The 56,654-nt window shown below is 72.2% G+C and carries 53 protein-coding genes, 5 tRNA genes and 1 pseudogene (1 of these 59 running past the window's edge); 20 read left to right on the top strand and 39 right to left on the bottom strand.

Annotated features, from left to right (window positions below):
- The 3 genes from GV126_RS23425 to nsdA form a co-directional block, all read right to left on the bottom strand.
- Positions 1 to 195 carry the 5' portion of a P-II family nitrogen regulator gene (locus GV126_RS23425; protein ID WP_159670118.1) on the bottom strand. The gene continues 144 nt to the left of window position 1, outside the view, so 195 of the gene's 339 nt are visible here — the first part of the coding sequence; its start codon is at positions 193 to 195; the stop codon falls past the left edge of the window.
- On the bottom strand, positions 192 to 1,544 hold the full coding sequence (locus tag GV126_RS23420; RefSeq protein WP_159670115.1) for an ammonium transporter: 1,353 nt from the start codon (positions 1,542 to 1,544) through the stop codon (positions 192 to 194). Before GV126_RS23420 ends, GV126_RS23425 begins: the two co-directional genes overlap by 4 nt.
- Positions 1,545 to 1,956: 412 nt before the next feature.
- Positions 1,957 to 3,435 carry a transcriptional repressor NsdA gene (gene nsdA, locus GV126_RS23415; protein ID WP_159670112.1) on the bottom strand — a complete coding sequence of 493 codons (1,479 nt, stop codon included), beginning with the start codon at positions 3,433 to 3,435 and terminating at the stop codon, positions 1,957 to 1,959.
- Between the two features lie 448 nt (positions 3,436 to 3,883).
- Between nsdA and GV126_RS23410 the strand changes: the two genes are divergently transcribed.
- Positions 3,884 to 4,546 carry a bifunctional DNA primase/polymerase gene (locus tag GV126_RS23410; RefSeq protein WP_159670109.1) on the top strand — a complete coding sequence of 221 codons (663 nt, stop codon included), beginning with the start codon at positions 3,884 to 3,886 and terminating at the stop codon, positions 4,544 to 4,546.
- 312 nt (positions 4,547 to 4,858) lie between these two features.
- Here GV126_RS23410 and ftsY read toward each other — a convergent pair whose 3' ends face one another.
- Entirely contained in the window at positions 4,859 to 6,070 is a 1,212-nt protein-coding gene (ftsY, locus tag GV126_RS23405; RefSeq protein WP_159670106.1) for a signal recognition particle-docking protein FtsY, read from the bottom strand.
- Positions 6,071 to 6,294: 224 nt separating this feature from the next.
- Between ftsY and GV126_RS23400 the strand changes: the two genes are divergently transcribed.
- Complete coding sequence (locus tag GV126_RS23400) at positions 6,295 to 7,758, top strand: cytosine permease (RefSeq protein ID WP_159670103.1); 1,464 nt, start codon at positions 6,295 to 6,297, stop codon at positions 7,756 to 7,758.
- 225 nt (positions 7,759 to 7,983) lie between these two features.
- On the opposite strand, the gene GV126_RS23395 is transcribed toward GV126_RS23400, so the two are convergent.
- From GV126_RS23395 to GV126_RS23375, 5 genes are all read right to left on the bottom strand, one after another.
- Positions 7,984 to 8,361 carry a hypothetical protein gene (locus GV126_RS23395; protein ID WP_159670100.1) on the bottom strand — a complete coding sequence of 126 codons (378 nt, stop codon included), beginning with the start codon at positions 8,359 to 8,361 and terminating at the stop codon, positions 7,984 to 7,986.
- 184 nt (positions 8,362 to 8,545) lie between these two features.
- Positions 8,546 to 9,964, bottom strand: coding sequence for a sugar porter family MFS transporter (locus tag GV126_RS23390; RefSeq protein WP_159670097.1), 1,419 nt, complete (start codon positions 9,962 to 9,964; stop codon positions 8,546 to 8,548).
- 322 nt (positions 9,965 to 10,286) lie between these two features.
- A complete protein-coding gene (gene smc, locus GV126_RS23385) occupies positions 10,287 to 13,847 on the bottom strand; it encodes a chromosome segregation protein SMC (protein ID WP_159670095.1) in 3,561 nt (1,186 codons plus the stop codon).
- 212 nt (positions 13,848 to 14,059) lie between these two features.
- Entirely contained in the window at positions 14,060 to 14,263 is a 204-nt protein-coding gene (locus GV126_RS23380) for a hypothetical protein (RefSeq protein ID WP_028425275.1), read from the bottom strand.
- A 378-nt stretch (positions 14,264 to 14,641) separates the two neighbouring features.
- Entirely contained in the window at positions 14,642 to 14,923 is a 282-nt protein-coding gene (locus GV126_RS23375) for an acylphosphatase (protein WP_159670092.1), read from the bottom strand.
- Between the two features lie 168 nt (positions 14,924 to 15,091).
- Between GV126_RS23375 and GV126_RS37720 the strand changes: the two are divergent.
- Positions 15,092 to 16,437, top strand: a pseudogene (locus tag GV126_RS37720) (CAP domain-containing protein).
- A gap of 85 nt (positions 16,438 to 16,522) precedes the next feature.
- Positions 16,523 to 16,954 carry a winged helix-turn-helix transcriptional regulator gene (locus tag GV126_RS23360; protein ID WP_202035997.1) on the top strand — a complete coding sequence of 144 codons (432 nt, stop codon included), beginning with the start codon at positions 16,523 to 16,525 and terminating at the stop codon, positions 16,952 to 16,954.
- Here the strand turns inward: GV126_RS23360 and mutM are convergent.
- The 9 genes from mutM to GV126_RS23315 all read right to left on the bottom strand — a co-directional run bounded on the left by mutM (position 16,927) and on the right by GV126_RS23315 (position 26,269).
- Positions 16,927 to 17,787 (bottom strand): bifunctional DNA-formamidopyrimidine glycosylase/DNA-(apurinic or apyrimidinic site) lyase, encoded by an 861-nt coding sequence (gene mutM, locus GV126_RS23355; protein WP_159670084.1) that lies wholly within the window; start codon positions 17,785 to 17,787, stop codon positions 16,927 to 16,929. The two genes, GV126_RS23360 and mutM, sit on opposite strands and share 28 nt — an antisense overlap.
- Before the next feature lie 169 nt (positions 17,788 to 17,956).
- Positions 17,957 to 18,778 carry a ribonuclease III gene (rnc, locus tag GV126_RS23350; RefSeq protein ID WP_159670081.1) on the bottom strand — a complete coding sequence of 274 codons (822 nt, stop codon included), beginning with the start codon at positions 18,776 to 18,778 and terminating at the stop codon, positions 17,957 to 17,959.
- Positions 18,779 to 18,785: 7 nt separating this feature from the next.
- The gene (gene rpmF, locus GV126_RS23345; RefSeq protein ID WP_003951102.1) at positions 18,786 to 18,959 is read right to left on the bottom strand and encodes a 50S ribosomal protein L32; all 174 of its coding nucleotides are present in this window, start codon (positions 18,957 to 18,959) and stop codon (positions 18,786 to 18,788) included.
- Between the two features lie 2 nt (positions 18,960 to 18,961).
- Positions 18,962 to 19,606, bottom strand: coding sequence for a YceD family protein (locus tag GV126_RS23340; RefSeq protein WP_159670078.1), 645 nt, complete (start codon positions 19,604 to 19,606; stop codon positions 18,962 to 18,964).
- Between the two features lie 155 nt (positions 19,607 to 19,761).
- Positions 19,762 to 20,898 (bottom strand): F0F1 ATP synthase subunit B, encoded by a 1,137-nt coding sequence (locus tag GV126_RS23335; RefSeq protein WP_159670076.1) that lies wholly within the window; start codon positions 20,896 to 20,898, stop codon positions 19,762 to 19,764.
- Between the two features lie 121 nt (positions 20,899 to 21,019).
- Positions 21,020 to 21,499, bottom strand: coding sequence for a pantetheine-phosphate adenylyltransferase (coaD, locus tag GV126_RS23330; protein ID WP_185947899.1), 480 nt, complete (start codon positions 21,497 to 21,499; stop codon positions 21,020 to 21,022).
- Positions 21,500 to 21,525: 26 nt separating this feature from the next.
- Entirely contained in the window at positions 21,526 to 22,113 is a 588-nt protein-coding gene (gene rsmD / locus GV126_RS23325; protein WP_028425267.1) for a 16S rRNA (guanine(966)-N(2))-methyltransferase RsmD, read from the bottom strand.
- A 51-nt stretch (positions 22,114 to 22,164) separates the two neighbouring features.
- Complete coding sequence (gene recG / locus GV126_RS23320; protein ID WP_159670072.1) at positions 22,165 to 24,372, bottom strand: ATP-dependent DNA helicase RecG; 2,208 nt, start codon at positions 24,370 to 24,372, stop codon at positions 22,165 to 22,167.
- 127 nt (positions 24,373 to 24,499) lie between these two features.
- On the bottom strand, positions 24,500 to 26,269 hold the full coding sequence (locus GV126_RS23315) for a DAK2 domain-containing protein (RefSeq protein WP_159670070.1): 1,770 nt from the start codon (positions 26,267 to 26,269) through the stop codon (positions 24,500 to 24,502).
- Between the two features lie 289 nt (positions 26,270 to 26,558).
- On the opposite strand from GV126_RS23315, the gene rpmB reads away from it, so the two are divergent.
- Positions 26,559 to 26,744 carry a 50S ribosomal protein L28 gene (gene rpmB, locus GV126_RS23310; protein ID WP_003993230.1) on the top strand — a complete coding sequence of 62 codons (186 nt, stop codon included), beginning with the start codon at positions 26,559 to 26,561 and terminating at the stop codon, positions 26,742 to 26,744.
- Positions 26,745 to 26,941: 197 nt separating this feature from the next.
- Entirely contained in the window at positions 26,942 to 27,517 is a 576-nt protein-coding gene (locus GV126_RS23305; RefSeq protein WP_328707347.1) for an AfsR/SARP family transcriptional regulator, read from the top strand.
- Here the strand turns inward: GV126_RS23305 and thiD are convergent.
- A complete protein-coding gene (gene thiD / locus GV126_RS23300) occupies positions 27,423 to 28,232 on the bottom strand; it encodes a bifunctional hydroxymethylpyrimidine kinase/phosphomethylpyrimidine kinase (RefSeq protein WP_159670068.1) in 810 nt (269 codons plus the stop codon). The genes GV126_RS23305 and thiD overlap by 95 nt on opposite strands.
- Positions 28,229 to 29,200, bottom strand: a complete 972-nt coding sequence (locus GV126_RS23295; RefSeq protein WP_159670066.1) for a thiamine-phosphate kinase — start codon at positions 29,198 to 29,200, stop codon at positions 28,229 to 28,231. The genes thiD and GV126_RS23295 overlap by 4 nt, the downstream gene beginning before the upstream one ends.
- 226 nt (positions 29,201 to 29,426) lie before the next feature.
- Between GV126_RS23295 and GV126_RS23290 the strand changes: the two genes are divergently transcribed.
- Both GV126_RS23290 and GV126_RS23285 read left to right on the top strand, forming a co-directional pair.
- Entirely contained in the window at positions 29,427 to 29,660 is a 234-nt protein-coding gene (locus tag GV126_RS23290) for an Lrp/AsnC family transcriptional regulator (protein ID WP_030612688.1), read from the top strand.
- Between the two features lie 21 nt (positions 29,661 to 29,681).
- Positions 29,682 to 30,179: a DUF3515 domain-containing protein gene (locus GV126_RS23285; protein WP_159670064.1), complete on the top strand. Its 498-nt coding sequence runs from the start codon at positions 29,682 to 29,684 to the stop codon at positions 30,177 to 30,179.
- 39 nt (positions 30,180 to 30,218) lie between these two features.
- On the opposite strand, the gene GV126_RS23280 is transcribed toward GV126_RS23285, so the two are convergent.
- The 3 genes from GV126_RS23280 to GV126_RS23270 all read right to left on the bottom strand — a co-directional run bounded on the left by GV126_RS23280 (position 30,219) and on the right by GV126_RS23270 (position 33,384).
- Complete coding sequence (locus GV126_RS23280) at positions 30,219 to 31,376, bottom strand: D-alanine--D-alanine ligase family protein (protein WP_159670062.1); 1,158 nt, start codon at positions 31,374 to 31,376, stop codon at positions 30,219 to 30,221.
- A gap of 164 nt (positions 31,377 to 31,540) precedes the next feature.
- Positions 31,541 to 32,551 (bottom strand): NAD(P)H-dependent glycerol-3-phosphate dehydrogenase, encoded by a 1,011-nt coding sequence (locus GV126_RS23275; protein WP_028425259.1) that lies wholly within the window; start codon positions 32,549 to 32,551, stop codon positions 31,541 to 31,543.
- Positions 32,548 to 33,384, bottom strand: a complete 837-nt coding sequence (locus GV126_RS23270; protein ID WP_159670060.1) for a lysophospholipid acyltransferase family protein — start codon at positions 33,382 to 33,384, stop codon at positions 32,548 to 32,550. Before GV126_RS23270 ends, GV126_RS23275 begins: the two co-directional genes overlap by 4 nt.
- Positions 33,385 to 33,571: 187 nt before the next feature.
- Between GV126_RS23270 and cofC the strand changes: the two genes are divergently transcribed.
- On the top strand, positions 33,572 to 34,210 hold the full coding sequence (gene cofC / locus GV126_RS23265) for a 2-phospho-L-lactate guanylyltransferase (protein WP_159670058.1): 639 nt from the start codon (positions 33,572 to 33,574) through the stop codon (positions 34,208 to 34,210).
- 222 nt (positions 34,211 to 34,432) lie between these two features.
- Positions 34,433 to 34,636 (top strand): hypothetical protein, encoded by a 204-nt coding sequence (locus GV126_RS23260; RefSeq protein ID WP_028425256.1) that lies wholly within the window; start codon positions 34,433 to 34,435, stop codon positions 34,634 to 34,636.
- A 77-nt stretch (positions 34,637 to 34,713) separates the two neighbouring features.
- On the opposite strand, the gene GV126_RS23255 is transcribed toward GV126_RS23260, so the two are convergent.
- The 4 genes from GV126_RS23255 to leuC all read right to left on the bottom strand — a co-directional run bounded on the left by GV126_RS23255 (position 34,714) and on the right by leuC (position 38,021).
- Positions 34,714 to 35,349 (bottom strand): HU family DNA-binding protein, encoded by a 636-nt coding sequence (locus tag GV126_RS23255; protein ID WP_159670055.1) that lies wholly within the window; start codon positions 35,347 to 35,349, stop codon positions 34,714 to 34,716.
- 134 nt (positions 35,350 to 35,483) lie between these two features.
- Positions 35,484 to 35,714 carry an SCO5555 family protein gene (locus tag GV126_RS23250; RefSeq protein WP_159670053.1) on the bottom strand — a complete coding sequence of 77 codons (231 nt, stop codon included), beginning with the start codon at positions 35,712 to 35,714 and terminating at the stop codon, positions 35,484 to 35,486.
- A gap of 274 nt (positions 35,715 to 35,988) precedes the next feature.
- Positions 35,989 to 36,582, bottom strand: coding sequence for a 3-isopropylmalate dehydratase small subunit (gene leuD, locus GV126_RS23245; RefSeq protein WP_159670050.1), 594 nt, complete (start codon positions 36,580 to 36,582; stop codon positions 35,989 to 35,991).
- A 5-nt stretch (positions 36,583 to 36,587) separates the two neighbouring features.
- Complete coding sequence (gene leuC, locus GV126_RS23240) at positions 36,588 to 38,021, bottom strand: 3-isopropylmalate dehydratase large subunit (RefSeq protein WP_159670047.1); 1,434 nt, start codon at positions 38,019 to 38,021, stop codon at positions 36,588 to 36,590.
- Between the two features lie 196 nt (positions 38,022 to 38,217).
- Here leuC and ndgR point away from each other — a divergent pair, with 196 nt between their 5' ends.
- Positions 38,218 to 38,934 (top strand): IclR family transcriptional regulator NdgR, encoded by a 717-nt coding sequence (gene ndgR / locus GV126_RS23235; protein ID WP_028425251.1) that lies wholly within the window; start codon positions 38,218 to 38,220, stop codon positions 38,932 to 38,934.
- 81 nt (positions 38,935 to 39,015) lie between these two features.
- Here the strand turns inward: ndgR and GV126_RS23230 are convergent, their stop codons facing one another.
- The gene (locus GV126_RS23230; RefSeq protein ID WP_159670044.1) at positions 39,016 to 39,498 is read right to left on the bottom strand and encodes a DUF4188 domain-containing protein; all 483 of its coding nucleotides are present in this window, start codon (positions 39,496 to 39,498) and stop codon (positions 39,016 to 39,018) included.
- Positions 39,499 to 39,615: 117 nt separating this feature from the next.
- On the opposite strand from GV126_RS23230, the gene GV126_RS23225 reads away from it, so the two are divergent.
- A complete protein-coding gene (locus GV126_RS23225) occupies positions 39,616 to 40,263 on the top strand; it encodes a MerR family transcriptional regulator (RefSeq protein ID WP_159670041.1) in 648 nt (215 codons plus the stop codon).
- A 101-nt stretch (positions 40,264 to 40,364) separates the two neighbouring features.
- Here GV126_RS23225 and GV126_RS23220 read toward each other — a convergent pair.
- The 9 genes from GV126_RS23220 to GV126_RS23180 form a co-directional block, all read right to left on the bottom strand.
- Positions 40,365 to 40,437 (bottom strand) — tRNA-Glu (locus tag GV126_RS23220).
- A gap of 25 nt (positions 40,438 to 40,462) precedes the next feature.
- Positions 40,463 to 40,534 (bottom strand) — tRNA-Gln (locus GV126_RS23215).
- A 35-nt stretch (positions 40,535 to 40,569) separates the two neighbouring features.
- A tRNA-Glu gene (locus GV126_RS23210) sits at positions 40,570 to 40,642 on the bottom strand.
- A gap of 28 nt (positions 40,643 to 40,670) precedes the next feature.
- Positions 40,671 to 40,743: transfer RNA gene (locus tag GV126_RS23205), tRNA-Glu, on the bottom strand.
- A 38-nt stretch (positions 40,744 to 40,781) separates the two neighbouring features.
- Positions 40,782 to 40,853, bottom strand: a tRNA-Gln gene (locus tag GV126_RS23200).
- Positions 40,854 to 40,945: 92 nt separating this feature from the next.
- Positions 40,946 to 41,692, bottom strand: coding sequence for an HAD family hydrolase (locus tag GV126_RS23195; protein ID WP_159670038.1), 747 nt, complete (start codon positions 41,690 to 41,692; stop codon positions 40,946 to 40,948).
- Between the two features lie 145 nt (positions 41,693 to 41,837).
- On the bottom strand, positions 41,838 to 43,322 hold the full coding sequence (gene gltX, locus GV126_RS23190; RefSeq protein WP_159670035.1) for a glutamate--tRNA ligase: 1,485 nt from the start codon (positions 43,320 to 43,322) through the stop codon (positions 41,838 to 41,840).
- Positions 43,315 to 44,100 carry a fumarylacetoacetate hydrolase family protein gene (locus tag GV126_RS23185; protein ID WP_028425246.1) on the bottom strand — a complete coding sequence of 262 codons (786 nt, stop codon included), beginning with the start codon at positions 44,098 to 44,100 and terminating at the stop codon, positions 43,315 to 43,317. The genes gltX and GV126_RS23185 overlap by 8 nt, the downstream gene beginning before the upstream one ends.
- Positions 44,101 to 44,343: 243 nt before the next feature.
- On the bottom strand, positions 44,344 to 44,532 hold the full coding sequence (locus GV126_RS23180) for a hypothetical protein (protein WP_159670032.1): 189 nt from the start codon (positions 44,530 to 44,532) through the stop codon (positions 44,344 to 44,346).
- Positions 44,533 to 45,139: 607 nt separating this feature from the next.
- On the opposite strand from GV126_RS23180, the gene GV126_RS23175 reads away from it, so the two are divergent.
- From GV126_RS23175 to GV126_RS23140, 8 genes are all read left to right on the top strand, one after another.
- Positions 45,140 to 49,033 (top strand): sensor histidine kinase, encoded by a 3,894-nt coding sequence (locus tag GV126_RS23175; protein ID WP_159670029.1) that lies wholly within the window; start codon positions 45,140 to 45,142, stop codon positions 49,031 to 49,033.
- A gap of 9 nt (positions 49,034 to 49,042) precedes the next feature.
- The gene (locus tag GV126_RS23170; protein WP_030382516.1) at positions 49,043 to 49,456 is read left to right on the top strand and encodes a roadblock/LC7 domain-containing protein; all 414 of its coding nucleotides are present in this window, start codon (positions 49,043 to 49,045) and stop codon (positions 49,454 to 49,456) included.
- Between the two features lie 111 nt (positions 49,457 to 49,567).
- Positions 49,568 to 49,966, top strand: a complete 399-nt coding sequence (locus GV126_RS23165; RefSeq protein ID WP_009190816.1) for a DUF742 domain-containing protein — start codon at positions 49,568 to 49,570, stop codon at positions 49,964 to 49,966.
- A complete protein-coding gene (locus GV126_RS23160) occupies positions 49,947 to 50,543 on the top strand; it encodes a GTP-binding protein (RefSeq protein WP_028425243.1) in 597 nt (198 codons plus the stop codon). The genes GV126_RS23165 and GV126_RS23160 overlap by 20 nt, the downstream gene beginning before the upstream one ends.
- A gap of 412 nt (positions 50,544 to 50,955) precedes the next feature.
- Positions 50,956 to 54,330, top strand: a complete 3,375-nt coding sequence (locus GV126_RS23155) for a sensor histidine kinase (protein WP_159670026.1) — start codon at positions 50,956 to 50,958, stop codon at positions 54,328 to 54,330.
- 10 nt (positions 54,331 to 54,340) lie between these two features.
- The gene (locus GV126_RS23150) at positions 54,341 to 54,754 is read left to right on the top strand and encodes a roadblock/LC7 domain-containing protein (protein ID WP_029385896.1); all 414 of its coding nucleotides are present in this window, start codon (positions 54,341 to 54,343) and stop codon (positions 54,752 to 54,754) included.
- A 104-nt stretch (positions 54,755 to 54,858) separates the two neighbouring features.
- Positions 54,859 to 55,422 carry a DUF742 domain-containing protein gene (locus GV126_RS23145; RefSeq protein WP_159670023.1) on the top strand — a complete coding sequence of 188 codons (564 nt, stop codon included), beginning with the start codon at positions 54,859 to 54,861 and terminating at the stop codon, positions 55,420 to 55,422.
- Entirely contained in the window at positions 55,403 to 55,993 is a 591-nt protein-coding gene (locus GV126_RS23140; RefSeq protein WP_028425240.1) for a GTP-binding protein, read from the top strand. The genes GV126_RS23145 and GV126_RS23140 overlap by 20 nt, the downstream gene beginning before the upstream one ends.
- 272 nt (positions 55,994 to 56,265) lie before the next feature.
- Here GV126_RS23140 and GV126_RS23135 read toward each other — a convergent pair whose 3' ends face one another.
- A complete protein-coding gene (locus GV126_RS23135; RefSeq protein ID WP_028425239.1) occupies positions 56,266 to 56,460 on the bottom strand; it encodes an acyl-CoA carboxylase epsilon subunit in 195 nt (64 codons plus the stop codon).
- Between the two features lie 67 nt (positions 56,461 to 56,527).
- On the bottom strand, positions 56,528 to 56,654 hold a 127-nt coding region (locus GV126_RS37500; RefSeq protein ID WP_328707373.1), incomplete at its 5' end, for a carboxyl transferase domain-containing protein.

The raw sequence follows: 56,654 nt of genomic DNA, 5'->3' as shown, positions 1-56,654 counted from the left end.
GGCCAGCACCTCGATGCGGATCTTGGGTACAAGGTCGACGGTGTACTCGGCACCCCGGTAGACCTCGGTGTGCCCGCGCTGGCGTCCGTAGCCGCTGGCCTCGGTGACGGTCAGGCCGTGGACGCCGAAGGCCTGCAGGGCCTCCTTGATCTCGTCGAGCCGGTGCGGCTTGACGACGGCGGTGATGAGCTTCATGCGTCCACCTTCCTGGTCTGCTTGGGCTGCCCGGCGGCGGCCGCGACGGGGCCGGTGACGGCGGCGAGGACACCGCCGCCGGCGCCGCTGAAGTCGTAGGCGGTCTCGGCGTGCTCGGCCTGGTCGATGCCGGAGACCTCCTCGTCCTCGGTGACCCGCATCCCGATGGCCTTGTCGACGAGGAAGGCGAGGACGGCGGAGGCGACCAGGGAGTAGGCGAGGACGGCGAAGACACCGGCGCACTGCTTCCAGAACTGATCCAGCCCGCCGCCGTAGAACAGGCCCTTGACGTCGGACTGGCCGGTGCCGCTGGCGAAGAGGCCGACCAGCAGGGAGCCGATGACACCGCCGACCATGTGGACGCCGACCACGTCGAGGGAGTCGTCGTAGCCGAACCGGTACTTCAGGCCGACGGCCATGGCACACAGGACACCGGCGACGACGCCGACCGCGATGGCGCCCAGCGGGGAGACCGCGCCGCCGGACGGAGTGATCGCGACCAGGCCGGCGACCGCGCCGGAGGCGGCGCCGAGCGTGGTGCACGCGCCGTGCCGGATCTTCTCGTAGGCCAGCCAGGCGAGCATGGCGGCGGCCGTGGCGACCTGGGTGTTGACGAACATCAGCGCGCCGACGCCGTCGCTGTTGCCGAGCCAGGAACCGGCGTTGAAGCCGAACCAGCCGAACCACAGCAGGCCCGCGCCGAGCATGACCAGGGGGAGGCTGTGCGGGCGCATCGGGTCCTTCTTGAAGCCGACGCGCTTGCCGATGACGAGGATCACGCCGAGCGCCGCGGCGCCGGCGTTGATGTGGACGGCGGTGCCGCCCGCGAAGTCGATCACCCCGAGGTCGAAGGCCCAGCCGCCGGAGCCCCAGACCCAGTGGGCGACCGGGAAGTACACGATCGTGACCCACAGCACCACGAACAGCGACCAGGCGGTGAACTTGACCCGGTCGGCCAGGGCGCCGCTGATCAGGGCCGGGGTGAGGACGGCGAACATCAGCTGGAAGACGGCGAAGACGAAGACCGGGATGGTGTATCCGGGCCACAGGTCGGTCTTGCCGATGCCGCCGAGGCCGACGTAGTCGGAGGTCCAGCCGACGAGGGAGCCGTGGTCGGTGCCGAAGGCCAGCGAGAAGCCGTAGAGCACCCACAGGAGGGTGACGATCCCGAGGCTGATGAAGCTCATCATCAGCATGTTCAGGGTGCTCTTGACGCGGACCATGCCTCCGTAGAAGAAGGCCAGGCCCGGGGTCATCAGCATCACCAGGGCGGAACAGATCAACATGAAGCCGGTGTCGGCGGACGACAGCTTGGGTGTGTCCGCCGCGAGCAGGATGGCTGGTGCCATCGGCGTCTCCTCGTCGGTTGTACGGCCCCGTGCGGGCGAAGCCTGGGCGGTCCGGACGTGCGGACGGTGCGGTCCTCGCGGGGACCGGGCCGTCGTCCGGGCAGTGAGGGGTGGGCCGGTTCTGCGCACGAGGTTCGCGCAGCGCGGTTTCGGTGGACGCCCCTCGTTGTTTCGCCGGGGTGACGAAGGCGCCTGGCGTGTTACGCGCCGATGAATTCCGTACGGAGCGCATGGGTCCCGCACGGAGGGACGGGGTCCGTACGGGGCGGAGACTCCTTACGCCGCGGAGACTCCGTACGGGGCGGAGACGCGGACCGGCCGCGGCCGGCCTTCCGATGACCTGGCATGGGGGAGCCGAGTCGGGCAGTTCGGGAGGGCCGGCCGCGGCCGGGGTTCGACGGGGCCGCCGCGGTCAGACGGCCTCGGCGGCTTCGGGCAGGTCGGTGGCGAGCTTTTCGCTCAGGCTGACGACCTCGGCGAGGTCGCCGTAGTCGCGTACGGCGGTGTCGATGGTCTTGCGGATGCGGGTGTTGAGGCGCTCGGAGCGGACCTTTCTGGCCGCCTCGATGGCCCGCGCGGCGTAGTGCGTGCTCTGCTCGGGCTCGCGCTGGAGCAGGTGGACGGTGGCCATGCCGATGAGGTTCAGCGCATACGACCGCTGGTGCTCCTGGTCCGCGGCGAACAGCTGCACCGCCTTGTCCATCAGCGGTTCGGCCAGGGCCGCGTACGTCGGGCTGCGGCCGGCGACGTAGGCGAGGTCGCGGAAGGAGTGGGAGTTCTCGGCGTACAGCTCGGCCTCGGAGAAGAAGCGGATCCAGTCGGGGTCGGGCTCGTCCCAGTCGTCGGCCTCGGCGAAGGTGTCCTCCGCCAGGCGCACCGCCCGCTTGCACTTGCCGGGCTGGCCCATGTTGGCGTAGGCCCGCGCCTCCATCGCATACAGCATGGCCTGGGTGCGCGGGCTCGCGCAGTCCCGGCTGCCGTACTGGGCGAGGTGGATCAGCTCCAGGGCGTCCTCGGGGCGGCCGAGGTGGATCATCTGGCGGCTCATGCTGGACAGGACGTACGAGCCGAGCGGCTTGTCGCCGGCCTCCTTGGCGGCGTGCAGGGCGAGCACGAAATACTTCTGCGCGGTGGGCTGCAGGCCGACGTCGTAGCTCATCCAGCCGGCCAGCTGGGCCAGCTCGGCGGCGACCTTGAACAGCCGCCGGGTGGTGTCCTCCGGCTGGGGCTCCTGGAGCAGGTCGGTCACCTCGTGCAACTGGCCGACGACGGCCTTGCGGCGCAGGCCGCCGCCGCACTGGGCGTCCCACTTGCGGAACATCACCGTCGTGGTCTCCAGCAGCTCCAGCTCGGGGCGGGAGAGCCGGCCCGGGCGGCGCCCGGCGGACGGCTCGGACTCGCGCTGCGGCGACGGCGGGGAGGGCACGAGCCAGCGCTGCAGCGGCTCGATCAGGGGCGGGCCCGCGGGCAGCGCCAGCGAGCTCCCGAGGAAGCCGCGCCGTGCCAGCATCAGGTCGCTGCGCGAGAACTCGCTGAGCAGGGCCACGGTCTGCGGGCCCGTCCAGGGCGGGTCGACGCCGGTCGCCGAGGGGGACGGGCGGGTGGCGCGCAGCCCCAGGTCCTCCACGGAGACCACGCAGCCGAACCGCTCCGAGAACAGCTCCGACAGGATCCTGGGGATCGGCTCGCGCGGGTTCTCCCCGTCCAGCCAGCGGCGCACGCGGGAGGTGTCGGTGGAGATGTGGTTGGCCCCCACCTGGCGGGCCCGGCGGTTGACCTGACGGGCCAGCTCGCCCTTCGACCAGCCGCTGCGCACGAACCACGACGCCAGCAGTTCGTTCGGGCGCTTGTCCGCCGCAGCGCTCGTCCCGCCACCGCCATTGCCGCTCACTGGAACGCCCCCATTCCTGAAGACCACGTGTCGCCGAGTGCGCCAAGCCCTATCAGAATGCCGGTCGGTGCGGCCGCCGGTCCGCCGGTTTCACCCGTCGAACTGAGTGGCGACTTGCCTGCGGCATACCCACGAGTGCATGTGCCCCGGGGACTCGCACACTGACAGTAATCCTACGATCACGGGTCCGGCCACGTGGATTACTGAATCGCCACCATTCGCCACCCCTTTGAATGAACTCTGCGTGGGCTTCCCACGATTCACTTGACATAGGACAGCAGCGAGCAGGTGGATCGACGCGAGCGAGGGCGCGCATCGCCGACCGCACCACCTGGGACGCTTCCGGGCGCCGCCTGCTTCGGGCGGAGCCGGGGAGGGAGTAGAAACAGAGCGTCACGATCCGCATCCGCCCCGTGACCGATGGGGTGGCGGAACCGTTGGAGGGGGCATGGGCTTCACGATCGGTGGCATGCGCGAGATCCGCACCGGCACGCGGCGGCGCGGCCGGTCGTACCGCTCGTCGGAGTGCACGGCGGTGGCCGAGTACACGAGCCTGTGGGGCTGGGACGTGGTGCGCGGCGCACGGGCCGTGGGCGGGGCCTGTTCCTGCGGGCGCGCCGACTGCCCCGCCCCGGGCGCGCATCCGCTGGAGTTCGCCCCCGAGATCCCGGCCGGCGCCACGCTGGACGAGGTGACCCGGGCCTGGGCCGGGCTGCCGGGGGCCGCGGTGATGCTCGCGCTCGGGCGCGCCTTCGACGCGATCGAGGTCGCCGAGTCCCCCGCGCGGCGGGCGCTGGCCCGGATGGAGCGCATGGGCCTGCCCCTCGGCCCGGTGACCGCCACGCCCGACGGCCGCGCCCACTTCTTCGTCGCCCCCGGGTCGGCGGACCGGCTGCCCCGCCTGCTGTACCGCATGGGCTGGGACGACCCGGCCTCCCTGGACCTGCGCGGCCTGGGCACCGGCCACTACCTGACCGCGCCGCCCTCCGACCGCGGCGGCTTCGGCCCGGCCCGCTGGCTGCGCCCGCCGGGTCTGGACGCGGCGAACCCCCCGGAGGCCCGCCTGCTGCTGGGCACCTTGGCGTACGTGGCTCACCGCTCCCGGGCGTAGCCCGGCCACCTGCGCCCGCCGAACGCCGCTTCCTTCCCCCGCGGCACCCGCCGGGCTCCGCTTCTTCCTCGCACGGCGTCGACCGGGCTCCCCCGGCGTCCGCGGGGCTCCGCCTTCGTCCACGGCCGCCCGCCCGCTCCGTCGTCGTCCGCGGTGCCGCCGGACCCCGCCCTCGTCCCGGCGCCTGCCGAGCTCCTGCACGGATCCCTCGGGCACCCCCGACGCAACAGCAGCGCCCGCTCCCTTCGATCCGGTGATCAGGGGAGCGGGCGCCGCCGTGCGGGGTGGGACCGATCGGCCGGGGTCGGCCGGTCAGTCTCCGATGAGGGCGTCAACGAACGCCTCCGGCTCGAACGGGGCGAGGTCGTCCGCGCCCTCGCCGAGTCCGATCAGCTTGACCGGAACGCCCAGCTCGCGCTGGACGGCGACCACGATGCCGCCCTTGGCCGTGCCGTCGAGCTTGGTGAGCACGATGCCGGTGATGTCCACGACCTCCGCGAAGACGCGGGCCTGGACCAGGCCGTTCTGGCCGGTGGTGGCGTCGAGCACGAGCAGGACCTCGTCCAGCGGGGCGTGCTTCTCCACGACGCGCTTGACCTTGCCCAGCTCGTCCATCAGGCCGGTCTTGGTGTGCAGCCGGCCGGCGGTGTCGATGAGCACCACGTCGGCGCCCATCTCCTTGCCCTCCTTGACGGCGTCGAAGGCGACGGAGGCGGGGTCCCCGCCCTCCGGGCCGCGCACCGTGTAGGCGCCGACGCGCTCGCCCCAGGTCTGCAGCTGGTCGGCGGCGGCCGCGCGGAAGGTGTCGGCGGCGCCGAGCACCACGCTGCGGCCGTCGGCCACCAGGACGCGGGCCAGCTTGCCGGTGGTGGTGGTCTTGCCGGTGCCGTTGACGCCGACGACCATGACGATGCCCGGTTTGCTGGTGGCGGGCTCGGTCTTCACCGTGCGGTCCATGTCGGGACCGACGAGGGTGAGCAGTTCCTCGCGCAGCAGTCCGCGCAGCTCCTCCGGGGTGCGGGTGCCGAGCACCCGGACGCGCTCGCGCAGCCGCTCGACCAGTTCCTGGGTGGGCTGCACGCCGACGTCGGCGGTCAGCAGGGTGTCCTCGATCTCCTCCCAGGTGTCCTCGTCGAGGTGCTCGCGGGACAGCAGGGTGAGCAGGCCCTTGCCGAGGGCGTTCTGCGACCGGGACAGCCGGGCGCGCAGCCGGACCAGGCGGCCGGCGGTCGGCTCGGGGACCTCGATCGGAGGGACGGGAAGCTCTTCGACGACCGGCGGCTCCTCCACGGTGGTGGGCGCCGAGGCCTCCGGAAGGTCCACCTCCTCGATCGTCCGCCGCGGCTCCTCGCGCGGGGTCTCGGCCTCTTCGCCGACGTGCGGCTCGGCCTCGGGTGCGGTGATGTCGGGCGGGCCGGGCGGTGGCGGGGGCAGCGGCTTGCGCCGCCGACTGCCGACGACGAGCCCGCCGAGCGCGCCGAGCACCACCACGGCGATGACTACAGCAAGGATGATGGTTTCCATAACGCGTCCAGTATCAGCCATGGGTCATGGCCGAAGGCCGTTTGTGGCTTCCCCCGAGAGACAAACGCCACCTAAAGCCATGAGTAGGATGAAAGTACGATGGTGCGGGCGGGTCAACACGCGTAGAGTCCCGACGTCGCCGCTCCACCGCGACCGCTGGGCACTTCGCCGCCCGCAGGGACTTCCCCCACGATCACCCCCGAACGAGGCACGGACATTTCTTCATGAGCAAGACCGCCGAGGCCGAAGGCGCACTGGAAACCCGCGGCATCGAACAGGTTCCCGATGCCGAGCGCACCGGCCGGACCCGCGAGCTGTTCCCCACGTGGGTCGGCGCCAACATCAGCGTGCTGCTGCTCACGATGGGCGCGAGCCTCGTCGTGGCCTACCACCTCGCCTTCTGGCAGGCGCTCGTGTGCGCCGTCGCCGCGCCCGTCGTGTCGTACGGCCTGGTGGGGCTGATCGGCATCGCGGGCAAGCGCGGCGGCGCGCCCGGCATGGCGCTGTCCCGCGCGGTGTTCGGGCAGCGCGGCAACCTGCTGCCCGGCGCGCTGATCTGGGTCGCCCGCTGGGGCTGGGAGACGATCAACGCCGTCACCGGCGCCTACGCGATGCTCACCGTGCTGGACATCGTCTTCGGCCTGAAGGCGAACAGCGTGCTGGACATGGTGATGCTGCTGGCCTTCGTCGTCGCGACCTTCGCGATCTCCGGGCTCGGCATCAACGCCGTGCAGAAGTGCAACAAGTACGCGACCTACCTCTTCGGCCTGTTCTCGGTGCTGGTGCTGGTGTATCTGGTCGTGGACACCGACTGGTCGAAGGTGTTCTCCCACTCCGCCGGCTCGACCGCGGCGGTGATCACCGGCATCGGCATGATCGCGGCGGGCGGCGTCAGCTGGATCCCGACCGCGCCGGACTTCACCCGCTATCTGCCGCGCACCGCCTCCTCCAAGGCGATCGTGGGCACCTCGGTGGGCGGCGCCGGCATCGTCGTGCTGCCGATGGTGCTCATGGGCGCGGTGATGGCGGTCTCCACGCCCGACCTGGCCTCGGCCTCCGACCCGGTGTCGTTCCTCGGGGAGATCCTGCCGACCTGGATCGCGGTGCCGTACCTGCTGATCGCGCTGATCGGCATGCTGCTGATCAACTCGATGTCGATGTACTCGGCGGGCTTCACCGCGCAGACCCTGGGCTTCCGCATCCCCCGCCACTGGGCGGTGTCGGTCAACGCCGTGATCTCGCTGGCCTTCGGCGGGGTGCTGATGCTGGTGGCGACCAGCTTCATGGGCTCGTTCATCGCCTTCCTGTCGCTGCTCGCGGTCGCCTTCTCCGCCTGGGTGGGCGTCTTCGGCGCGGACATGCTGCGGCGCACCGAGTACGACGGGCGCGCCATGGCCGACACCACGCGCACCAGCGCCTACTGGTACAAGGGCGGCTTCTCCCCCGCCGCCGTGGCCTCCTGGGCGATCGGCCTGGTCGCGGGCCTGATGTTCACCACCTCCGACTGGTTCACCGGACCGCTGGCGAAGAACAACGTCATCGGTGAGTACGGCCTCGGCTGGGTCGCCACCATCGTGATCTCCGGGGTGCTGTATCTGGTGCTGCCCAAGCCGGCGGCGCTCACCCCGTCCGCGACGGGCACCACCGCCGCCGAGCCCGCCGGCCGGACGGAGTCCGTGCGCGCCTGACGGCCGGGCCCGCCCGGCCACTCGTCCCCCGCCCGCCGTCACGGCGGAGGGGGACTTTTCGTGTATGCGCCACCGGGGGCGGACGACCCCTGCACGCGCACGCCGGCACGCACCGGACGGCACGCACGGCACGCACACCGTCCGCACGGGACGCACAGCACGCACGCCGTCCGCGCGGCACAGGGCGGCACGAGGCCGCGCCACACCGTCGTCGGGCCGCACCGCTCACCAGATCAGCACGCCCCCACCGGTCCGCAGCGCCCACCGGGCGAAGTCCTCGATGATCCGCAGGCGCCGGTGGATCTGGGACCGGTGCTCCTCGACCGTCCGCGGGTGCTCGGTGGCGTGGGCGATCGGGTCCAGGTGGATCCGCAGCAGCGCGGTCTCACACAGCAGGTGCGGCACCTCCTCGGGCTCCACCACGAGATCCCCGTCGGCGAGCTGGGGGAAGAACCGGGCCCCGAGCGCGCGGACGGGCCGCGATCCCCAGACGTCCGTGCGCCAGTTCTCGAAGCCGGCGGACTGGTAGAGGTCGTCCGGCACATCGAGGATCCGCATCTGTCCGCCGGGGTCCCGGACGAACACCTCCACGAGCAGGGTCATGCCAAAAAGGGGACCATCCGCAGCGGCCGGCGGTCCACGTGTTTTCGGGGTCCGCCGCCACCTGCGGACACGCAAACGCCGCCCCCCGCCGGCGGTTGCCGGGCGGGGGACGGCGCACGGTGCGAGGAGAGGGGCAGCGGGGTCTTGGCCCTTCTCCCCGGTTCGCGGGGGCCGGCCGGTCGGCTCAGCCCATCTCCTCCAGCGCCTTGCCCTTCGTCTCCTTGACGAACTTCAGGACGAACGGGATGGAGAGCGCGGCGAAGATCGTGTAGATCACGTACGTGCCGGAGAGGTTCCAGTCGGCCAGCGACGGGAAGCTCGCGGTGATGGCCCAGTTGGCGATCCACTGCGCGCAGGCGGCCACGCCCAGGGCGGCGGCGCGGATCCGGTTCGGGAACATCTCGCCGAGGAAGACCCACACGACCACGCCCCAGGACAGGGCGAAGAAGAGGACGAAGACGTGGGCGGCGATCAGGGCGACCCAGCCCTGGGTGGCGGGCAGCTTGCCGTCGACCAGGTGGAAGGAGAACGCCCAGGCCTCCAGGGCCAGGCCGATCACCATACCGGCGGAGCCGATCAGAGCGAGCGGCTTGCGGCCGATGCGGTCCACGAAGATCATCGCGATCACGGTGCCGATGATGTTGATGATCGAGGTCGTGAACGAGTAGAAGAACGAGTCCGTCGGGTCGACGCCGACCGACTGCCACAGCGTCGAGGAGTAGTAGAACGCGACGTTGATGCCGACGAACTGCTGGAAGACCGACAGGCCGATGCCGATCCAGACGATCGGCTTGAAGAAGAAGCCGCCGCCGAGCAGGTCCTTGAAGGAGGACTTGTGCTCGCGCTTCATCGCGGTCTCGATCTCGGCGACGCGGGCGTCGAGGTCGGTGCCCTTGCCCTCGACCTCGGCGAGGATCTCACGGGCCCGGTCGCGGCGGCCGACGGAGATCAGGAAGCGCGGGGACTCGGGGATGGCGAAGGAGAGCAGCCCGTACAGGACGGCCGGGACGACCATCACACCGAGCATGACCTGCCAGGCCTCCAGACCCATGAGCTTGCCGCGCTGGTCGCCGCCGGCGGCGTTGAGCAGGCCCCAGTTGACCAGCTGCGAGACGGCGATGCCGACGACGATCGCGGCCTGCTGGAAGGAGCCGAGGCGGCCGCGGTAGGCGGGCGGGGCGACCTCGGCGATGTAGGCGGGGCCGATGACCGAGGCCATGCCGATGGCGAAGCCGCCGATGATGCGCCACAGGGCGAGGTCCCACAGTGCGAACGGGAGGGCGGAGCCGACGGCGCTGACGGTGAACAGGACGGCGGCGATCTGCATACAGCGGATGCGGCCGATCCGGTCGGCGATGCGGCCGGCGGTCGCGGCGCCGATGGCGCAGCCGATCAGTGCGATGGCGATGACCTGGGCCAGCGCGGCGGAGCCGATGTCGTAGCGGTCCCGGATCGCCTCGACGGCGCCGTTGATCACGGAGCTGTCGTAGCCGAAGAGGAATCCGCCCATGGCGGCCGCCGCGGCGATGAAGATGACGTGCCCGAGATGATCGGGGTGAGCCGTACCGGCTCCTGGTGTGGGCGCCTGCGCTGTGCTGGTCACGTGTACTCCTCGGGCACACCGGCAACGCTGCCGGGGTGGGGTTCAACCCCTCCAGATCGCGAGACCTGAAGGTAAAGGCAACGTTGCAGAGACTATGCCTTCAAGTTTCGAAGTCAATAGGTCCACACCTGTGAATTTGACCCACCCGCGTGGCGTGCTTGCGTTCAACTGTTGTAATCAAGTAACGGGGACAGGCTTCGCGTACCCCGAACTCCCGGAAAACACGCGGCAACTCACGGGCAGGCGGCGGCCCGTGGGGGCGCGCGCGACGCCGGCGGCCGGGGCGACGTGGTCTCGGACACGGGGCGGCCGGGCGGCCGGTTCAGCGCAGGCGCTGGCTGATGACCTTCGACACACCGTCGCCCTGCATGGAGACGCCGTACAGCGCGTCGGCCACTTCCATGGTGCGCTTCTGGTGCGTGATCACGATGAGCTGCGAGGTCTCCTGCAGCTCCTGCATGATGCGGATCAGCCGCTGCAGGTTGGTGTCGTCGAGCGCCGCCTCGACCTCGTCCATGACGTAGAACGGGCTCGGGCGGGCCTTGAAGATCGATACCAGCAGCGCGACGGCGGTCAGCGAGCGCTCGCCGCCGGAGAGCAGGGACAGGCGCTTGACCTTCTTGCCGGGCGGGCGGGCCTCGACGTCCACGCCCGTGGTGAGCATGTTGTCCGGGTCGGTCAGGACGAGACGGCCCTCACCGCCGGGGAAGAGCCGGCCGAAGACGCCCTCGAACTCGCGGGCGGTGTCGCGGTAGGCCTCGGTGAAGACCTGCTCGACCCGTTCGTCGACCTCCTTGACGACCTGCAGCAGATCGGCCCGGGTCTTCTTCAGGTCTTCGAGCTGCTCGCTGAGGAACTGGTGGCGCTCCTCCAGCGCCGCGAACTCCTCCAGCGCCAGCGGGTTGACCTTGCCGAGCTGCTGGTAGGCGCGCTCGGCGGCCTTCAGCCGCTTCTCCTGCTCGGCCCGGACGAAGGGCCGCGGCCGGTTGCGGGGGTCGTCCGGGTCCTCCGGCAGCACCTCGCCGTCGGCGGGGGGCGGCGGCGGTACGGGCTGGTGGGGGCCGTACTCCTCGACCAGCGCGGCCGGTTCGACGCCGAGTTCCTCCAGGGCCCTGGTCTCCAGCTGCTCGATCCGCAGCCGCTTCTCGGCGCCGAGCACCTCGCCCCGGTGCACCGAGTCCGTCAGCTTGTCCAGCTCGGCCTTCAGATCGCGGCCCGCGGTACGGGCGGCGGCCAGTTCCTGCTCCGCTTGGGCCTTGGCCGCCTCGGCGGCGGCCCGCTCCTGCTCGGCGCGGGTCACGGAGACCTCGATGTGCGCCAGCACCTGACGCGCGCCCGCGGCGACGGCCCCGGCGACGGCCGCCTCGTGGCGCAGCCGGGCGCGCCGCTGCTCGGCACGCGCGCGTGCCTCGCGTTCGGCGCGGGCGGCCCGGTCCAGCGCGTCGGCCCGGCCGGCCAGCGCCTTGACCCGTTCCTCGTGGGTACGGACCTGCAGGCGGGCCTCCATCTCGGTCTGGCGGGCGTTGGCCCCGTCGGCGGCGAGCCGGTCGCGCACGGAGGTGTCGGGCTCCTCCTCGACGGGCGTCTCCTCGGCGACGGCGAGCCGTTCGGCGAGCTCCTCGGCCTCGGCGAGGGCTGTGTCGAGGGCTTCCTGGGCGCGGGCGGCGGCGGCCGCGGAGCGCTCGGCCTCCCCAGCGGCGCCGCGGGCCTGCCCGGCGAGCCGGCCGAGCTGCTGGGCGACGGCCGACTTCTCCCGGTCGGCGGCCCGCCGCCGCTCCCCCAGCTCCTCGACCCGCGCGGCGCACTCCTCGCGCCGCTCGCCGGCCCGCCGCTGGGCCGCGCTCAGCTCCTCGCAGCGCACCGCCAGGTCCGCCAGCTCCGCCGCGGCCTCGTCCACCGACGCCTGCACCTCCAGCAGGCTGGGCGCCCCGGCCGACCCGCCCTGCACGACGTACGCCCCGAACAGGTCGCCCTCGGCGGTGACGGCGGTGAGGTGGGGATGCGCCGCGACGAGGTCCTCCGCGTCCTCCAGGGTGCCGACGACCACGATCCCGTGCAGCAGCCTGCGCACGGCCGGCATCAGCTCGCCGGGCCCGCGCACCAGGTCGGCGGCGAAGGGATGGCGGACGCCGGAGGCGAGGGGTGCGCCGTCGGCCGCCTCCGGGGCCCCGGCGACCAGCAGGGCGGCGCGGCCCGCGTCCTGTTTGCGCAGCAGACGCAGGGCGTCGGCGGCCGCGGCGGGGGTGCTGACCGCCAGGGCGTCCGCGGCGCTGCCGAAGGCGGCGGCGAGCGGGGTCTCGTAGCCGGGCGTCACGGTCAGCAGTGCGGCCGCCGGGCCCAGCAGGCCGGCCAGGCGGTCCTTCGCCTCGAGCAGGGCGCCCGTGCCGTCCTTGCGGCGCAGGCCCAGCGCGAGGGCGTCGTGACGGGCCTGGGTGGCGGCCCGGCGGCGTTCGGCGGCCGTGGCGGCCTCGCGGGCGGCGGTCAGGGCGGCCTCCGCCTCGGCGAGCTCCGCCTTCGCGGCCTCGTGCTGTGCGGCGAGCGCGTCCTCGCCCTCCTCCAGACCGTCGACCTCGGCCTTCAGCGCCTCGTACTCCTCCTGGGCGCGCACCGCCCGCTCCTGGGCCTCGTCCCGGGCGGCGGCCAGGCGGTCGATCTCGGCCTGGGCGGAGGCGGCGCGCGAGCGGGCCGCGCCGACCTGGGCGCCGAGCCGGGCCAGGCCCTCGCGGCGGTCGGTGATGGCGCGGGCGACGTCCTTCAGGCGGCGTTCCTCGGCGGCCAGTTCGCGCTCGAGTTCGGCGCGGTGGGCGACGGTGTCCTCCAGGGCCCGCCGGGCGGCCTGAAGCGCCGCCTCCAGTTCGGCCTCCTGGTCGCGGATGCGGGCGGCCTCGCGCTCCAGGTCCTCCGGGTCGCGGCCGCGCCGCTCCTCGGGGGGTGCGGAGGTGGCGCTGTGCACGCGGGCGTCGGCGAGGGAGATCGTGCCCCGGACGCGTTCGGCCAGCTGGGACAGCTCGTACCAGGTCTGCTGGGCGCGCTGCAGGCGCGGGGCGAGGCGGCGCACCTCGTCCTCCAGCAGGGCCTCGCGCTGGAGGGCCTGCTTCAGCTGCTGTTCGGCGGCCTCCTTGCGTTCCTTCAGGGCGGCCTCGTCGGCGATCTCGGCCTTCAGGGCCTCGCGGAGCCGTACGAGGTCGTCGGCCAGGAGGCGCAGGCGGGCGTCGCGCAGGTCCGCCTGGATGACGGCGGCCCGCCTGGCCACGGCCGCCTGGCGGCCGAGCGGTTTGAGCTGGCGGCGCAGCTCGTCGGTGAGGTCCTGGACGCGGGCGAGGTTGGCCCGCATCGCGTCGAGCTTCCTGAGCGCCTTCTCCTTGCGCTTGCGGTGCTTGAGGACGCCCGCGGCCTCCTCGATGAAGGCGCGGCGGCCCATGGGGTCGGCGTGCAGGACGGAGTCGAGCTGGCCCTGGCCGACGATGACGTGCATCTCGCGGCCGATGCCGGAGTCGGACAGCAGTTCCTGGATGTCCAGCAGGCGGCAGGTGTCGCCGTTGATCTGGTACTCGCTGCCGCCGTTGCGGAACATCGTCCGCGTGATGGTGACCTCGGTGTACTCGATGGGCAGGGCGCCGTCGGAGTTGTCGATGGTCAAGGACACCTCGGCGCGGCCCAGCGGCGGGCGGCCGGTGGTGCCGGCGAAGATGACGTCCTCCATCTTGCCGCCGCGCAGCGACTTGGCGCCCTGCTCGCCCATGACCCAGCTGAGCGCGTCCACCACGTTGGACTTGCCCGAGCCGTTCGGGCCGACGACGCACGTGATGCCCGGTTCGAACCGGAGCGTGGTCGCCGAGGCGAACGACTTGAACCCGCGCAGGGTCAGGGCCTTGAGGTGCACGCCGTCGCACTCTACCCGGCGCCCCTACCGCACTCCACGAAGCCTCGCAACCGCGCGGTTTCGCGCCTGACCCCGCAGGGCACACCAGACGTTAAGAAACTGAAAGGGTGCGTGGGGCAAGAAAGAAGGGACGCCGAAGCGTCCCTTGCAACTCTGAGAACTGAGCGGTTGACGGGCAGCCCAACCACTGTGTCGTTGGTGCGATGCAGTGATCAGGTGAGCGCAGGCTCCGCCTGGTGTGCGTCGACACGCTCCATGATCCTGTCGCGAGAAGCGCCGGCCGCGAGCGCGTCGTTCTCCGCCTGGATCCGTACGAGTTCGGCTTCCAGGTCCTGGACGCGCTGCTGGAGCCGTCGCATCTCGGCGAGGAGTCGAGGGTCGGAGCCGCCGACGTAACCGAGAAGCGCCTTTGCCATGATGGATGGTCCTCCACAATGAGTGACCGACCGATGCGGTGTGGGTCGTGAGGGATTCGCACCCGCAGTGCTTGGCACTGTTGAGTTGTGCTGCCGTTCATCCATGCCAAACAGCTTCAGGTGCGCGGGCTTTCAGCGTCTCACCAAAAAGTTTGACGGTCAACACGATCACGCCCCGTATCGACGGGTGTCCCGGGGCGCACGCGCGGGAAATGGTGGCGCGGCGGCTCCTGCGGGCCCCTCGGGGCGTGGCGATCATCCTGCCGTCTCCCGTCGCCCAGGACAAGTGCTTATCGGCAGTCACCTGCTCCTTTTCCATGGTGCGGGCGTGCGCGGCGGGGCGGGACGGTGCCGTGCCGGGACGCGGGCGGGGTGGGCTCAGCGGATGGCGAAGCCGTCGTAGCCGCCGCGCGGTGTGTCCCAGATCTCGGTGACACCGTCGACGCGTCCGGGCGTGTCGCCGTCCCTCAACCAGTCGAGAAGCCGCTCGCAGGCCTCCCGGGCGCCCTCCGCGACGACCTGCACCCGCCCGTCGTCCAGGTTGAGGGCAAAGCCGCTCAGGCCGCCGATCTCCAGCGCCCGCGCCCGCGTGAACCAGCGGAAACCCACACCCTGGACGCGTCCGCGCACCCAGGCGACCAGTCGAACATCCTCGCTCATGACGGCAACCTAACCGGGCAATGTCTCTCCAGGCACTTCCGCACCGGGCGTCATGCGGTACCGTCCCGAGCCAATGAATCTCATATGAAACTCACTCGATCGAGTGAGGCCGGTTGGTCGCGACGGCTCAGGAAGCGCGTCGACCGCCAGGGGGAGGAAGGCCAGGACATGGGACGCCACCGACGCTCCGCCGCCGGCCGCGCCACCACGGACCGTGCCACGGGGACACGGCACGCGCACGGCTCGTACGGACAGGGCCACGTCCCTCACGCCCCGCACGCGGACGCCCGCGGGGGCGTGGACGACCTCGGGGGCATCGACGACCGCAGGGGCATCGCGCCGTACCTGAACCCGGACCTGTACGCCGAGGCCACCGCACGGGCCCAGGAGTACCTCTTCGCGACGGGCGAGGACCCCGTGGGCACTGCCGCCACCGTCTCCTTCCCGGCCGAGGGCTATGGCCGCGCCGGCCGGCCCGGGCCCCGGCGCCGCCGCAGGAGGAAGGCGGCCACGCCGGTGCGCACCGGTCTGCTCGGGGTCTCGGCCGCGGTCGCCCTCGGCACGGTCGCGGTCACCAGCGGTGCGATCCCCGGGCTGCCCCACCACACGCCGGGCGGCTCGGGCGGGGGCGCGGACCGCGTGCGGGCCGCGAGTTCCCCGTCGAACGGCGTCAGCGAGCAGGGCGGGGCCTGTCCCTTATACCCATCTGACGCCGCCGACGGCCCCCTACGGGGTGGAGTCTGGCGGGGCCGCTGCGCAGAAAAACAACAAAGTCGCAACGCAGCACGCATGTCTCTAGTGATGCCTAGCAGCTGTGCATTCTAAGGGGTCCCCGCGGGGCGGGCGTGGGGGGGGGGGGGGGGGCGCCGGCGGGCAGGGCGCGGGGGGGCGGGGCGGGCGCGCCCGGCGCGGGCCGCGGCGCGGGCCGCTCGCCCTCGTCCCCCCCCGCCGCCCCGGCCTCGGCGCCCGCCCCGGCCCCCGCCCCGCCCCCGCCCGCGCCCCCCCCCCCGGCCGGCCCCGGGCCGGCCCCCGCGCCCGCCGGGACCGGTACGACCGCCGCCACCCCGGCCGGCCCGCCGTCGGGCACGGCCACGTCCGCCTCGCCCCGGACCCGGCCCCCGGCGACGGGCTCCTCCGAGACGGCGGCCGAGGCGCAGGTGCTCGTCCTCGTCAACCAGGAGCGCGCGAAGGCGGGCTGCACTCCGGTGGCGGCGAGCGGCGCGCTGACCTCGCTGGCCGAGGACTTCAGCCGGGCCATGGCCGACCAGGGCTTCTTCGACCACACCGACCCCAGCGGCGCCTCGCCGTGGGACCGGGCGGCCCGGGCCGGCATCACCGACCTGGGCGGGGAGAACATAGCCCGGGGCCAGGCCGACCCGGCGGCGGTGATGGACGCCTGGATGCACAGCCCCGGGCACCGGGCCAACATCCTCAACTGCGACTTCACCACCCTGGGCGTCGGCGTCCACTACGGCCCGGGCGGACCGTGGTGGACGCAGGACTTCGGCTACTGAGCCCGCGTCCGCGCCTGTGCACCGCTGCCCGTCCGGCGGTGAGCGCTTCCTGCCGGACAGCGCTGTGGTCGCGTACGCTTCCGTCATGAGCATCACACCGGAGTGCACCCCGCGGCAGGACCTCCCCGCGCAGGATGTCCCGGCCCCGGACCTCCCCTACAGCGTCTTCGCCCGGGCCTGCCCGTCGCGCACCACGCTGGAGCACGTCACGGGACGGTGGGGCGCGCTCACCCTGGGCGCCCTGCACGAGGGCTCGCTCCGCTTCAACCAGCTGCGCCGCCGCGTGGACGGCGTCAGCGAGAAGATGCTGTCCCAGACGCTGCACGCGCTGGAGCGCGACGGCCTGGTGCACCGCGAGGCCCAGCCGACGAACCCGCCCCGCGTGGACTACGAGCTGACCCCGCTCGGCCGCGAGGTCGCCGAGCGCCTGCTGGCCCTCATCCAGTGCGTGGAGGGCCGGATGGACGAGGTGCTGGCGGCCCGCGCGCGTTACGACGCCGCGCGCGGGGCCCGCTGACACTTCGGGCAGAAGTAGCTGGAGCGGTTCATCCAGGGCCGGCGGCGTATCGGCGTGCCGCAGCGGCGGCAGGGCAGGCCCTCGCGGCCGTAGGCGTCCAGGGACCGGTCGAAGTAGCCGGACTCGCCGTTGACGTTGACGTAGAGGCTGTCGAAGCTGGTGCCGCCGACGGCGAGGGCCTCGTTCATCACGTCCCGGATGTGGGTGAGCAGGTCGGCCGTGCGCGGGCGGGTGAAGCCGGCCGTGGGGCGCTCGTAGTGGATGCGCGCCCGCCACAGCGCCTCGTCGGCGTAGATGTTGCCGACGCCGCTGATCAGCGACTGGTCGAGCAGGGCCCGCTTGATGGTGGTGCGCTTGCGGCGCAGCGCCCGGTGGAAGGCGTCCTCGTCGAACAGCGGATCGAGCGGGTCGCGGGAGATGTGCGCGATGACGTCGGGCAGGCCCTCGGGGGTGTTGTCGTGCAGCGACAGGCCGCCGAAGGTGCGCTGGTCGACGAAGCGCAGTTCGGTGCCGAGCGCGTCGGCGAAGCGGATGCGCACCCGCAGGTGCTTCTCGTCGGGCGCCTCGTGCGGTTGCACCAGCAGCTGGCCGCTCATACCGAGGTGGGCGAGGACCGACTCGTTGGACTCCTCCAGCGGCAGCCACAGGTACTTGCCGCGCCGGCTGGGCGTGCCGATGTGCCGGCCCTTCAGGCGCTGGGTGAAGTCGTCGGGTCCGGCCAGGTGGCGGCGTACCGCGCGCGGGTGCAGCACCTCGGCGTCGGTGACCGAGCGATGGGCGACCCATCGCTCCAGGCCCCGCCGGACGACCTCGACCTCGGGCAACTCGGGCATCGCAAACCCCCGTGGGGACCGTGCGGCCCCCACGGCCGGACCGTGAGGGGCCGGGCCGTACGGGCCACCGGGTCTGGTGGACGGTCCGAGCGCCCGCACCTGAGCCGCGGGGCTCGGGTACGGGCGCTCGGGTACTGCTGGTGGTGCTGGTGCTGCGTGTGCGGTTGTCTCAGGCGGTGGCGGACGACGGGTCGCCGTCCTTGGCGGCGGCCTCACCGGCCGCCCGGGCACGCTCGTCCGCGGCGGCCCGGATGGCCCGCCAGGCGGACTCGGCGGCCTGCTGCTCCGCCTCCTTCTTGCTGCGGCCGGTGCCGGTGCCGTACGAGACGCCTCCGACGCGGGCGGCAGCAGTGAAGGTCTTCTCGTGGTCGGGGCCGGTCTCCGTGACCAGGTACTCGGGAACGCCGAGCCCTTCGGTCGCGGTCAGCTCCTGCAGACTGGTCTTCCAGTCCAGGCCGGCACCGAGGTTGGAGGACTTCTCGATCAGCGGGTCGAACAGGCGGTGCACCAGTTCGGAGGCCGCTTCCAGACCCTGGTCGAGATAGACCGCGCCGATCACCGCTTCCAGGGTGTCGGCGAGGATCGATGCCTTGTCCCGGCCGCCCGTGCCCTCTTCACCGCGGCCGAGCCGGATGAAGGACCCCAGGTCGAGCCCGCGGCCCACTTCCGCCAGCGCACGCGAGTTGACCACCGCGGCCCGCAGCTTGGCCAGCTGGCCCTCGGGCAGGTCGGGGTGGGTGCGGTACAGCGTGTCCGTGACGACGAGACCGAGGACGGAGTCACCGAGGAACTCCAGCCGCTCGTTCGTCGGCAGACCGCCGTTCTCGTACGCGTAGGAACGGTGGGTCAGCGCTCGCACCAGAAGGGCGGACTCGACCTGGTAGCCGAGCCGCCCTTCCAGAAGCGTGTGGGACGAGGCGTTGTTGTCCGCTGGGCCACTCCCGCTCGCGCGGGAAGAGTTCTTCTTCGCCGTGGACACGGTGCCTCTCACCAGCCGCTCAGACCTCGAGGACCTGGCGCTTGTTGTAGGTGCCGCACGACGGGCACGCGATGTGCTGCTGCTTGGGCTCGTGGCAGCGCTCGCACGCAACCAGGGTGGGGACCGCAGCCTTCCACTGCGACCGGCGGTGGCGCGTGTTGCTGCGCGACATCTTCCGCTTCGGAACGGCCACGGCTACTTCTCCTGCTTCTCGTCGGCGCCCGCATCGGCGCCGCTGATCTCGTCCTTCTCGCCGTCCCTGATGGTGCCGGCGAGTCCCTGCAAAGCCGCCCAACGGATGTCGACGGCGTCGTGGTGGTGGTCCGGGTCGTCCGCGAGCCGTGCTCCGCACTCGGAGCACAGACCCGGGCAGTCTTCCTGGCACACCGGCTGCATCGGCAGTGCGAGCACCACCGCATCCCGCAGCAGAGGTTCGAGGTCGATCAGACCGTCCTCGACAAAGAGCCTGTCCTCGTCGTCCTCGGCGTCGTCGCCCGGTTCCGCGATCACGCGGCCCCGGTCGTCGGCGTCAGGGTACGAGAACATCTCCTGGAAGTCCGCTTCGACGTCGAGCTGAAGCGGCTCCAGACACCTTACGCACTCCCCCTCGGCCCGTGCACGGGCGGTCCCTGTCACCAGGACACCTTCCATGACCGACTCGAGCCGGACGTCGAGTTCGACCGGGGCGCCTTCCGGCACTCCGATCACTCCCTTGAGACCGAAGTCCTTGGGAGCGGGGACCGTGCGGGTCAGGCGCTGCAGCGCGCCGGGCCGCCGTCCCAGCTCGTGCGTGTCGAGCACGAGAGGGTTGCGGTGGTCGAGGCGGGCGTTGTGAGCCATTCCTGCTTTCGGTTTCCGAACTCGTGAGGGACGCCGCCGGCGGTGTCGCCCGGGCAGCGCTGATCGCGGACGTACTCGCGACCGAACAGCCAGGATACTGGACCTTTCGCTCCCGGCCCAATCCGGGGCCGTCGTGCCCGGGGCGACGGCGCTCCCTACAGGCCGCGGCCCTGCTCGTAGGCCCGCAGCTGCTCGGCGCTGATCATGCTGGTGTCGAACAGGCTGGTCTCGTCCAGCGCGTATCCCTGCCGGGGCTGTTCCGTCCGGGGCTCCTGCTGCGCCTGCTGGGGCTGGTGGGGCTGGTGCGGGTCGTAGACGGGCGGCTGCTGCCCGGTGTCGTAGCCCTGGTAAGCGGTGCCGTCCGCCGGGGCGTAGCCGGGGGCGGCGGCGTACGGGTCGGCCTGCTGCGGGTAGCCGTACGGGTCCGGCTGCTGACCGTAGCCCTGCGGATAGCCGTACGGGTCGGTCTGCGCCACGGGCTGCGGGTAGCCGTAGGCCGGCTGCGGCTCGTAGGGCGGCTGCTGCGGCGGGGCGGGCACCTCGGCGCGCCGGGTCACCGGGGCCGCCGGGGCGTCGGCGAGGGCCGCGAGGTCGGCGAGGTAGTCGGCGTCGCTGGAATGCTGCACGGTGGTGGTGTCGTCGGCGAGGGCGCCGAGGTCGTCGGTGGCGATGCGCCCGTGCAGCTTCTGCCGGCCCCGGCCGACGGCCTCCAGGGTCTTGGCCAGGACCGCCTCGAAGGCGCCCAGCTTGGCGTCGACGTAGGCGTCGGCGTCGCGCCGCAGGGTCTCCGGGTCGTGGCTGCGCTCGGGGGCGTCCTCGTCCGCGTAGCCGTCCTCGTCGAGACCGGGTCCGGTGCCGAGCAGCTTCTCCCGGCCGCGGCCGACCGAGCCGAGGGTCTTGGTGAGGACGACCTCGAAGTTGGCGAGCTTGGAGTCGACGTAGGCGTCGGCCTCGGCGCGGATCTCCTCGGCCTCCTTGCGGGCCTCGGCGAGGATCCGGTCGGCCTCGGCCTGGGCACGGCGGGCGATCTCGGTGTCGGAGATCAGCGAGCCGCGCTCGGCGTGCGCGGACTCGATGATCCGCTCGGCCTCGCGCCGGGCCTCCTCGACCATCTGCTCGCGGTCGCCGATCAGCTCCTGGGCCTGGGCGAGGGAGCCGGGCAGCGCCTGGCGGACCTCCTCCAGCAGCGCGAGCAGTTCGGCCCGGTTGACCACGCACGAGGCCGACATGGGCATGGACCGGGCGCCGGAGACCGTGGCCACGATCTCGTCGAGCTTCTTCTGCACGTCCACGGTGTGCTCGCCACTCCCTGCCGAGGTGTTGGAGACGGACGGGACGACTGTACGACCATGGGACGTGCGCCGGACACCGGGTGACGGACTGTCAGGGGCTCGCCGCTCCCCCGGCGCCGCCTCAGTCCTTCCGCAGCCGGCGGGTCAGCGCGTCCAGGACCTGCGGCGGCACCAGGTGGGAGACGTCGCCGCCCCATGCGGCGACCTCCTTGACCAGGGAGGACGACAGGAAGCTGTAGGTGGGGTTGGTGGGCACGAAGAGCGTCTCGACGCCGGAGAGGCCGTTGTTCATCTGGGCCATCTGCAGCTCGTAGTCGAAGTCGCTGACGGCGCGCAGGCCCTTGACGATGGCGGGGATGTCGCGCTGCTTGCAGAAGTCGACGAGCAGGCCGTGGAAGGACTCGACGCGGACGTTGCCGTAGTCGGCGGTGACCTGCCGGATGAGGTCGATGCGCTCCTCGATCTCGAACAGGCCCTTCTTGGACTGGTTGATCATCACCGCCACGTAGACCTCGTCGTACAGGCGGGAGGCGCGGGCAATGATGTCGAGATGTCCGTTGGTGATCGGGTCGAACGACCCGGGACAGACGGCGCGGCGCACTTGTGATCCCTCGCTCTCCGGTCCGGTCATCGTGCGTCTTCGCACGTAGAGGCGGCGCGACCGTACCAAAAGGTTCCTTCGCCGTAGCGCCGGGCCCGCAGTGCCTCAAAGCCCTCCGGCCACCGGAATTCCCCGCCTCTGGTGCTGCGCTCCACGGTGACGAGGGCTTCTTCGGCGAGCCACCCCTCAGAGCGGAGTGTGAGCAGAATCTCCCGAAGATCGTCGTCCGAGACGGCGTACGGCGGGTCGAGGAAGACGATGTCGTACGGCTCCTGCGGCGGCGCTGTGCGCAGCACCTGCTCGGCCTTGCCGGCCCTGACCTCGGCCCCGGGCAGGCCCAGGCTGCGCACGTTCTCCCGGACCGTGCGGGCCGCCCGTGCGTCGGCTTCCACGAGCAGGGTGTGCCCGGCGCCGCGGGAGAGGGCCTCCAGGCCCACGGCGCCCGAGCCGGCGTACAGGTCGAGGACGCGTTCGCCGTCCAGGGGGCCGCCGAGGAGGGACTGCCAGGTGGAGAACAACCCTTCCCGCGCCCGGTCGGAGGTGGGTCGGGTGCCGCTCCCTGGCGGGACGGCCAGGCGGCGTCCGCCGGCCCGGCCGGCGATCACGCGGGTCATGTCCTCGAATCCTTGTCGCTCGGCGCACACGGGGTGAGTGCTCCCAGTCTGTCAGCCCTTCTCCAGGTACTGCTCCCGCTCCTCGTCCAGCAGCGCGTCCAGGGCCGTGCGCAGGCCCGGCAGCCGCTGAAGCTCCGGGTCGGCGGCCACCACCGCCGCCGCCTCCTGACGCGCCTCGGCGATGATCTCCTCGTCCTCGATGACCGCGAGGACCCGCAGGGAGGAACGGGCGCCGGACTGGGCCTGGCCGAGGACGTCTCCCTCGCGGCGCTGTTCGAGGTCGATGCGGGAGAGTTCGAAGCCGTCGAGGGTGGCGGCGACCGCGTTCAGCCGCTGCCGGGCGGCGCTCGCCTCGGGCATCTCGGTGACCAGCAGGCACAGGCCGGGCGCCGTACCCCGGCCGACGCGCCCGCGCAGCTGGTGCAGCTGGGAGACGCCGAAGCGGTCGGCGTCCATGATCACCATGGCGGTGGCGTTGGGCACGTTGACGCCGACCTCGATGACGGTCGTGGCGACCAGGACGTCCGTCTCCCCGGCGGCGAAGCGGCGCATCACGGCGTCCTTGTCGTCGGGCTGCATACGGCCGTGCAGCACCTCGACCTTCAGGCCCTTCAGCGGGCCGCGGGCGAGCTGCTCGGCGACGTCGAGGACCGCGAGCGGCGGGCGCTTGTCGGCGTCGTCCTCGGCGGACTTCTTCGCCTTCTTGTCGTCCTCCTCGTCCCCGATGCGCGGGCACACCACGTACGCCTGGTGGCCCTGCGCGACCTCCTCGCGCACCCGCTCCCAGGCGCGGGCGAGGAAGTGCGGCTTGTCGGCGGCCGGGACGACATGGCTGGCGATGGGCGAGCGGCCGGCCGGGAGCTGGTCCAGCACGGAGGTCTCCAGGTCGCCGAAGACGGTCATCGCCACCGTGCGCGGGATGGGCGTGGCAGTCATGACCAGCAGGTGCGGCGGCTGCTTGCCCTTGCCGCGCAGGGCGTCGCGCTGCTCGACGCCGAAGCGGTGCTGCTCGTCCACGACGACGAGCCCGAGGTCGTGGAACTGCACCTTGTCCTCGATCAGCGCGTGGGTGCCGATGACGATGCCGGCCTCACCGGTGGCCAGGTCGAGCAGCGCCTGGCGGCGGGCGGCCGCGCCCATGGACCCGGTGAGCAGCACCACCTTGGTGGCGTGCTCGGCGCCGCCGAGCATCCCGCCCTCGGCCAGCTCGCCCATCATCTCGGTGACGGACCGGTGGTGCTGCTGGGCCAGCACCTCCGTGGGCGCGAGCAGGGCGGCCTGCCCGCCCGCGTCGACGACGGCCAGCATGGCGCGCAGGGCGACGAGCGTCTTGCCGGAGCCCACCTCGCCCTGCAGCAGCCGGTGCATGGGGTGTTCGGTCGCCAGGTCCGCGAAGATCTCCCGGGAGACCTTCTGCTGGCCCTCGGTCAGGGTGAACGGCATCCGGTCGTCGAAGGCCGCGAGCAGGCCGTCGGGGCGCGGCCGGCGGGCCACGGCGGGCAGCTGCGCGTCCGCGTGCCGGCGGCGGGCCAGCGCCACCTGCAGCACGAAGGCCTCGTCCCACTTCAGCCGGGCGCGGGCGTCGGCGATGTCCGCCTTGGTGTGCGGACGGTGGATCTTCAGCAGGGCCTCGGGGAGGGTGACCAGGCCACGGCCCGCGCGCAGCGACTCGGGCAGTGGATCGACGGCCTCCTGCGCGCTGGGCAGCACGGTCTGGACCGCCTTGCCGATCTTCCAGGACTCCAGTTTGGCCGTGGCGGGGTAGATCGGGATGAGCGCACCGGCCCAGGACTCCACGGACTCCGTGGCCTCCTCGCCGTCGCCGCGCAGCAACTCGTAGGCGGGGTGCGCCAGTTGCAACCGCCGGTTGAAGACGGAGACCTTGCCGGCGAACATCGCGCGGGTGCCCGGCAGGAGTTCCTTGTGGGGCTTGTGCACGCCGTTGCCGAAGAAGACCAGCTGGAGCCGGCCGCTGCCGTCGGTGATCGTCACCTCCAGGCGCTGGCCCTTGCCGCGGGGCGCCCGGGGGGAGGCGAAGGTGTGCAGGCGGGCGTCGGCGACCTGGGCGACCACGGTGACGTGCTCGTCCATGGGCAGGTCGGCGAGGTGGGTGAGTTGGCCGCGCTCCTCGTATCTGCGCGGGTAGTGGTGCAGGAGGTCGCCGACGGTGTGCAGGCCGAGATGCTCGGCCATCACCTTCGCGGTGGCGGGGCCGAGCACCTTCTTCAGTGGTTCTTCCAGTGCGGGCACGAGATCCATTGCACACCACGGCACTGACAATCCGGCACACGCCTCGGACAATCCGGCACAAGCCACAACAAACGCATGGTCGGTGCGGGCTCAAGGCCCGGGCGGCCGGAGGTCGCGGACCGGAGGGCGGCCCCGGTCACTCCACCCCGACGAGCAGCAGGGATCCCTGCCCGCCGCCGTGATAGACCACGGTGTCCACGGCCAGATAGGACTCGCGGACGTGGTGCTCCAGGTGCTCGGCGACGTCCGGCGGGGCGTCGTCGCCCAGGACCAGGGTGACCAGTTCGCCGCCCGCGGCGAGCATGCGGTCCAGGACGGTCACGGCGGTGGCGGTGACGTCCGAGCCGATCACGGCGACGTCGCCCTCGATCAGGCCGAGGACGTCGCCGGCCTGGCAGATGCCGGCGGTGGTCCACGAGCGGCGCTCGGCGACGGCGACCTCGGCGTGGCGGGTGGCGCCGGCCGCCGACGTCATCGCGACCACGTCCTCGTCGAAGCGGCGCCCCGGCTCGTGCACCGCGAGTGCGGCCAGGCCCTGGACCGGCGAGCGGGTCGGGATGAGAGCCACCCGGACGCCCTCCCCGCGGGCCTGCTCCGCCGCCGCGGCGGCGGTGTCGTACAGCTCGGCACCGCCCGGCAGCAGCACCACCTCGCGCGCGTGCGCGCGCCGCACCGCCTGGACGAGTTCCCCGCTGGCCGGGGGCTCCCCGGGCCGGGCGAGCACCGTGGTGGCCCCGGCCTCGGCGCACAGCCGGGCCAGGCCCTCGCCGGGGACGACGGCGACCACGGCGCGCTGGGCGCGCTCCCGGGGCGGCAGGCCAAGGCCCCCGGTGTGCGCGTCGCCCGCGCCGAAGTGGGTGATCCGGATGCGGTGGGGCCGGCCGGCCTCGACACCCGCCTCCACGGCGGCGCCGGCGTCGTCGACGTGCACGTGCACGTTCCACAGCCCGTCGCCGCCGACCACGACGAGACAGTCGCCGAGCGCGTCGAGCCGCCGCCGCAGCCGGGCCACGGCGGCGTCCTCGGCCTCCAGCAGGTAGATCACCTCGAAGGCCGGGCCGGGCGCGGCGGGCGCGGGCGGCGGCCAGGCGTTTGCCGTCTGCCGTGCCTGCCGCTCGGCGGGCTCCACGCGCGCGTGCGGCACGGTCGCCCGCTCCCCGTCCCCCTGCACGGCGCCCTGCCCGGCTCCGCCCGCCGGTAGCGCCGACACGGCGACGGCGGCCGCGGGGACCGCCGGGGGCGCCTCCCCGGTGAACGTCTCCACCAGGGCGGCGAGCACCGCCACCAGACCCCGGCCGCCGGCGTCGACGACTCCGGCGCGTTCCAGGGCGGCCAGCTGGCCGGGGGTCGCGGCGAGGGCCGCGCGGGCCCCGTCGTAGGCGGCGCGGGCGACCGTGCCGCAGTCGCCCTCGGCGGTGGTGGCCGCCTCGGCTGCGGCGGAGGCGACGGACAGGACCGTGCCCTCGACCGGGTGGGCCACCGCCTGCCGGGCGGAGTCGGCGGCGTGCCGCAGCGCGCGCCGCAGACCGTGCCCGTCGGCACGCGCGCTCTCGCCGTCGTCGGCGAGGACCTGGGCCATGCCGCGCAGCAGCTGGGCGAGGATGGTCCCGGAGTTGCCGCGGGCGCCGATGAGCGCGCCGTGCGCCATCGCGCGGGCGGCCTCGGCCAGGGAGGGGCCGCGCGGACCCGTGGCCGCGCCGCCGGCCTCGTGGGCCGCGAAGACCGCCTCGACCGCCGCGACGGCCGACTCCACGGTCAGGTACAGGTTGGTGCCGGTGTCCCCGTCGGGCACGGGATAGACGTTGATGGCGTCGATCTCCTCGCGCGCCCGCCCCAGCGCCCGCAGCGCCAGCGAGCACCAGGTGCGCACCGCCGGCGCGTCGAACGTCTGCGGCACCTGCGCCACCTGCGCCTCCCTGAGCTGCTGTGCTGCCGAGCTGCACGCAGCGTAGTCCCCGGGCCCGCCGCCCGCCGGAAGAGGCCCGGGACGGGCCCCGGGACGGACGCTGCGGCGGTCATGGTAGTTTCGCTGTACGGGAGCAGCCGTTGTATGCTGCTCCGGTTGCCCGATCCCGATCGGGCTTTTTCCCCTGGCAACGCCACTCGGATTTCAGAATCGCTCCCTGGGAGCCTGAGATCTGGATCCCGGCATGCCGGATCAACCGTAAGTGCATCTGAAGTCTTTGGAGTGACCCGTGGCTGCCAACTGCGACGTCTGCGGCAAGGGGCCGGGCTTCGGCAACAACATCTCGCACTCGCACCGCCGTACGTCCCGCCGCTGGAACCCGAACATCCAGCGTGTGCGTACCGTGGTCGGCGGGACGCCGAAGCGCGTGAACGCCTGCACCTCGTGCATCAAGGCCGGCAAGGTCTCGCGCTGACGCACAGCAACAGCTGGGCTTCTCGTTCGGATCCGACCTGATCCGAACGAGAAGCCCACAGCGCGCGGCCACTGCTGGTTCGCTGCACTGAGCCGGTCCACCTCCGGGTGGACCGGCTTTTTGCCGTACCCGGGTGAGGGCGCGCATCCCAAACGCATCCCCGGCGCAGGACCCCACCACCTGCCGGAATCCGGGGAATGCGCTTCGGCATCCTGGGTCCGCTGGACATCCGTACCGACGACGGCACCCCGGTCGCGCCGGGCGGCCCGCGCCCCCGCGCGCTGCCCACCCTGCTCCTCCTGGACGCCGGCCGGCCCGTCTCCCCGCAGCGCCTGATCGACAGCCTGTACGGCGCCGAGCCGCCCGCCGGGGCGGCGAGTGCCCTGCATTCGCAGATCTCGCCCCGCAGTCGCAGATCTCCCGCCTGCGCAGGCGCCTCGGCCCGCAGGCGGCCGTGGAGGCGGTCCCGGCCGGCTACCGCCTGGCCGTCCCGCCCGACGCGGTCGATCATCCACCGTTTCGAAACGCTGGTCGAGCAGGGGGGCGGCCTGCTCGCCGCCGGCGATTCCGGCCGGGCCGGTGCCCGGCTGCGCGAGGCGCTGGCCCTGTGGCGCGGCCCGGCGCTGCCCGACCTGCCGGCGCGGCGGAAAAGGCGGCCACCGCCATCGAGCTGCGCGCCTACCCGGCGGTGTGAGTCCCGCGGAACCGCCAGCCGTGGTCCACCGGGCCGATGCCCGTGCCGAGCGCGAAGCCGGCGGCGATGGCGCCGGTGACGTACTGCTTGGCCGCCGTGACGGCCTGGGGCACGGCGTCGCCCTTGGCGAGCTGGGAGGCGATCGCGGAGGCGAGGGTGCAGCCGGTGCCGTGGGTGTGCCGGTTGTCGAGGCGGGGGGCGCGCAGCCAGTGCTCCTCGGAGCCGTCCGTGAGCAGGTCCACGGCCTCGCCGGACAGATGCCCGCCCTTGATCAACACCCAGGCCGGCCCGTACGCCAGGACGGCCGACGCGGCGTCGCGCAGCTGGTCCTCCGAGGTGACCTGGACGCCGGTCAGTTGGGCCACCTCGTCGAGGTTGGGCGTGGCCACGGTCGCCACCGGCAGCAGTTTCGTGCGGACCGACTCCACTGCGGAGGCGGCGAGCAGCGGGTCGCCGTGCTTGGAGACGCCGACCGGGTCGACGACCACGGGGGCGTCGGTGCCGGCGATCAACTCGGCGACGGTCTCCACCAGTTCCGGTGAGGACAGCATGCCGGTCTTGACGGCCTGGACGCCGATGTCGTCCACGACGCTGCGGTACTGGGCGCGCACGGCCTCCACCGGCAGCTCCCAGGCGCCCTGCACGCCGAGCGAGTTCTGCGCGGTCACCGCGGTGAGCACGCTCATGCCGTGCACGCCGAGGGCGAGCATCGTCTTCAGGTCGGCCTGGATGCCGGCGCCGCCGCCGGAGTCGGAGCCGGCGACGGTGAGCACACGAGGGGGTGCGGCGCTCATGACTCGACCTCCCCGTCCCCGAAGTGGTCCCAGCCGCCCTTCTTGGTCCACGGCGCGCCGTCGACCGTGACCTGGGGCAGGGCCGAGGGGTTGAGCACTTCGCCGATCACTTTCCAGCGGGCCGGCAGTTTCACGTCCGGCGGGAAGGTGGCCACGATCGCGTGGTCCTCTCCCCCGGTGAGCACCCACTGCAGCGGGTCGACTCCGACGGCCTGCCCGATGTCGTTCATCTGTGAGGGGATGTCGATGGCGCCGGAGCGGATGTCGATCCGGACCTTGCTGGCCTCCGCGATGTGCCCGAGGTCGGCGATCAGCCCGTCGCTGACGTCGCACATGGCGGTGGCGCCGAGCCCGGCGGCGGCGGGACCGGCGTGGTACGGCGGCTCGGGACGGCGGTGGGCCTCGACGAAGGCGCGCGGGGAGCGGAAGCCGCGGGAGAGCACCGCGTACCCGGCCGCGGACCAGCCCAGCCAGCCGGTGACGGCGACGAGGTCGCCGGGCTGGGCGCCGGCGCGGGTGACCGGCTCGTGGTTGCGCAGGTCGCCGAGGGCGGTGATGGACACCGTGATCGTGTCCCCGCGCACCACGTCACCGCCGACCACCGAGGCGCCGGCGACCTGGCACTCGTCGCGCAGGCCGTCCATCAGCTCGGTGGGCCAGGTCACCGGGAGTTCGGCGGGGACGACCAGGCCGAGCAGCAGCGCGGTCGGCACGGCGCCCATGGCGGCGATGTCGGCGAGGTTCTGCGCGGCCGCCTTGCGGCCCACGTCGTACGCCGTGGACCAGTCGCGGCGGAAGTGCCGCCCCTCGACGAGTATGTCGGTGCTCGCCACGACCCTGCGGTCCGGGGCGGCGACCACGGCGGCGTCGTCGCCGGGGCCGACCCGGACCGCCGGGGTGGTGGTGAGACGGGAGGTGAGCTCCCTGATGAGCCCGAACTCCCCGAGCTCACCAACAGTGCCCTTCATTGTCCTTTCGCCCCTTCTGTCCCTGCTGTCGCTGTACGGCCCTGATCGCGTCCCGGTCGCGCGTCCGCGCGGTCCTCGCTACGGTCGTAAGAACCGTCACCTTCTGTCCTACCTGCACCCCGGCGCGCGGGCCACGTGCTCCGCGGGTCTCCCCGCGGCACACGGCGACGCGGTACCGTGGCGTTCCTTTTCCCCACATGATCCTCGTGGCCGCCCTGGAGGTTCCGTGGTACAGGCGTACATCCTGATCCAGACGGAGGTCGGCAAGGCGTCGACCGTCGCGGAGACGATCAGCAAACTGCCCGGAGTGATCCAGGCCGAGGACGTGACAGGACCGTACGACGTCATCGTGCGGGCGCAGGCCGACACCGTGGACGAGCTGGGCCGCATGGTGGTGGCGAAGGTCCAGCAGGTGGACGGCATCACACGCACCCTGACCTGCCCGGTCGTGCATCTGTAGCCCCCGTCTACCCTTGGCCCGGTGAGTTCCTTCCGCCACCGGCTTCACGGCCTGCCCGCGCTCGCCGTGCCGATCGCCGCCGTACTGATCACCGTCACGGGCTGTTCCTCGAGTGACGACAGTGCCACCGCCGCGGTTCCCCGCCCCGACGCGGCGGTGACGAAGCTGTGCCGGAACCTGGACAAGGCGCTGCCGCGGAAGGTGGACGGGCTGAGCCGCACGGATCCCCGGCCCGCCTCCGTGCTGACCGCGGGCTGGGGAAGCCCGGCGATCATACTGCGCTGCGGTGTCCCGCGGCCCGCCGCGATGGACGACCCGGAAGCGGACGGCGCGGACGTGAACGGTGTCGGCTGGCTGCTGCAGAAGCAGAGCGACGGATCGTTTCGCTTCACCACCACGCTGCGCCTGGCCTACGTGGAGGTGACCATCCCCGCGGACCGCACGGAGCGCGGCGTGGCCCCGCTGGTCGACCTGGCCCCGGCCGTCAAGAAGGCGATCCCCGAGGGGATCGCCGACTGACGCCGCACCACCGCGGGGGCCGTACGGCCCCTACGGTGCTCAGCGCAGCCCGGTCGGGCGCCGCAGCGCCGCCTGCACCAGGCGGTCCACCAGCTCCGGGTAGGAGATCCCGCTGGCCTGCCACATCTGCGGGTACATCGAGATGGGCGTGAAGCCGGGCATGGTGTTGATCTCGTTGATCACGAACTCGCCGTCCTCGGTGAGGAAGAAGTCCGCGCGGACCAGGCCCTCGCAGGAGGCCGCCTCGAACGCCTCGACGGCGAGCCGCTGCACCTCGGCGGTCTGCTCCTCGGTCAGCGGGGCCGGCACGACACCGGGCGTGGAGTCGATGTACTTGGCCTCGAAGTCGTAGTACGCGTGCGCCTGGGGCGGCGGGATCTCGGCCGGCACGGAGGCCCGCGGGCCGTCCTCGAACTCCAGCACCCCGCACTCGATCTCGCGGCCCCGCAGCGCGGCCTCCACCAGGACCTTCGGGTCGTGCCGCCGGGCCTCCTCGATGGCCTCGTCCAGGCCCGAGAGGTCGTCGACCTTGGTGATGCCGATGGACGAACCGGCGCGGGCGGGCTTGACGAACAGCGGCCAGCCGTGGTCCCCGGCGAAGTCGATGATCTTCTTCCGGGCGGCGGAGGTGTCCCGCTCCCACTCGCGCGGCCGGATCACCACGTACGGGCCGACCTTGAGCCCGAAGGAGGTGAAGACCCGCTTCATGTACTCCTTGTCCTGGCCGACCGCCGAGGCGAGCACGCCGGAGCCGACGTAGGGCACGCCGGACAGCTCCAGCAGGCCCTGCAGGGTGCCGTCCTCGCCGTAGGGACCGTGCAGCACCGGGAAGACGACGTCCACCTCGCCGAGCGCCTTGGGCACCGAGCCGGGCTCGCTGTAGACGACCTCGCGGCTGCCGGGGTCGGTGGGGAGCACCACGCCGCCCTCGTGGGACTCGGCGAGGTCGTCGACGTCGGGGGTGCGGCGCTCGGTGATGGCCATGCGCTCCGGCTCGTCGGCCGTGAGCACCCAACGGCCTTCCCGCGTGATGCCGATCGGCAGGACGTCGTACTTGGTCCGGTCGATCGCCTTGAGGACGGCGCCGGCGGTGACCGTGGAGATCCCGTGTTCGGAGCTGCGCCCGCCGAACACGACGGCCACGCGCGGCTTGCGCGTCGGCTGCTCAGGGCTCTGGGGAAGGTTCTCGGTGCTCATATCGCGATGAGAGTACCCGTTGGTATCCGCCGCGTCAGCGCCCGCTCGCCCGCCGTCGCTCAACGTCGCACGGACGGCGCTCAGCGTTGCGCCGGGCGTGGGCCCGCACGGTCGCGCCCGGCGCGCGATCGCGCGCGACCGGGCGCGGACAGGGGCGGACGGGCTCAGCGGCGCTCGGGCTTGGCGCTGCGCGACATCAGCTCCTTCAGCGCCGCCACCGGGGACTTGCCCTCGTGCACGATGCCGACGACCGTCTCCGTGATCGGCATGTCGACGCCGTGCCGGCGGGCCAGATCCAGCACCGACTCACAGGACTTGACGCCTTCGGCGGTCTGCCGGGTGACCGCGATGGTCTCCTGAAGGGTCATGCCCTTGCCGAGGTTGGTGCCGAAGGTGTGGTTGCGCGACAGCGGCGAGGAGCAGGTGGCGACCAGGTCGCCCAGGCCGGCCAGGCCGGAGAAGGTCAGCGGGTCGGCGCCCAGCGCCATCCCCAGCCGGGTGGTCTCCGCCAGGCCGCGCGTGATGAGCGAGCCCTTGGCGTTGTCGCCGAGCCCCATCCCGTCCGCGATGCCGACGGCCAGGCCGATCACGTTCTTCACCGCGCCGCCCAGTTCGCAGCCGACGACGTCGGTGTTGGTGTACGGGCGGAAGTACGGGGTGTGGCAGGCGGCCTGGAGCCGCCGGGCGACGGCCTCGTCGGTGCAGGCCACCACGGCCGCGGCCGGCATCCGGGCGGCGATCTCCCGGGCCAGGTTGGGACCGGTGACCACGGCGATGCGCTCGGCGGGGACCTTGGCGACGTCCTCGATGACCTCGCTCATCCGCATCGCCGACCCGAGTTCGACGCCCTTCATCAAGGAGACGAGGACGGTGTCCGGCGCGAGCAGCGGCCGCCAGTCGGCGAGGTTGTCGCGCAGGGTCTGGGAGGGGACGGCGAGCACGGTGAAGTCGGCGTCGCGGGCGGCCTCGGCCGGATCGGCGGTGGCCCGCAGGTTCTCCGGGAGTTCGACGCCGGGCAGGTAGTCAGGGTTGGTGCGGGTGGAGTTGACCGCCTCGGCGAGCGCGGGGCGCCGGGCCCACAGGGTGACCTCGCAGCCGGCGTCGGCGAGGACCATGCCGAAGGCGGTGCCCCACGATCCGGTGCCGAAGACGGCCGCCTTGACCGGTTGGCTCACGTGCCCTGCCCCTCCTCCCGGACGGCCTCCGGCGCGGCCGGCTCCGGCCTCCTCCCGGACGCCACCGACTCGCCCTCGGCCCGGGCGCGGGCCTGCGTCTGCGCCTGCGTCCTGCGGCGCTGCTCGATGCGCTCGCGGCGCGGATCGTATGGCACGGCCGGGGCCTTCTCGCCGCGGATCTGCTCCAGCTGGCGGGTGATGGCCGCCATGATGACCTCGGTCGCCTCCTTCAGCAGCTCCGGGGTCATCTCCCGGTCGTAGAAGCGCGAGAGGTCCACGGGCGGGCCGGCCAGCACGTGATGGGTCTTGCGCGGCAGCAGGTTCGGCTTCTTCGCGTACGGCGGCAGCAGTTCGTTGGCGCCCCACTGGGCGACCGGGATCACCGGGCACTTGGTCTGCAGGGCGACCCGGGCGGCGCCCGTCTTGCCGGTCATCGGCCAGCCGTCCGGGTCGCGGGTGAGGGTGCCCTCGGGGTAGAAGGCGACGCACTCGCCGCGCTGCACGGCGTCGATGGCGGCGCGGAAGGCGCTCAGCGCGTCGGTGCTCTCCCGGTAGACGGGGATCTGCCCGGTGCCGCGCATCGCGGCGCCGACCAGCCCCTTCTTGAAAAGCCCGCTTTTCGCCAGGAATCGCGGGACGCGACCGGTGTTGTACTGAAAGTGGGCGTAGGCGAAGGGGTCGATGTGGGAATTGTGGTTCACCACGGTGATGAATCCGCCCTCGGCCGGAATGTTCTCCATTCCGCGCCAGTCCCGCTTGATCAGAACCAGCAGCGGCGGTTTGCAGATCACCGCTGCGAAGCGGTACCAGAAGCCGATTCTGCGGCGGGGCACGCGGACACCTTCCTCTAGGACTGCCCCCGGGGCCGGGGGCCGCACAAGTGTCGCCCCAGGCCGCCGGTCTGTCGAGGACACCGTACGCCCGCCGTCCGCCGCGACCGCCGTCACCGGGCCGCCCCGCCGCACGGGCCCACCCGGCGGCCCGGGGAGAATGTCCGTGACGAGAGAGGGACGAACGCCTGTGCAGTGGACCCTGGTCATCCCCCTGAAACCCCTGGCCCTGGCCAAGAGCAGGCTGTCGGAGGCCGCCGCCGACACCGTGCGGCCGGCCCTCGTCCTCGCCTTCGCGCAGGACACCGTGGCGGCGGCGCTGGCCTGCCCGGCGGTCGCGGATGTGGCGGTCGTCACGGACGACGCCGAGGCCGGGCGGGAGCTGAGGGCGCTGGGCGCCCGGATCGTCCCCGACGCCCCGGGCGCGGGGCTGAACGCCGCGCTCGCGCACGGCGCCCAGGCCGTACGGGCGCTACGGCCGGAAAGTCCCGTGGCGGCCCTGAACGCCGATCTCCCGGCGCTGCGGCCCACGGAATTGGGCCGCGTTCTGACGGCGGCGGCGGAATTCCCGCGCGCATTTCTCGCCGATGCGGCGGCCGTCGGCACCACCCTGCTCACGGCCGCTCCCGGCCACGCATTGCGGCCCGCTTTCGGCCCGGATTCCCGCGCCCGCCACCGTGCCTCGGGCGCGGTGGAACTGGGCCTCGACGCGGTGGATTCCGTACGGCAGGACGTGGACACCGGCGACGACCTGCGCGCCGCCCTCGCGCTCGGCGTCGGCCCCCGCACGGCGACGGCGGTGGCCCGCCTGCTCATCCGGGAGGAGTGAGCGGCGGCACGGCCCCGGCCGGCACTCGTCCCGTGCCGGGGCGGGGGCGCGGCACGAGCACGGCGTCCACCGGCCACCGGTCACCGACCACCGGCCCCAGCCCCAGTCACCAGTCACCAGTCACCAGTCACCAGTCACCAGTCACCAGTCACCAGTCACCGGCTACTGTCCACCGGCCCCTGGGGTCACCCGGCCGTCAGGGCGGGGCAGTAGGCTGCCGTCATGCAGGCGACCGCATACACGTACGACCCCGAAAGCCGCAGCGGGCAGGTGCTGCTGGACGACGGCACGCCCGTGCCGTTCGACGCGGCGGCGTTCGACGCCGGGGGACTGCGCCTGCTGCGGCCGGGGCAGCGGGTGCGGATCGAGACCGAGGGCGAGGGCGAGGGGCGGCGGATCACCCTCGTGACGTTGCAGACCTTCTGAGCCGAAGCGGTGCTCACACGCCGCGGGCCGGGCTCCCTGAGGAGCCCGGCCCGGCGTGTGAGTGCCCTGGTGATCCCCTACTTGCTGCGGGCGGTCGTCTTCTTCGCGGCGGTCTTGCGGGCGGTCGACTTCTTGGCGGGGGCCTTCTTGGCCGTCGCCTTCTTCGCCGGCGCCTTCTTGGCCGTGGTCTTCTTGGCGGCGGTCTTCGTGGCCGTCGTCTTCTTGGCGGCGGCCTTGGTGGGCGTCGCCTTCTGGGCGGGGGCCTTCTTGGCGGTGGTCTTCGCCGCCGTGGTCTTCTTCGCGGTGGTCTTCTTCGCCGCACCCGTCGTCTTCTTCGCCGCGGCCTTCTTGCCGACGGCCTTGGCGATGGTGGCGGGCGGGCCGGACAGGCTGCCCTTGGGGGCCTTCTTCACCGCGATGTCGTTCTTCGGGAGCTTCTTCGAGCCGCTCACCAGGTCCTTGAAGCCCTGGCCGGCCCGGAAGCGGGGAACGGAGGTCTTCTTGACCCGCACCCGCTCACCCGTCTGCGGATTGCGGGCGTAGCGCGCCGGACGGTCCACCTTCTCGAAGGACCCGAAGCCGGTGACCGAGACCCGGTCTCCCGCGACGACCGCGCGGACGATGGCGTCCAGTACCGCGTCGACGGCGTCGGCGGCCTGCTGCCGGCCGCCCATCTTGTCGGCAATCGCTTCTACGAGCTGCGCCTTGTTCACGTCTTCCCCTTCGGAGACCTTGCCAGAACGAAAGTGTTCAAGCTTTTCGCACGTTAGGCAGATATATACCGCAAATCAAACACGAAACGGGCTAATCACCCTTGTGCCGCAGCAGACTCGGCGGTCTCGGCTGCTCAGCGTTCCTCGCCCGGGATTCGCCCCTCGTCGAGGTCTGCCGTGAACCGCTCCAGACGCCTTGCCGCACCGGCGAGATCGTGTTTGGCCGCGGCCGTAATGACCAGCAGCTTCCGGGTCAGCGCCATCCGTACGCCCTCCGGGACTTGCAGTGCGCGCACTCTTGCGTGCGCTTGTTTGAGCTGGGCTGCGACCGCCGTATAGAGCTGGAGTTGGCCGTCGTCGTCCATGCACAGATTGTGCCATCTGGGGCGAGTTGTCGCCTGCGCAGGGGGCAACTGCCGCCGTGCGCGGCCCTGCCGGCCTCCGCGGAAGGCGGGACTCCGCACCTCGTGTACCCCGGCAAAAACCGCTCTAACGTGGGCAGTTGACCGCGTCCGTGACAGCACGCCGGGTCGTCCGGGTCCCAAAACGGCTGTACCCCCGATCGTGGCGATCGGGGGTACAGCGGGGGGTGCGCGGTGGCCGAAACCCGACGGTCGGGGCGCCGGCCGCGGGGCCGGATCAGACCGGCAGGGTGCGCGGCTTGAAGGAGGGACGCGTGGCCTCGTACGCGGCGATGGCGTCCTCGTTCTGCAGGGTGATCGAGATGTCGTCCAGGCCGTTCAGCAGCCGCCAGCGGGAGTTCTCGTCCAGCTCGAAGGAGGCGGTGATGCCCTCGGCACGCACCTCACGCGCCTCGAGGTCCACGGTGACCTCAGCGGTGGGGTCCTTCTCCACCAGCTCCCACAGCGCCTCCACGATCTTCTGGTCCAGGACCACCGTGAGCAGGCCGTTCTTCAGCGAGTTGCCGCGGAAGATGTCGGCGAAGCGAGCGGAGATCACGGCCTTGAAGCCGTAGTTCTGCAGCGCCCAGACGGCGTGCTCGCGGGAGGAGCCGGTGCCGAAGTCGGGGCCGGCGACCAGGACGGTGGCGCCCTGCCGCTCGGGGCGGTTGAGGACGAACTCGGGGTCCTTGCGCCAGGCCTCGAACAGACCGTCCTCGAACCCGTCGCGGGTGACCTTCTTGAGCCAGTGGGCGGGGATGATCTGGTCGGTGTCGACGTTGCTGCGGCGCAGCGGGACGGCCCGGCCGGTGTGCGTGGTGAAAGCTTCCATGATCCTCAGACTCCAGCGGGCGTACGGGTCTCGGCGGCGTCGGTCAGGTCGGCGGGCGAGGCCAGGTGGCCGAGCACGGCGGTGGCGGCCGCGACCTGCGGCGACACCAGGTGGGTGCGGCCGCCCTTGCCCTGCCGGCCCTCGAAGTTGCGGTTGGAGGTGGAGGCGGAGCGCTCGCCCGGGGCCAGCTGATCGGGGTTCATGCCCAGGCACATCGAGCAGCCCGCGTGCCGCCACTCGGCGCCGGCCTCCTTGAAGACCACGTCCAGGCCCTCGGAGACGGCCTGCAGGCCCACGCGCGCGGAGCCGGGGACGACCAGCATCCGTACGCCGTCGGCGACTTTGCGGCCGCGCAGCACGTCCGCGGCGGCGCGCAGGTCCTCGATGCGGCCGTTGGTGCACGAGCCTACGAAGACGGTGTCCACGGTGATGGAGCGCAGCGGCTGGCCGGCCTCCAACCCCATGTACTCCAGGGCCTTTTCGGCGGCCAGGCGCTCCGATGCGTCTTCGTACGAAGCCGGGTCGGGGACGGAGGCCGAAAGCGGGGCGCCCTGGCCGGGGTTGGTGCCCCAGGTGACGAACGGCGCCAGCTCGGCGGCGTCGATGACGACCTCGGCGTCGAACTCGGCGTCGTCGTCGGTCCTGAGCGTCTTCCAGTAGGCGACCGCGGCGTCCCAGTCCTCGCCCTGCGGGGCGTGCGGGCGGTCCTTGAGGTACGCGAACGTGGTCTCGTCGGGGGCGATCATGCCCGCGCGGGCGCCGGCCTCGATCGACATGTTGCAGATGGTCATGCGGGCCTCCATCGAGAGCTTCTCGATGGCGGAGCCGCGGTACTCCAGGATGTAGCCCTGGCCGCCGCCGGTGCCGATCTTCGCGATGATCGCCAGGATCAGGTCCTTGGCGGTCACGCCCTCGGGCAGCTCGCCGTTCACGGTGATCGCCATGGTCTTCGGGCGCGCCATGGGCAGCGTCTGGGTGGCCAGCACGTGCTCGACCTGCGAGGTGCCGATGCCGAACGCCAGCGCGCCGAAAGCGCCGTGCGTGGAGGTGTGCGAGTCGCCGCAGACGACCGTGGTGCCCGGCTGGGTCAGGCCCAGCTGGGGGCCGACCACGTGCACCACGCCCTGCTCGACGTCGCCCAGCGGGTGCAGCCGCACCCCGAACTCGGCGCAGTTCTTGCGCAGCGTCTCCAGCTGGGCCCGGGAGACCGGGTCGGCGATGGGCTTGTCGATGTCGAGGGTCGGGGTGTTGTGGTCCTCGGTGGCGATGGTCAGGTCGAGCCGCCGCACCCGGCGGCCGCTCTTGCGGAGGCCGTCGAAGGCCTGCGGGCTGGTCACCTCGTGCAGCAGGTGCAGATCGATGAAGAGGAGGTCGGGCTCGCCCTCGGCGCGCCGGACGACATGGTCGTCCCAGACCTTCTCCGCGAGTGTCCTACCCATCGCTTTCCCTCCGGCCGGCAAGCGTCCACCGGCCCAACTAGAGATCTTGAGGAGGCGCTGCCCTCGCCCCTGCGTCCGGGCATCCGCCACCAGGCCCGTTGATCCGCGGGCCGCTGTGCCTTCGTGACATCCAGGGTGGCGGGTTCCACGGAAAATTGAACTTGCGTTTCACAGAGTGAGACGCAAGTATCGTTGCATGGACAACAGTAGCGGCGTCGGCGTTCTGGACAAGGCAGCCCTCGTCCTGAGCGCTCTGGAGTCCGGTCCGGCCACCCTCGCGGGTCTGGTCGCGGCGACCGGACTGGCACGGCCCACGGCCCACCGGCTGGCCGTGGCCCTGGAACACCACCGCATGGTGGCGCGTGACATGCAGGGCCGTTTCATTCTCGGCCCGCGCCTGGCGGAACTGGCCGCCGCGGCGGGTGAGGACCGTCTCCTCGCCACGGCCGGCCCGGTGCTCACGCACCTGCGGGACGTCACGGGCGAGAGCGCGCAGCTCTACCGCCGCCAGGGCGACATGCGCATCTGCGTCGCCGCGGCGGAGCGCCTGTCCGGCCTGCGGGACACCGTCCCGGTCGGCTCGACCCTGACGATGAAGGCCGGCTCCTCGGCGCAGGTGCTGATGGCCTGGGAGGAGCCGGAGCGGCTGCACCGGGGGCTGCAGGGCGCCCGTTTCACGGCGACGGCCCTGTCGGGCGTGCGCCGCCGGGGCTGGGCCCAGTCGATCGGCGAGCGCGAGCCGGGCGTGGCGTCCGTCTCGGCGCCCGTGCGCGGGCCCTCCAACCGCGTCGTGGCCGCCGTGTCCGTCTCCGGCCCCATCGAGCGCCTCACGCGCCACCCGGGCCGCATGCACGCCCAGGCGGTCATCGACGCCGCGGCCCGCCTCTCCGAGGCCCTGCGCCGCTCCGGCTGAACCGCACCCCGCCTGTCCGTCACCGCCGGCATCCGGTGCCGGCAGGGGCCGCCTCAACGCCGCGGCGGCCCCTGCCGGACCTCACACCCGCAGCCGGTCGGCCGCCCGCTCCCCTCGCCGGGCCACGGGGACGACTCCGGTGGCCCGGCCCAGCCCGTACTCGGGCATGTTCAGGTAGATCGACTCGTACGATCCGGCCGGCACGACATAGGTCTCGTGCCAGAAGCCGACCTTTCCCCGGCCCTCGCGCAGCCGCCGGTTGAACGCGGCCCAGGCCGGACGGTGGCCGTGGTCCGGCGCCACGGCGTAGGCCAGCAGCTTCTCCTTGGACTCCCAGTACTGCACCACGTACACCTCGCGCGGCCCGCCCAGCAGCGCCTTGTACCCGAGCAGGCCGCTGCCCCGCTCCCGCGAGAGCTCCGCCAGCATCGGGCCCATGGCCCGGGCGACCGGCCACCAACTGCGCACCGCGGCGAAGCTGTTGACGCGCATCCCGATGAGGAACACGACCACCTCGCCCTCCGCCGCCGCGGTCGTGCGCCCTTCGATCGGCTTGACGCTCATGCTGCCCCCCACTGTCACGCCCCCGTCCGGGGCGACCTCGTTGGATAGCGGCACTATCCATGCTTGGATAGTGACACTCCCCAACAGGGAGCGCAAGCGGAAAGAGAGCGGAACGGCATGCGACTGGCTGAGCTGAGCGCGCGCAGCGGGGTCCCCACGGCGACGATCAAGTACTACCTGCGCGAGGGGCTGCTGCCCCCCGGCCGCCGGATCACGGCGACCCAGGCCGAGTACGACGAGGACCACCTGCGCCGGCTGCGCCTGGTGCGGGCCATGATCCAGGTGGGGCGGATCCCGGTGCACTCGGCGCGCGAGGTGCTCGCCGCGCTCCAGGACGACAGCCTGGACCGCAACGAGCGCCTGGGCACGGCGGTGTGGGCGCTGCCGCACGGCCCGGAGCCCGACGAGAGCGACCCGGCGACACAGGCGGCGCGGCGCACCGCCGACGCGCTGCTGGACCGGCTCGGCTGGGGCCATGCCCGCCCGTCCGGCACGGCGGCCCCACCGGCGTACGGCATGCTGGTGACCGCGATCACGGCGCTCGCCCGGCTCGGCTACCCCTGCGCCGTCGAGGACCTGGAGCCGTACGCGCACACGGTGGAGCGGATCGCCGCGGCCGACCTGGACGTGGTGGAGCGGTACGCCACGCCGGAGGAGCAGGTGGAGGCGGCGGTGGCGCTGACCGTGCTGTACGAGCCGGTGCTGCTGAGCCTGCGGCGGCTGGCGGAGGCCGAGGAGTCGCACCGCCGGTTCGGCGGCGCCTGACACGGACACCCGAGCACGGCGCGTGATACGGACAGGTGAGAGCGGCACCGGATACGGACATGCGAGAAGGGCCCTTCCGGGGAAGGGCCCTTCTCGTCACGTACCCCCGACCGGATTCGAACCGGCGCTACCGCCTTGAGAGGGCGGCGTGCTAGGCCGCTACACAACGGGGGCGCGATCGTGCGTTGTCGCAGATCAGCTGGTCTACCTGGACTCGAACCAAGACTAACGGAACCAGAATCCGTCGTGCTGCCAATTACACCATAGACCAAGGTGGTTCAGACCATTGAGGCCGTCACCTCTGCGTACCCCCGACCGGATTCGAACCGGCGCTACCGCCTTGAGAGGGCGGCGTGCTAGGCCGCTACACAACGGGGGCCTTGATCCCTGGATCGCTCCGGGATCCGTACCCCCGACCGGATTCGAACCGGCGCTACTGCCTTGAGAGGGCAGCGTGCTAGGCCGCTACACAACGGGGGCTTGCGGATGTGATCCGCGATGCAGATGAGCTCTGCGAGCTGGCCTACCTGGACTCGAACCAAGACTAACGGAACCAGAATCCGTCGTGCTGCCAATTACACCATAGGCCACTGGAACGCAAGCCCCGGATGGGGATCTTGTTCTAGCTCTGCGCTTCGGGGCTCCGGCCTTTCGGCCCGCTCCCCGCGGCGCAGGAAGAACATTACCCGAAGGTGGACGGCGCTCCAAAACGGGTATCGGCGCCGAGCACCGCCGGGAGTTCGGCGAGCGAGGAGATCCGGTGCGGCCCGGCGCCCCGCGGGCCTCCGGCGCCACCGTCCGCCGCCGCGCCCGCGCGGTCGATCCAGACCGACAGCAGCCCGGCCTCGGCGGCGCCCCGCCCGTCGATCTCGGGATGGTCGCCGACGTAGGCGACCTGGTGCGGGGCGAGCCCCAGCGCCTCGCAGGCCGCGTGGAAGGCCCGGGCCTCGGGCTTGGACACCCCCAGCTCCGCGGCGCACAGCACGGCCTCGAACCGGTCCCACACGCCCAGCAGGCGCAGCTTGTGCTCCTGGACGCGCAGGCTGGAGTTGGACAGCACGGCGTGCCGGTAGCGGGCGGCGAGGGCGTCCAGGGCGGGCAGGACGTCCGGGAAGAGCGCCCAGGCGGACTCGTAGTGCCGCAGGTACCGCGCGAACCAGGACTCGGCCTCGGCGTCGGTCAGCTCCGGCCGCCCGAGGAAGACCCGCACCCGGTCGCGCCGCTGCTCCTCGAAGGAGACCTCTCCGGCCGAGAACCGTGCCCACTGCGCGTCGGTGATCCTGCGCCAGTGCGCGAGGGCCTCCTCCACCGAGCCGTAGCGGTCCAGCAGCCGCTCGGCGAGCAGATGCGCCCGCATCCCGGTCCGGTCGGCCGTGGTGTAGTCGAAGAGCGTGTCGTCCACGTCCCACAGGACGGCTCTGATCCTCATGCGCTCGACGGTACCGCCGAGCCGGGCCGGCCGGGGCGGGTGCACGTCGCCCGGAGCGCGCGAAGGGGCGGTACCCGCGGATCCGGGTACCGCCCCTGTCAGGTGCGACCGATCGTGACCGATCGCACGGCTCGCGCGCGGCCGGCTACGCGGCGAGCCGCTCCAGGGCCGCGTCGATGCGGGCCAGCGTCTTGTCCTTGCCCAGGACCTGGAGCGACTCGAACAGCGGCAGGCCCACCGTGCGGCCGGTGACGGCGACCCGGACCGGGGCCTGGGCCTTGCCGAGCTTGAGGCCGTGGGCCTCGCCGGCGGCCAGGACGGCCTCCTTCAGGGAGTCGGCGGACGTCCAGTCGGCGGACTCCAGCTTCTCCCGCGCGGTGCGCAGCAGGGCGTCCGAGCCCTCCTTCATCGCCTTGTTCCAGCTCGCCTCGTCGAAGACCGGCTCCGGCAGGAACAGGAAGTCGACGTTGTCGGTGATCTCGGAGAGGACCTTCACGCGGGTCTGCGCGTGCGGCGCGATGGCCTGCCACTTGTCCTCGTCGAAGGCCTCCGGGGCCCACGGCGCGAACGGGGCCTTCAGCCAGGGGCGGCAGCGCTCGGTGAAGTCCTTCACGTCGAGCATGCGGATGTGGTCGGCGTTGATCGCCTCGCACTTCTTCAGGTCGAAGCGGGCCGGGTTGGGGTTGACGTCCTTGACGTCGAAGGCCGCGACCATCTCCTCGATCGTGAAGATGTCCTGGTCGGCGGAGAGCGACCAGCCGAGCAGGGAGAGGTAGTTGAGCAGGCCCTCGGGCAGGAAGCCGCGCTCGCGGTAGAGGTTCAGCGAGGACTGCGGGTCGCGCTTGGAGAGCTTCTTGTTGCCCTCGCCCATCACGTAGGGCAGGTGGCCGAACTCCGGGATGCCCTTGGCGATGCCCAGTTCCATCAGCGCCTTGTACAGGGCGATCTGGCGCGGGGTGGAGGACAGCAGGTCCTCGCCGCGCAGCACGTGGGTGATCTCCATCAGCGCGTCGTCGACGGGGTTGACGAGCGTGTAGAGCGGGGCGCCGTTGGCGCGGACGATGCCGTAGTCCGGGACGTTCTCCGGGGTGAACGTCAGCTCGCCGCGCACCAGGTCGGTGAAGGTGATCGTCTCGTCGGGCATGCGGAAGCGGACGATCGGCGCCCGGCCCTCCGCCCGGTACCGCTCGACCTGCTCGGCGGTCAGGTCGCGGCAGTGGCCGTCGTAGCCGGAGGGCCGGCCCGCGGCGCGGGCGGCCTCGCGGCGGCTGTCCAGCTCCTCCTGGGAGCAGTAGCAGTGGTAGGCGTAGCCGCCGTCCAGGAGCTTGCGCGCGACGTCGGCGTAGACGTCCATGCGCTGCGACTGCCGGTACGGCGCGTGCGGGCCGCCGACCTCGGGACCCTCGTCCCAGTCGAAGCCCAGCCAGCGCATCGCCTCCAGCAGCTGCTGGTAGGACTCCTCGGAGTCGCGGGCCGCGTCGGTGTCCTCGATGCGGAAGACCAGGGTGCCCTGGTGGTGCCGGGCGAACGCCCAGTTGAACAGGGCGGTGCGGACCAGGCCCACGTGGGGGTTACCGGTGGGCGAGGGGCAGAAACGGACACGGACTGCTGAGGAGGGTGCGCTAGCCACGCTTGACAACCTTGTTGGTGAGAGTGCCGATGCCTTCGATGGTGACGGCGACCTCGTCGCCGACGTTGAGGGGGCCGACCCCTGCCGGGGTGCCGGTGAGGATGACGTCGCCGGGCAGCAGCGTCATGGCCTCGGAGATGTTGACGATCAGGTCCTCGATGGGGTGGATCATCTCGCTGGTGCGGCCCAGCTGCCGCTGCTCGCCGTTGACGGTGAGCTGGATGGTCAGGTCGGAGGCGGCGGACAGCGACAGGTCCGTCTCCACCCAGGGGCCCAGCGGGCAGGAGGTGTCGAAGCCCTTGGCCCGGGCCCACTGCTTCTCGCGGCGCTGGACGTCGCGGGCGGTGACGTCGTTGGCGCAGGTGTAGCCGAAGATCACGTCCTGGACGCGCTCGCGCGGTACCTCGCGGCACATGCGCCCGATGACCACGGCCAGCTCGGCCTCGTGGTGCAGTTCCTCGGAGAAGGAGGGGAACTGGATGGCATCGCCGGGGCCGATCACCGAGGTGGACGGCTTGAAGAAGGCGAACGGGGCGTCGGGCACCTCGTTGCCGAGTTCCCGCGCGTGTTCGGCGTAGTTGCGGCCGAAGGCGACGACCTTGTTGGGCAGCACCGGGGGCAGCAGCCGCACCTTGCTCAGCGGCACCTTGGTGCCGGAGAGCTGGAAGTCCGCGAAGGGGATGCCCTTGATGATGTCGAGGACGAGCTGGTCCGGCTGGTCGCCCTCGACCGCGCCGAAGGCGACGTTCCCGTCGATGGAGAACCTGGCGATGCGCACGGGTTGCTTGGCCCCTTGACTGAACTGGGAGGAGTCTGACGCTCCAGGCTAACGCGGCAGGGGCCCGCCGCCGCGCGCACGACGGCGCGCACACGGCTCAGGGGCGCCCCCTTCCGCGGGGGCGCCCCTGGTCTGCGTACGTCTTCGTGCCGCGCGAGGTCTCCGTGGTGCGCACGGCGACCGCGCCCGGCCCGTCGCGCTCGCGGTGCGGGCCGCGGTCGCCGCGTACCGCACCCGGCGGTCCTACTCCGCGGCGGCGGATGCGACCGGAACCTCCATCAGGACGGTGCGCCGCGGGTTGGCGGTCTGGGTGGGGAGGGTGACGGGGTGCTCCGGCAGCTCCGGCGTCTGCAGTGCGTCGGCGTCCTCGAGGTGCGCGAGCGTGGTGCGCCGGGGGTTGGCTATCGTGCGGAACATCATCGTCGTCTTCACGGTGGTAACAGACCCTGTCGTCTACGGGCACCCGGAGGGCCGCGGCCCCCTGCGCGGGCGCGCTGTCGGTTTTGCCATCTCTGTAAAGCGTCAGGCTAAACGTGCAATTCCCGGCCCATCCGCGGAGAGTCGGTGATGCGTATGTGAGTTTGCTCACGAGCCGATCGGCAATCCGGACAATTCCCCTCCACATCGAGGCCCCCTCCGACCTCAACGAAACGGACATTGGCTCCCTGAAGCCAATATTCCGCTCCCGATCATGGCGACTGGGACACCTGCGACGCCTCGTCGGCTCGTGGCCATATGTCCGGTATAGGGGTGATCACTTTCCACATCGGGTGACTCGGCACTCACATGGCGTCACGCACGTCACAGGGTGACCCACATGCCTTGTTGGAGATCCGGCACTGTGCTGGAATGCCACGGACCGCCGCAGGATCGAGCCGGCGCACACGGGGCGCGACGCAGCGCCGAGTGGCGGCGAGAAGGGGGAACCAGCGCCGGTCACTCACGACCACCGGGGAATGTTTTCAGGGCGTTCCCCACGACGCCGACACCGTCCGTCCGCTCACGCGGCCGGACGCCTGGTCCAGAGGTTGCGACGCTAGTGCAGGGACGTTTCAAGAGGGATGGCAGCGCTTCGGCGGAGCCGGAGCCGCATGGTGGGACTGGCCCCATGAAAGGCAGCTCCTCGCCCCAGCACGCCCAGAACCCGCATCCGGCGCCGACCGGTGACCACGGCGAGCGCGCCGGCCGACCCGGCGCCGCCGGGTCGGCGCCGTCCGCGGCCCCCGCTCCGACCATCAAGCCCGCCAAGGGCCAGGGCCCGGTCGGGCCCGGCTCCCGCATGGCCCTGCGCAACTGGCGCATCTCCACCCGTCTGGTGTCGCTGCTCGCGCTCCCCGTGGTCGCCGCGACCACGCTGGGCGCCCTGCGCATCAACCAGAACCTGGACGACATCCAGCAGCTCGACAACATGAAGCTGCTGACGGACATGACCAAGCAGGCCACCGAGCTGGCCGCCGCGCTCCAGGAGGAACGCGACCAGTCCGCCGGTCCGCTGGCGCACCCGTCCAGCGCGAGCGCCATCACGGTCAAGGGCTACCAGGAGAAGACCGACCGGGCCAAGGACAACTTCATCGACGCCTCGGAGGAGATCGACGCCGCCAGCAAGGACGGCAACCTCCAGGGCGTCCGCGACACCCTCGTCGGCCTGGCCGGGGAACTCAACGGCCTGGGCAAGATACGCAAGACCGCCTACGACGACGAGGGCAACTCGGCCCGGACCATCGAGGCCTACCACCGGCTCATCACCGAGCTGCTCGGTCTGTCGCAGGACATGGCCGAGGCGACCAGCAACCCGGAGATGATCCAGCGCACCCGCGCGCTGGCCGCCTTCTCCTCCGCCAAGGAGTACGCCTCCATCCAGCGCGCCGTCATCGCGGCCGCCCTGCCCGCCAACAACACCAACGCGGGCCACCTCTCGGACAACGACCGCCTGTACGGCCAGTCGGCGCTGGACGGCGAGACCTCCGAGCTGAACAGCTTCCGCACCATCTACGGCGACGGCGTCGACGAGCTGCTCAAGCCCGTCGAGGAGGGCAACCCGACCATCCAGGCCGCGGACGTCTACGCCAAGCGCGCCCTGGACAGCGACTCCGGCCTGGCCCAGCAGGACAAGCGCTCCTACCGCGACTGGGTGGACGACAGCTCGACCAAGATCGAGCAGATGAAGAAGATCGAGCACACGCTGCTCGAGGAGATGGAGCAAAAGGCCCGCGAGCTGCGCAGCGCCACCGAGCGCGACGCCATCATCTCCGGTGCGCTGGTGCTCCTCGTGCTCGGTGTGTCGCTGGTCGGCGCCTTCGGCGTGGCCCGGTCCATGATCCGCTCGCTGCGCCGGCTGCAGGACACCGCGACCAAGGTCGCCCAGGAGCGTCTGCCCGAGCTGGTCAAGCAGCTGTCGGAGTCGGACCCGCAGGACGTCGACACCTCCGTGGAGTCGGTCGGTGTGCACTCCCGGGACGAGATCGGCCAGGTGGCCGCGGCCTTCGACGAGGTGCACCGCGAGGCGGTCCGGCTGGCGGCCGAGCAGGCCCTGCTGCGGGGCAACGTCAACGCGATGTTCACCAACCTCTCGCGCCGCTCCCAGGGCCTGATCCAGCGTCAGCTCTCGCTCATCTCCGAGCTGGAGTCCCGCGAGGCCGACCCGGACCAGCTGTCCTCGCTGTTCAAGCTGGACCACCTGGCGACGCGTATGCGCCGTAACGGCGAGAACCTCCTCGTCCTCGCGGGTGAGGAGCCGGGCCGCCGCTGGACGCGCCCGGTGCCGCTGGTCGACGTGCTGCGCGCCGCCGCCTCCGAGGTGGAGCAGTACGAGCGCATCGAACTGGCCTCCGTGCCCACCACCGAGGTCGCCGGCCGCGTCGTCAACGACCTCGTGCACCTGCTCGCCGAGCTGCTGGAGAACGCCACCTCGTTCTCCTCGCCGCAGACCAAGGTCAAGGTCACCGGTCACGCGCTGCCCGACGGCCGGGTGCTCATCGAGATCCACGACACCGGCATCGGCCTGTCCCCGGAGGACCTGGCGGCGATCAACGAGCGGCTCGCCTCGCCGCCCACCGTGGACGTCTCCGTCTCCCGCCGCATGGGCCTGTTCGTGGTCGGCCGCCTCTCCCAGCGGCACGGCATCCGCATCCAGCTGCGCCCGTCCGACTCGGGCGGCACGACCGCGCTGGTCATGCTGCCGGTGGACGTCGCCCAGGGCGGCAGGAAGCCCACGCCCGGCAAGCCCGGCGGCCCGTCCGCGGGCGGTCCGGCGGCCGCCGCTGCCGCCGCCGGCGCGGCCGCCGCGCGGCGCCAGACCCAGCAAGCGGGCGGCGCCGGCCGGCTCGGCCCGGCGGCCGGCGCACACGGCCAGGTCGGCACCGGTCAGGGACCGCGCGCGGCGCTGCCGGGCACCGGCGGACGGCCGGGCGGCCCGGGCGCTCCCGGTGGTCCGGGCGCGGCCCGTGGACCGCAGGGTCCGGCGCAGCCGCAGCAGGGCCGTCCGTCCCCGGCGGGCGCCGGGGCCGGCTTCGGCGGCCGGGCGCCGGGTGCGCCGCAGGGTCCGCAGGCGGCCGGTCCGGCCGGTGCGCCGCAGGGCTTCGGCGACGGCTCGCGCTCCGGTGGCCGGCAGGACTTCGGGCGTCCGGGCAGCGGTGCGGGCTTCGCGGACGGCGGCCGGCAGGACGCGTTCGGCGGTCCCCGCTCCGGCGCGGCCCCGCAGCAGGCGGGCGGCGCCGAGCAGGGCCGGCAGCCGCAGCTGCCCTCCCGCGGCGGCCCGCGCGCCGAACTGCCGGGCGGCAACCCGCAGCCCCGGACGCCGAGTTGGGGCAACGACAACGCGCTCTCGCCCACCGGCCAGGACACCCCGCGCGGCCACGACGAGGCCGAGCAGGCGCAGACCTCGCGGATGCCGCGGATCGACGACCACCAGGGTCCGGGCGCCACGGCCGAGATGCCGGCGCTGCCCAGCGGCGGCGAGCGGCCGGGCGGAGCGGACGCCTCGGCTCTGACGCGCCCCGACCTCGGCGCCCCGCGTGCGGGCGTACCGCGGCAGGACACCGGCGGGTTCCCCGCACCCGGTGCGGACACCGGGCAGCACACCGACCCGTTCGTCCGCTCCGACGTCTTCGGCCCGTCCGCGCCGGAGAGCCGACGCGCCCCGGCGCAGCGGCCCGCCGCCCCGGACCCGTTCGGGGCCCAGCAGTCGTACGACGCGGGCGCGACCGGCCGGTACCCGGCCGCCCGGCAGGACTACGACCCCGCCTCCACCGGCCAGTACCCGGCCGCGCAGCAGGGGTACGACGCCGGCGCCACGGGGCAGTACCCGCAGCCGGGCCACGACGGCTCCGCCACCGGCAGGCACGCCCTGCCCGGCCGTCAGGACCCGGCGTCCACGGGCCGCTTCGAGCGGCCCCAGCCGGCCGACCCCGGCGGTGTCCGGCGTCCGCAGGCCCCGCAGCCGCGGCGCCAGGAGCCGGAGGCCCTGCCGCCGGCCACCGGCGGGAGCGATCTGGGCACACCGCTGTACGACACCCTGGAGACCAACTGGTTCCGCGGCGGCCGGCAGCAGGCGGCCGAGGCCGCCGAGGCGGCCGCGCCACAGCAGCCGCAGCCCGCCGCGCCCGAGCCGTCCTCCCCCGCCCCCCAGCGCGGTGCCGCCACCGCTTGGCGCAGCTCGCCCAACGACGACCTCGTACGGCAGGCGGAGCGGGTGCGGCAGCCGGCCTCGGGCGGCATCACCACCTCCGGCCTGCCGCGCCGGGTGCCCCGGGCCAACCTCGTCCCGGGCACGGCTCAGCAGCAACAGCACCAAAGCGGTCCGCAGGTCTCGCGTGCCCCCGACGACGTACGCGGCCGGCTGACCAATCTCCGACGGGGCATCGCGCAGGGCCGTCGGGCCGGTTCCGGTCAGACGGGCAGCTTCCCGAGCCCCACTCACCAGCAGGAGCGATAGTTGAGCCCGATGAGCCAGGCGGCACAGAACCTGAACTGGTTGATCACCAATTTCGTGGACAACACCCCCGGGGTGTCCCACACCGTGGTGGTCTCCGCCGACGGACTCCTTCTGGCGATGTCCGAAGGCTTTCCCCGCGACCGCGCCGACCAGCTCGCGGCCGTCGCCTCCGGTCTGACCTCGCTGACCGCCGGCGCCTCGCGCATCTTCGAGGGCGGCAACGTGGCGCAGACGGTCGTGGAGATGGAACGCGGCTTTCTGTTCCTGATGTCCATCTCGGACGGCTCGTCGCTCGCGGTCCTGGCCCACCCCGAGTGCGACATCGGCCTGGTCGGCTACGAGATGGCGCTGCTCGTGGACCGTGCGGGCGCGGTGCTCACACCCGACCTGCGCGCCGAACTACAAGGCAGTCTGCTCCACTGACCGGCCCCGGCACCACCCGCCTCACCAAATCACCGTCCGGCCGCCACAATCCCCCCACCGGCCTCGTACGACGGCTAGCCCGACCGACTTGCTGTCCCGCCCGGAGGATTCATGACCCCGCCCACCGCCCATCATGATCCGTACGCCGAGCCGTACGGGGACGAGGGCGATCAGCCGCTGGTCCGTCCCTACGCGATGACCGGCGGCCGGACCCGGCCGCGCTACCAGCTCGCCATCGAGGCCCTGATCAGCACCACGGCCGACCCGGCGGCGCTGATGGGGCTGCTCCCCGAGCACCAGCGGATCTGCCACCTGTGCCGCGAGGTGAAGTCGGTCGCCGAGGTCTCGGCGCTGCTGGCCATGCCGCTGGGGGTCGCCCGGATCCTGGTCGCGGACCTGGCGGAGGCCGGACTGGTGGCGATCCACCAGCCGGGCGGTGACGAGAACAACGGTGGCGCACCGGATGTGACGCTGCTCGAAAGGGTGCTCAGTGGACTTCGCAAGCTCTGACGGCGACTTCGCAGGTTCCGACGGTGGCCGGGCGACCACCTCCGCGAAGATCGTGGTGGCGGGCGGCTTCGGCGTGGGCAAGACCACGTTCGTCGGCGCCGTCTCGGAGATCAACCCGCTGCGCACGGAGGCCGTCATGACGTCCGCATCCGCGGGCATCGACGACCTCACCCACACGGGCGACAAGACCACCACCACCGTCGCCATGGACTTCGGCCGCATCACCCTCGACCAGGACCTCATCCTCTACCTGTTCGGCACCCCCGGACAGGACCGCTTCTGGTTCATGTGGGACGACCTCGTCCGCGGCGCCATCGGCGCCGTCGTCCTCGTCGACACCCGACGCCTCGCCGACTGCTTCCCCGCCGTCGACTACTTCGAGAACAGCGGCCTGCCCTTCGTCATCGCCCTCAACGGCTTCGACGGACAACAGCCCTACTCCCCCGACGAAGTCCGCGAAGCACTCCAGATCGGCCCCGACACCCCCATCATCACCACCGACGCCCGCCACCGCGCCGACGCCAAATCCACCCTCATCACCCTCGTCGAACACGCCCTCATGGCACGACTGCGCTAGCCGGCGGGGCCCGTTCCGCCCGGTCACCCAAGTCGGCAGGACGGTACGGCAGTTGTCGTAGGCCAAACCGGAGCCGGCTGTGTCCTTTGACACGGTCGGCCCCGGTGTTCATAACGTTTCGGCAGAGGAATCGAGTGGTACGGCCACGCGTCGCGCACATCCCGTACCGCTACGCGCACAATCGGCCCGCCTTTTGACGCCGCTCGCTCTGTATGACCGTTTTATCTTGCCCTTACAAGAGAGTGCTCCTCCTGTTTCCACTGTTTGGAAGACCGCAGGCAGGCGTGCTGGAATGCCTGAACTGCCCCATGGTCAAGGACGTACTCAGGAGTACTGACGTCGTCACCGGCGCCCAGGGCATGAAGACACGCGGCACGACGTAGGTGCCGACCGCCGAGAGGTTGTTGGTCGAGTGAGGCGAAGCAAGAACGGTCCCGAGCCGTCGGCCCGGGGCAACTTCACCCCGCCGCCGCGCGGAGCGGCGCCCGCACACGTGCCCGGTCCGGAGTCGACGGCGGCGCCCTCCGCCCAGGGCGGTCGCCTCTCCCCGCGCAACTGGCGGGTGCGCACCCGACTGAACGCGATCCTGCTCATACCCGTGCTGGTCGGCCTGGTCATGGGCGGCTTCCAGGTCAAGAGCTCGATCGAGACCTGGCAGGACGCCGAGGACGCCGAGAGCACCGCCCGGCTGGTCCGCGCCTCGCTGACCTACGCCAACGCCCTGTACAACGAGCGTGACCTCTCCGCCGCTCCCCTGCTGCAGGGCAAGGGTCAGAAGGACCCCGCCGTCGTCCAGGCCCGGCAGCAGACCGACAAGGCCGCCGACGAGTTCGACCGGGCGGCGAAGGGCATGCCGCACACTCCCGGTCTGGAGCGCCGGCTGAAGCTGTTCCGCGAGGTGGAGCCCGGGCTGCAGTCGCTGCGCGCCGCCGCGTACAGCTCCAAGCTCACCGGCGTGCAGACCGAGGAGGGCTACGTCACGGTCGCCCACCCGCTGATGGAGTTCGCCAACGAGCTGGGCCTGGGCACCGGCAACATCACCTCCTACGGCCGCACGGTCTACGCCATCTCGCTCACCAAGGCGGCGCTGTCGCTGGAGCGCTCCATCGGCATGCACCTGCTGATCAAGCCGGGCCCGGACAGCGGCAACCTGGCCAGCCAGCGCATCGCCCTGTCCTCCTACGCCTACCTGGAGAACATCGCCGTCGAGGAGTACCTCGGCGGCGGCACCCAGGCCGACGCGGACAAGCTGGACGCGCAGAAGAAGCAGATCCAGGCCAAGGCCGCGGCAATGGCGCAGCAGGCCAAGGCGAAGGACCCGAACTACGTGGCGCCGCCGAGCGACCCGCAGAAGCTGGTCACCGCGCTGGCCACGCTGAAGAGCACCGACGACTCCGAGCGTGCGGCGCTGGCCCAGAAGGGCATCACGCCGGAGAACTGGTGGGCCGTGAACACCCTCAAGTTCGACGCCTACCGCACGATCGAGTCGGACATGGCGAACGCCGCGGTGGACGAGGCCGCGGGCATCGCCGACGACGCCAGGCAGTCGGCCTTCGTCACCGGCGGCGTCGTGGTGATCGCCCTGCTGGCGGCGTTCATCCTGGCCGGCCTGGTGGCGCGGCAGATGAGCCGCTCGATGCGCCGGCTGCGCAACGCGGCCTTCGGCGTGGCCGAGCAGCGCCTGCCGATGCTGGTCGACCAGCTCTCGCGCACCGACCCCGGCCGGGTGGACACCCGGGTGGAGCCGATCCCGATCTCCTCCACCGACGAGATCGGCGAGGTGGCCCGCGCCTTCGACCAGGTGCACCGCGAGGCGGTACGGCTCGCCGCCGAGCAGGCCCTGCTGCGGGGCAACATCAACGCGATCTTCACCAACCTCTCGCGCCGCAACCAGTCGCTGATCGAGGGCCAGCTGACCCTGATCACCGACCTGGAGAACAACGAGGCCGACCCCGACCAGCTGGAGAACCTCTTCAAGCTGGACCACCTGGCCACCCGTATGCGCCGCAACGGCGAGAACCTCCTGGTGCTCGCCGGCGAGGAGCCCGGCCGCCGCTGGGACCAGCCGGTCCCGCTGGTCGACGTGTTGCGCGCCGCCTCCTCCGAGGTGGAGCAGTACGAGCGCATCGAGCTGTCCGGCGTGCCGGAGGCCGAGATCCACGGCCGCGCGGTCACCGACCTGGTGCACCTGCTGGCCGAGCTGCTGGAGAACGCCACCACCTTCTCCTCGCCGCAGACCAAGGTCCGCGTCACCGCGACCCGGCTGCCCGACGGCCGGATCATGATCGAGATCCACGACAAGGGCATCGGCCTGACCGCCGAGGACTTTGCGGACATCAACCACAAGCTGGCCAACCCGCCCACCGTTGACGTGGCCATTTCCCAGCGCATGGGTCTGTTCGTGGTCGGCCGCCTCGCCGACCGGCACGGCATCCGCGTCCAGCTGCGCCCCTCCGGCGAGCAGGCGGGCACCACCTCGCTGGTCATGCTGCCCGACGCGATCACCCACGGCGGTGGCGGCGAAGGCCCGCTGGAGCGCGACGAGTTCACCGTCTCGCAGATCATCCCGGAGCAGCGGTTCCAGGGCCAGGACGCCGCGCAGCTGCCCCAGCGCACCGCCGCCGAGCTGGGCTTCGACGACAGCCGCTACGCGGACGTGCCCGACGACATCCGGGAGCTCGACCCCGTCGGCCGCTCGCTCAAGCGCGAGGAGCGCCGGGCCGCCCTGGAGGCGCAGACGCACGGTGAGCAGCCCGCCGCGCGGGCGCCCGAGGGTTCGGCGTACACCGAGGAGTCCACCGGATCGCACCAGGCGTACGACACCGGCCGGACGGCCTACCCGGAGCAGGGTCTGGGCTACGACCAGCAGACCGCGTACCCGGAGCAGCAGCCGGCGTACGACCAGCAGGCTCAGCAGGCGCAGGAGCAGGGGTACTACGCGCCGGACGGCAGCGTGCCGCACAGCGGCGCCTACGCGGTCGACGGCGCCTTCCCGGAGCAGTCCGCCTATCAGGACCGGGGCGCCTACCCGGAGCAGGACACGCACCCGCAGCAGAACGCCTACGCGGACCGGGGCGGGTACGCCGACCAGGGCGCCTACCCGGACCACACCGGGTACGCGGAGCCGGGCCGGCAGGAGCGGGCGCAGGCCACGAACGGCGCCGGGGAGGCGTACGCCGGCTACCAGGAGCAGCAGTCCTACCAGGAGCAGCAGTCCTACGGGGACCAGCAGCCCTATGGGGACCAGCAGCCCTACCAGGACGACTGGCCGCAGGGCGACGGGTACCACAGCGGCTACGCTGAGGAATCCGCGCAGGCCGCTGACGTCGACGAGGCGGACCGCGTAGGCTTCGACCGTCCGGGACCGGCCTCCTCCGTCCACGGGATGACCGACGCCGGGTTGCCGCGCCGCGGTTCGGCCGCGAGCGGTGCGAACGGCGCCGGGCCCGTGAACCAGGACACGCCGGCCCCCGCTGCGGAGCGCGACGGCGACAGCGGCTGGCGTTCGGCCAACGACGAGCGGTGGCACCAGGCCGCGCAGCTCCGCAAGCCCAAGGCGGGCGGGGTGACCTCCTCCGGCCTGCCACTGCGGGTGCCCAAGGCCAATCTGGTCGAGGGCTCCGCGACGGCGACCCCGCAGGGCGGCCCACAGGTCTCCCGCGCCCCCGAGGACGTCAGGGGCAGGCTGAGCAACCTGCGCCGGGGCGTCCAGCGGGGACGCAGCGCAGGAAGTGAAAAGAACGGCCAGGGCTTCGGTCCTGACAGCACCTACAACCAGGAGCGTTAGTGTGAGCCCGATGAGCCAGGCGGCACAGAACCTGAACTGGTTGATCACCAACTTCGTGGACAACACCCCCGGGGTGTCCCACACCGTGGTGGTCTCCGCCGACGGACTCCTTCTGGCGATGTCCGAAGGCTTTCCCCGCGACCGCGCCGACCAGCTCGCGGCCGTCGCCTCCGGTCTGACCTCGCTGACCGCCGGCGCCTCGCGCATCTTCGAGGGCGGCAACGTGAACCAGACGGTTGTGGAGATGGAGCGGGGATTCCTCTTCATCATGTCCATCTCTGACGGATCGTCGCTCGCGGTTCTCGCACACCCCGAAGCGGACATCGGTCTCATTGGGTACGAGATGGCCCTGCTGGTGGATCGCGCGGGCACGGTCCTGACCCCGGATCTGCGGGCCGAGCTGCAGGGCAGCCTTCTCAACTAAAGGACAGACGGTGCGTTTTGGTGTCCCGGGGCCGTAAGGTTTCGGGACGCGGCATCCACACGGTGGACGGTGGGGCGCCCGGCGCAGTCGGAGGAGGAGTAAGAGTGGCAACACCCCCAGGTGGTTCGGGCAACTGGTCGTACGGTCCGGTGCAGGACCACGGCGACGGTTCGGCGAACCCGTACGCATACCCCTCCCCCCCGTACCGACAGCCGTACGCGCCGCAGGGCCCGGGCCCTTCGCCGTACGACCAGCCGCCCGCGCCGCGCATCCAGCCGGTGCAGCCGCAGCGACGCACCCCTGAGCCGGCGCCCGCAGGGGCGTCGAACAACCCCCTGGTCCGCCCGTACGCCATGACGGGCGGCCGCACCAGGCCGCGGTACCAGCTCGCTATCGAGGCACTGGTGCACACCACGGCGCAGCCGCACCAGATGCAGGGCCAGCTGCCCGAACATCAGCGGATCTGCCATCTGTGCCGGGAGATCAAGTCGGTGGCCGAGATCTCGGCCCTGCTGACGATTCCTCTCGGCGTGGCCAGGATCCTCGTCGCCGACTTGGCGGAGGCGGGCCTGGTCGCCATCCATCAGCCCGGCGGCGACGAGAACGCCGGTGGCCAGCCAGACGTGACACTGCTCGAAAGGGTGCTCAGTGGACTTCGCAAGCTCTAGCGGAGGGCCGGTTTCTCCCAGTCGTTCGACCACCTCCGCGAAGATCGTGGTGGCGGGCGGCTTCGGCGTGGGCAAGACCACGTTCGTCGGCGCCGTCTCGGAGATCAACCCGCTGCGCACGGAGGCCGTCATGACGTCCGCATCCGCGGGCATCGACGACCTCACCCACACGGGCGACAAGACCACCACCACCGTCGCCATGGACTTCGGCCGCATCACCCTCGACCAGGACCTCATCCTCTACCTGTTCGGCACCCCCGGACAGGACCGCTTCTGGTTCATGTGGGACGACCTCGTCCGCGGCGCCATCGGCGCCGTCGTCCTCGTCGACACCCGACGCCTCGCCGACTGCTTCCCCGCCGTCGACTACTTCGAGAACAGCGGCCTGCCCTTCGTCATCGCCCTCAACGGCTTCGACGGACAACAGCCCTACTCCCCCGACGAAGTCCGCGAAGCACTCCAGATCGGCCCCGACACCCCCATCATCACCACCGACGCCCGCCACCGCGCCGACGCCAAATCCACCCTCATCACCCTCGTCGAACACGCCCTCATGGCACGACTGCGCTAGGGCGTGTTTCGAACGTAGCGTCGTCCGCCCGGAGGGCGGGGCCCGCGGCGTCCGGTGCGGTGCATCACAAGGCGGAGGGTCGTCCGCGTACCGGGCGTACGCAGACGATCCCGACAACGCGGCGAGGTGCCGTGCCAGACGCCGCGGGCCGGACGGGACGTTCGAAAACTCGCCCTAGCCGTCCCCCCGCGTCCCTGATGGGGCGTACGGCGACACGACGAACGGCGAAGGGCCCCTCTCGTGAGGAGAGGGGCCCTTCGCCGTCGTGCGGGTCAGTGCCAGCTGTGCGGGGCGCGGAAGCCGTTCTCGCGCTCCAGGCGGCGCCAGCCGGCGCGGGCGCGGCCGCGGTGGGCGGGCGCGGTGCCGGCGGGGCGGGCCGCCGCGCGGGCCAGCAGGATCGCCGTCAGGGCGGCGACCTCCTCGGGCTCGGCGTGGCCCTTCTCGACGCGGATGTCAGGCATGTCCATGGCTTGGTCTCCGTGGCTCAGGGGTGACCGCGGGATGGCCGCGGGGTCCGCAGGGTGTCCGCCGCGGTTACTGCGGCGGGTTGCCGTGCTTGCGGGAGGGCAGGTCGGCGTGCTTGGTGTGCAGCATCGCCAGGGAGCCGATGAGGACCTCGCGGGTCTGGGCGGGGTCGATGACGTCGTCGACGAGACCGCGC

This window comes from Streptomyces mexicanus (assembly GCF_902506575.1).
Taxonomy (GTDB): Bacteria; Actinomycetota; Actinomycetes; order Streptomycetales; family Streptomycetaceae; genus Streptomyces; species Streptomyces mexicanus.
This window is presented reverse-complemented; position numbering and strand designations above follow the sequence as displayed.

Coding starts and splice junctions, on each gene's coding strand:
- GV126_RS23280 (WP_159670062.1), bottom strand. CDS start 31,376: ATGAGCACCGAGAACCTTCCCCAGAGCCCTGAGCAGCCGACGCGCAAG.
- ndgR (WP_028425251.1), top strand. CDS start 38,218: ATGGACAACAGTAGCGGCGTCGGCGTTCTGGACAAGGCAGCCCTCGTC.
- GV126_RS23410 (WP_159670109.1), top strand. CDS start 3,884: ATGGGCTTCACGATCGGTGGCATGCGCGAGATCCGCACCGGCACGCGG.
- GV126_RS23375 (WP_159670092.1), bottom strand. CDS start 14,923: ATGAGCGAGGATGTTCGACTGGTCGCCTGGGTGCGCGGACGCGTCCAG.
- GV126_RS23135 (WP_028425239.1), bottom strand. CDS start 56,460: ATGGACATGCCTGACATCCGCGTCGAGAAGGGCCACGCCGAGCCCGAG.
- recG (WP_159670072.1), bottom strand. CDS start 24,372: ATGGATCTCGTGCCCGCACTGGAAGAACCACTGAAGAAGGTGCTCGGC.
- leuD (WP_159670050.1), bottom strand. CDS start 36,582: ATGGAAGCTTTCACCACGCACACCGGCCGGGCCGTCCCGCTGCGCCGC.
- GV126_RS23305 (WP_328707347.1), top strand. CDS start 26,942: ATGCGCTTCGGCATCCTGGGTCCGCTGGACATCCGTACCGACGACGGC.
- GV126_RS23295 (WP_159670066.1), bottom strand. CDS start 29,200: ATGAAGGGCACTGTTGGTGAGCTCGGGGAGTTCGGGCTCATCAGGGAG.
- leuC (WP_159670047.1), bottom strand. CDS start 38,021: ATGGGTAGGACACTCGCGGAGAAGGTCTGGGACGACCATGTCGTCCGG.
- GV126_RS23395 (WP_159670100.1), bottom strand. CDS start 8,361: ATGACCCTGCTCGTGGAGGTGTTCGTCCGGGACCCCGGCGGACAGATG.
- GV126_RS23165 (WP_009190816.1), top strand. CDS start 49,568: ATGACCCCGCCCACCGCCCATCATGATCCGTACGCCGAGCCGTACGGG.
- GV126_RS23340 (WP_159670078.1), bottom strand. CDS start 19,606: ATGGCTCACAACGCCCGCCTCGACCACCGCAACCCTCTCGTGCTCGAC.
- GV126_RS23150 (WP_029385896.1), top strand. CDS start 54,341: ATGAGCCAGGCGGCACAGAACCTGAACTGGTTGATCACCAACTTCGTG.
- GV126_RS23420 (WP_159670115.1), bottom strand. CDS start 1,544: ATGGCACCAGCCATCCTGCTCGCGGCGGACACACCCAAGCTGTCGTCC.
- mutM (WP_159670084.1), bottom strand. CDS start 17,787: ATGCCCGAGTTGCCCGAGGTCGAGGTCGTCCGGCGGGGCCTGGAGCGA.
- GV126_RS23260 (WP_028425256.1), top strand. CDS start 34,433: ATGCAGGCGACCGCATACACGTACGACCCCGAAAGCCGCAGCGGGCAG.
- GV126_RS23380 (WP_028425275.1), bottom strand. CDS start 14,263: ATGGCAAAGGCGCTTCTCGGTTACGTCGGCGGCTCCGACCCTCGACTC.
- ftsY (WP_159670106.1), bottom strand. CDS start 6,070: ATGGAAACCATCATCCTTGCTGTAGTCATCGCCGTGGTGGTGCTCGGC.
- GV126_RS23225 (WP_159670041.1), top strand. CDS start 39,616: ATGCGACTGGCTGAGCTGAGCGCGCGCAGCGGGGTCCCCACGGCGACG.
- GV126_RS23230 (WP_159670044.1), bottom strand. CDS start 39,498: ATGAGCGTCAAGCCGATCGAAGGGCGCACGACCGCGGCGGCGGAGGGC.
- GV126_RS23360 (WP_202035997.1), top strand. CDS start 16,523: ATGAGCATCACACCGGAGTGCACCCCGCGGCAGGACCTCCCCGCGCAG.
- GV126_RS23195 (WP_159670038.1), bottom strand. CDS start 41,692: ATGAGGATCAGAGCCGTCCTGTGGGACGTGGACGACACGCTCTTCGAC.
- GV126_RS23250 (WP_159670053.1), bottom strand. CDS start 35,714: ATGGACGACGACGGCCAACTCCAGCTCTATACGGCGGTCGCAGCCCAG.
- rsmD (WP_028425267.1), bottom strand. CDS start 22,113: ATGACCCGCGTGATCGCCGGCCGGGCCGGCGGACGCCGCCTGGCCGTC.
- GV126_RS23400 (WP_159670103.1), top strand. CDS start 6,295: ATGAGCAAGACCGCCGAGGCCGAAGGCGCACTGGAAACCCGCGGCATC.
- GV126_RS23170 (WP_030382516.1), top strand. CDS start 49,043: ATGAGCCAGGCGGCACAGAACCTGAACTGGTTGATCACCAATTTCGTG.
- thiD (WP_159670068.1), bottom strand. CDS start 28,232: ATGAGCGCCGCACCCCCTCGTGTGCTCACCGTCGCCGGCTCCGACTCC.